The following is a 57,293-nucleotide window of genomic DNA, read 5'->3' on the forward strand; positions in this document are numbered from 1 at the left end:
GGGGAGGTGTCATGGGGGGGTGCTTGCCTACGCCGGAGGGAGCGACGTGCGAGTCGTCGGGTCGATGCCCCCTGGGGTCTGCCAACAAGAACACCCCCGAGCCTGTCGGTGCAGGTCGGGGGCGTTCTGGATCTTGCGCTACGGAGTGGTGGTCAGCTTCGCGACGCGGGTCGGGTGCATGACAGCCCAGCCGAGACGCCAGGTCACGCGGACTGCGATCACGTCGTTGGCGAAGAACGCATCCTCGCTGCGGGCCAGGCGGATCTGAGACTGCGCGGACAGCACCGAACGGTTGTCGATCACGAGCAGGCCGGCATCTGGCATTGCGGGGGTGACGAGCACCGGGACACCGAGGATGGAGCGCTCACCGGCCGCGGTACCGGCACCGAGCAGGTTCTGTGCGCTTCCGGTCGCGGTCTTGAGCTTCTGCAATGCGGCCCAGGCGTCGGGTGCGGCGATGATGTGCGACGCGGTGCCGCCTTCTGCCTCGATGCCCGCGACAGCGTCGACGAGGGTGTCGAGGTTGCCACCGACTGCACCACCATCGGTGATCCCGGCGGTGTTGAGCAGGCCGGCGGGGTTGCTCGCGTTGCCGAGGTAGGCGGCGTTCGCCTTCTTCACCACCGAACGGGACAGGCTGTCGACGATGAGGCGGGCAGCCTCGGGCTGCTGCAATGCCTCGTACGTGTACTTGCCGAGGGCGGCAACCTTGTCGGTCATGATGACGGTCTGGCTGAATGCCTGCGCTGCGTCGGCGATCGGGTCGCCTTCTGCGGTGAACCCGGCAGTGCCGTCGTCGACGACGAACGGGACGCGGACGGCGGGTGCGTCACCTTCGATGCTGCCGACCAGCGTGGAGGTTTGCAGGATCAGGGCGTCGGGGACGACGTCGCCGGGAACGTAGGCGGTGACGTCGGGACGCCATGCGACGGGGCTGGTGGGGGTGGTCTGAGTAGCCACGAGGATTCCTCTCGGAGGGGGCGGTGTGGTGTCGCGTTGTCCGCGCTGCGGATCGCGTGGTGCCCTCCGGGGGCTGGCAGGTGCCGGGCTACTCCCACGGGGAGATTGACCGGCACCTGCCCATCCTAGCGGCTTGCTACGACGTCTTGCCCATGACGACGTTGACCATGTTGTCGAATCCGGACGTCGCAGGCGGGCGCGGGTTGCTCCCTTCGCGTGCAACGTAGTTCCGGGTCGGCGGCGCGATACCGAGCGTCGTGCGGGCGGTGGCGATCGCGGCGGCGACCAGCTCGGCGTCCACGGTGCCGGTGTCAGTGAGCAGTGCGGGCAGCTCGGCGCCGCTGGCCCACAACGCTTCCGGCTTGAGCTTCGCGGCGGTGGCGATGCGGTCGACCTCGGCGCGCTGGAGGGCTTCGACCCGCTGCGTGAGTGTGTCGCGCTCGGCCTCGGTCTCGCGGAGTCGTCGCCGGTACTTCGCTGCCTCCCGGTTGCCGTTGGGCTCGTCGGCCTGCTCCTGCTCGTCGGCCTGCGTGAGCTCCTGCTCGGCATCCGCCTGGATGTTGACCTCGTCGCGCTCGTCGACGGCGGGGTTTGTGATGTTGTTCTCGGACATGGTCACTCCTTGGTGTGGGTTGGTGCGATGAAGATGCCGGGGTTAGTCGCCCTCGGCGATTCCGAGACGGTCTGCGTCGACTCGGGAGATGAACACGCCGCCGGACAGTGACGTGATCGTTCGGGATGGTTCGACTCCGATGGGGATTCCGTCGGCGTCGAGGATGACGTCACCGAGAATGGTTCCGGTGACCGGCTTGTCGTAGTTCGCGGACCACCTGCGGATGTCGTCGAGGGTGATCGGCTGCGCGGGCACTACGTCTCGCGGTGTGCGGTCATCGCTCCCGAAGATGCTGCGGACGAACTCGCGCATGTCGTGGTCGTCGTGGTCGGTCATGTCTGGCGCTCCTCTATGGCGTCGACGATCCGGTTCGCTAGGTCGAGGGCCACGGATGAGGACAGCGTCAGTCCCTGCCCGATGTTCACCCACCCCTCGGCGGTGATCGAGACGGGAATCTTCCGGCGGTGTTCTTCGCAGCGACCGGTCGAGGATCGGGTTCGGCGGGCGCAGCCGTCACGGCGGCACTGGGCGGCCACGGTCATCGGCGGACCTCCCGATGCAGCGGGCACAGCCCGGACGGATCAGGCGTCAGATAGCGGCACTCGGTGGCGCGGCAAACGGTGAGGGTCACGCGGACTCCTGGTGTGGACGCGCTGCCAACGAATCCGGGCAGCGGGTGGAATGAGTGCAGAGGCAGCACAGTCGCTCAGCGGCGATCTGAGCCGGGATCGGATCGGTTCCCGGCTCTGGGAACCGTGCGGCGTCGAACAGGTCGTGACGGTCGATGCAGCGCGCACCGGACAGGGTCGGCCGGCCTTCGAGGATCGCGGCGAGCAACGGGATTGCACCGGACTCACGATTGCGTCGGGTCATCGCGTACCCACCTCGCCGCTGTGGCTGGCAGTAGCCGCAACCCATGCAACCAGCGCAACTTCCCAGGTCAGGCGGTTGCACCAGATTTCGCGGTTGCACATCATCCGCAACCACCTAAACATCCGCAACCACCCTGAGCTGCGCGGTTGCGCTGGTTTCGCCAGTTGCGGCTACCGATGGATCAGCGGGCAGATACCGGGTCCACGCGTCGTGGAAACCACCCTCACCGGTCGAGGCGTACCCGCGAACCTTCGACCCGTCCGGCATCGCCTGCATCTTGGACTTGATTGCGTACGGCTTGAGAAGCTTTGCCAGAGAGCGGGCGTCGAGCATCCGGCCGTGAAGGTCACGCCACGGAGATTCCTCGAGTTCGCGGAGTCCGAGAACCACCTCTTCGGTCTTGAGGCGGCCGCGTCCGTTGAACACCTTTCGGCAGTCGTCGAGTAGCTGTACCCCGAGAGACGGCTCGGCGCGCTCCGAGTCGAGCACGAAGTGTTTGCATGCCGCTCGGGCGGTCTCGGGCCAGTGCCCGCCTGCTGCGTCGGCGATCGCCAGCAACGCTTCCCATACCTCGGCGGGTCGGTCCTCCACGCCGTTGGGCATCACTGGACGTGCCTCGGCCAGTTCGGCAGAGATACTGCCGATCCACTCTGCAAGTTCCTCCCGGATCGGCGCGGCCTGCTCCACCGCGTCGCGCTCCCGGAAGGGATGCACCGTCTCCCCTGGCGCCCGCTTGCGCTTGTGGATCGTCACCGAGCGGGTCGTGATGGTGGCGGGCATGTTCCCGGCGAGGCCGGCGAGTGCAACCGGCGCGAACACGGGGAACTCGCGCACCTTCATGTTCTTGCTGTCGCCCTCGCAGCGGTCGACTGTCGCGCCGCGCTTGTAGCCTGCGTTCAGCAACGCTCGGAGGTCTTCGACCTGCGGAGCGGCAACGCGGCCGAAGATTGCGTCCACCTCGTCGAAGAAGATCGTCGGCGGCAGCTGGCCCTCGTCCACGGAGGCGGAGATACGCCGGTACAGCGCGGCCGTCGTCGCAGAGATGGTCATCTTCGAGTTGTGCGCGAGCAGCGCACCGAGTTCGAGGTCTCGCGTCTTGCCCGATCCCGGCTCAGGTGAGGAGAAGATGATCCGCGGGGTGACGTAGAACGAGTCTGACGCGTGGGTGTGGGCGATCCAGAGCGCATAGGTGGGCGCACAGTGCTTGTCCGGGTACACGGAGTACCAATTCAGGAACTCGGTCACGTCGTCGAGAAGTCCAGCGCCCAGCGGCGATTCCGTCACGGTGACACTCATGCCGCCACCTCCTCGCCACGGAGTGCACCGAGCCGAATCGAGTGCTCCCGAGCAGCCAGGCCGGCCCGGACAGCGAGCGGCATGAGGTCACACTCAGCGAGTTCACCAGCACCAGCGGTGAGCGCCGCACCCCAGGACTTGAACCGACGCCGGAACGCCAGCGCCACGACTAGTTCAGCGTGCATCCGCAACTCAGGTTCAAGTCCACTGCACCCAGCGGTCACCGCGTCGAGCATCGCCTTCTTGGCGAGTCCGTCTACCTTGCCCTGTCGCAGCAACTCGGCCTGAACAGCTGCGGCGTGGAACTCACGCCCGGACGCTACGAGCGGAGTCATCACTCCCCACGCCTCGGCAGCACCGAGGTCGTCGAAGTCGTCGGCCTGAACATGCGGGAGTACGGCGCGGACATGCGCCGGGGACGCGGCGAGCGCGGAGCCGAGAAGCAGCACCTCTGCCGAGACCGGCGTCGTCGAGGCGGCAATCACGCTGCCACTTGGACGGACAAACGCAACAGGCTCAGTCATGCCTGCACCACCTTCGCGGAGCGGGCGCGGCACCGCGGGCCACGATTGGCGGCGCGGGATTCAGCGGTGACGATGTAGTGCCCGCAGTCGCGGCACCGAACGGCGATCTTCACCCCGAGGGCGACAGCCTGCGCTTCGAGCTCAGCGAACGGCAGGTTCGACCGAGTATCCTGGTCACAATCCCTGGTCGTGGATTCAGAGAGAGCCCCGTTGCCCGCGGGGCTTTTTCGTGTCTGGGACATGTCAGCGACCACCTGCCGTAGCAAGCGGGCGCATCATCGCGTCGATCTCATCGAGGTCTACGCGGATCATGCGGGGACCGAACCGGTAGCCGGTGATCCGGCCGGCGGAGATGTACCGGCGGATGGTCTTGGTGCAGACGCCGTACTCGTCCGCGGCCTGGGGGATGGATGCCAGTCTGCGCTGAGACTTGTTCTTGGGCATGGCTGTGAGATTCCCTCTCGGGTCTCACTGGCAGCCTCGATCACGTCCAGGTTCGCGGTAGCACCGCGGGCATCTTGGGTAGTTCAGTGGGCAGTGTAGGGCCTAAGTGGACATACGCGCATCTACGCCGGTTCGATCACGACCGTTCGCCCCTTCTTTCCGGGCCGGATTGAATCTCTAATCTCATTGGTGTTCAACATCTTTCGAGAATGATCGCACCTAGCTTCAAAGGGTAGGTCTGCGACAAAGTACGCGGCGTGTCGCCTCCACCGCCGGTTGCCGTCCTCGGTGTTGTTCGCCCGGCCGGACTCGTTCGAATCGTCGAGGTTCGCCGCCGGTGCGGCCTTGTATCGAGGGAATCCGAGGATCACGCCATTCGGCGCCTCGATCACGTGCAGCACAGCGCATCGACACCGCCTGAACCGGTAGGTCACGGCTGCCCGTTCAGCGACGGCCCCCGTTGCCACCAGCGCGTCGTAGATCACGTTGGCCTCGCCGACCTGGCCGAACAGTGCAGCCAGAAACTCGGTCGTCTCGTTCACTTCTTCCCCTCGATCATCGCGGATAGCCGGTCGGCGATTTGTCGATCCCTGCCCGCGGCTACGTGCTGGTACTTGAGCGCCATTGCCGGTGTGGTGTGTCCTAGTCGGTTCATCAACTCGGCTGTCGTCGCGCCGGCCTGCGCTGCGAGGACGGCGGCGGAGTGGCGCAGCATGTGCGGCGTCAGTTCCGGCCGGCCGATCCGTTCGGCGGCCGGCTTGAACACCTTCCGGTAGGCATAGTCCCCGAGGTGTCCGCCGCCCTCTGCGGGGAACAGCAGCGATTCCCTACCGGCCTTCACGTGCGTGTCCAGGTGCTCACGGATCATTGGGACCATGTGCGGGGGGATCGCCACGTCACGGACGCCTGCGGACGTCTTGGGGCTGTCGACAGTGAATACACCGGACCGGTACGTGACGGCACGGCGAACATGAATCAGGCCAGCGTCGAGGTCCATATCTTTCCGGCGTAGTTCGGTGAACTCACCCCACCGCAGCGAGCACCACCCGGCGATCAGGACCGACGCCCGGAGATGTGCCGGCATCTCGTCGGCGAGCTTGCCAATGTCCACCGCGGACAACACGGTGATCTGCTTCTTCCGCTTGGTCGTCATCGCGGACTTCACGCGACATGGATTCGCGGGGATCAGTTCATCGTCCAGCGCGGTCGCGAAAATCGCATGCAGAAGGCTGTAGCAGTGCGCATTGCGCGTTGGGGTGTCTGTCCCGAGGCCCGCGTGCCAGCTTCGCACTACGGCCGGCGTGATCGCTGTCAGCTCAGCAGGCCCAAGGTCAGGCAGGATATGCAACCGAAGGTGACCCTCGTACAGTGCCCGCGTCCGGGGCTTGATTCGCCGCTCAGTGAGCCAGCGCTCGGCGTACTCGGCCAGGGTGGGCACGGCGATGTCGTCTGCATCCGCGACCGCGCTCGGCTCGATCCAGACTCCAAGGTCGATCTTCCTGCGTTGCTCGGACAGCCACCCCTCGGCGTCGAGCTTCGCGGCGAACGTATTCGGAGCGACGTAGCGCGCCCCGTCCGGCCCGACGTAGGACGCCTGCCACCGCCCGGAGGGCAGCTTTCGGTTCTTCCCCCACCCTCTGCGACCCGCCAACTTCGCCTCCCGTGCCCTTTGCGTGCACTCAGAGTGTAATCGCGTGTCCACTTGTGTGCCCTCAAGACACGAGGTAGCGTGCACTACCACCAGCGAATTTGAGCTAGACGCACTGGTAGACGACAAATCCAGAACGGAACCGAGACAGGTTCGATTCCTGCCGGGGGCGCCGCGTTGTTGCAGGTAGTTCGCCACTTTCGGCTGGCTGCACCGGCCGCGTTCCTTCTTGGAAGTCGTTTGGAACACGGAGGGCGCCGATTTCAGGGCGTCGGTCCTTCGCGCCCCATGGCAAGAATGCGATGCACCAGAGCATGTCTCCCACGTCGATCACCGCCGGAGTCTTCAGGGGCACCAGCCACCCAGCCAGCATGGAGCGTTGTCCACAATCCATGCGCGGGTCCACTCCGAGAACGTGGCGCAGGAAGTAGCCAGTAGATCAGTGGGAAGTCCATCTTGATCACCTCTTTCCTGTGCGATCAGGGGCAGTGCCCGCCGAGGTCGCATCCGATGATCGACCACAACGCGATCCGCCATTCCATGGGGAACGGCAGTCGGTACATCCAGGTGCCGTGAAACTGCGGGTTCATCTCTGGCGTCACGGCAACCTCCGGGTGAGTGAGTCCCGACCGTTCGACCAGCTGATCCCGATATGCGGCTGGCCCGTCGGCGGTTGATCGCAACGGCCGTTCGAAAGACGCCGTTCGAAATCGTCGGATCGTCGTCTGACAGCTGCGGATACCCGACTCGGAGCAACTCAACCACGCCGGCCAGATCACCCAAAGAATCCGGCCTTTTGGCGCTCAGCTGTGCCTTTGATCAGTGGGCGAGCCCCGCTCCAATCAGCCAGGCCACCGCTACGCGGACCGCGGCTCCAAGTTGTGGCCCCACAAACAACTCCAGATCCAGCATCACAGTCACCTTTCGATGGTCACCAACAACTAGCTCGGTGGCGGTGGACCACAGAAGCCTCCCCATCCGCAAGGCAGCAATCTGATCAACGGCACCCGCCATTCGTCAGGCATGGGGAAGAAGAAGACCCAGGGATCCATCTCGATCACCTCACCGGATAGTTGCCCGACTAGGGGCAGTGACCGCCCAGGTCACATCCGAATGTGTTTTGCAGGATCCGCTGCCACAACTCGGGTATCTGCAAGGTCCACATCCAGCCCTGGCCAAGCCAGTCACGTGGACACACAAGGCGTCGCATCCCGCGTCTGTGTCCCGGCCGTTCGATCAGCGTAGTCCCCGTGACCCAGCCTCCCAATGACTCCGCTTCTCCCTCATCTCATTGCACTTCTGAGGGAAATCCACAGATAGGAGTCAAAAAATGCAAGTTCACGAGACTTCTCGACATCGATGAAGGGAAGGCGAGGGTCGGGTCATTCGTCGTGATGCTCGGCGTCACGGGATCAATCGCACCTCACCTCAAACTACGGCCGTCACCTGAACGGCAGAAAGGTGCCGCCGAGCCGATGACCCCGGTTCCCACCCCTGACCTTCGGGTCGAACCTCATGGACACCTCGTGTGAGGGCCCGGCTGGTCGCGATGTCGGTTGGAATCCTCGACGCTCGACGTGCGGACCTGCGGTTCCCGAACACCCCGAAACCCCCATCCACCTCAAGTGTGGTGTGAAACACTATCGGTGCGGGCACCGATACACGGGGTTGAGGTGAGTCCAATGCCCGAACTCCACATCGACCGCTGCGGTCGGCACATTCTCGAGAACTCCCCGACCGCGCCCTGCCGGTCGCCTCCCCCATGACGATCGTCCCCGACCAGGTGGCGAGGACCGGACGCACTGCGCACGCAGTCCGGTGCGTCCAGTCCGTCGCCCCACGCTCCACTTGCCCCGACAGTGAAGGTGCACGGCCATGGAATTCTTGAGCGAACTCGTAACGGTGCTCGGCGATCTCCTCGAAGTCATGGAGGAGATGCAGGGCGGCCAAGGCGGCGGAATGGGCGGCCTCGGCAGCCTCGGCAGCCTCGGCGGCTCCTGAGCCCCAACCAACGAAGCGGGTCCCGGTCACGACGTGACCGGGACCCGCTTCGTCTCAGGGCGCCTTCGCGATCCCCGATGCCCGGGCGCGATTCGCCTGCACCGCACCACTGTGCGGAGTAAAGTCAGTCCCTGTCTTCGCCCGACCCTCACGAGGGTCACCTACCGTCCCAGCGCGTTTCGCGGTTCGTGGACAATCGCGCAGCGCGGATCACCGTCGTGTCAGCGAGAGCCCTCTCGAGAACCGTCCGACCGTGGGAGTCGCCATGAAGATGGCCAAGACCCTTGTTCTGCCCGTGCTCGTCACCGCCGCGCTCGCCGCAGGTGCGGGTCCCGCCGTAGCCCAGTTGCCGGCACCGCCACCGCTCCCCGCACTGCCGACGGTCCCCCCGCCGCCACCGGTCGCGGCGATGTTCGCCGAGCAGACGTGGCCCGGCAACGAAACCAAGCAGGACGCGTTCAAGAACATGACCGACGAGATCAACACCGGCTGGGTCAACGGAGGCCAGCAGCGGATGATGATCGGGTCGTTCGTGGGACTGGCCATCGGATGCGTGTCGATCTTCCCGAACTTCATGGCCGGCTGCATGCTCGGCAACGTCATCGGCGCAGGCGTCGGCGCGGTCGTCGGAATCGACGAGGGCAATCCGAATGCACGGCCCGCGGTGGAGAAGTTCTTCGCGACGCCGTGACACGCCCGCTGGGCCGTCACCGCGGCCCGGCCCCGCCCATTCGCCTGTGCAACAACGTCTGATCACATGGGGATCTCCATGAATATGGCCAAGACCCTTGTCATGCCCGCGCTCGTCGTCGCGACGATCGTCTCCGGCACCGGAACGGCTGCAGCACAATTGCCGGCGCCACCGCCGCTGCCCGAGCTACCCGCACTCCCGCCGCTGCCGTCGATCCCACTCCCGGAACTGCCACCGCTGTCGCTGCCGGACCCGGCCGCGGTCCAACTGCCGAACACGGAGCTGCCGAACCTGGAGCTCCCCGCCGTGACCGTGCCCGAACCGGTTTCGGTCCCGCTGCCGACGGTGACTCTGCCCGCCCCGGTTCAGGTGGATCTCCCGGCACTGCCCCCGCCGCCACAGGTACCCACCCTCGATGAAGTGGCACGCATGCTGGGACTGCCGCCACCACCGTCGGAACCACCCGCCGTGCTGTTCGCCAACCAGGTATGGCCGAGCAATCAGGTCAAACGGGACGCCTTCATCGACCTGTCGAACGAGGTGGTCGTCGGATGGAACAACGGCGGCCAGCAGAGAATGGTGCTGGGTTCGTTCGTCGGCCTCGCGATCGGTTGCGTGTCGATCTTCCCGAACTTCATGGCCGGCTGCATTCTCGGCAACCTCATAGGTGCGGGCGTCGGCGCCGTGGCAGGCATCGACGAGGGCAACCCGAAGGCCCGCCCGTCGCTGGAGAAGTTCCTGGCGACACCCTGGTGACGCTTCGGCGCACGGCTCGTGCGCCGTCGCCCGATCGTTCAGTTGGTGGCGCTGCCCGATCGTTCAGCGGCACCGCCGCCGCGACCGGTCAGGCGGCACCGCCGCCGCGCCGCACCACCGTCAGCTTCGACACGCGTGAGGAGATTCGCCTGTCCTCGCCGTCGCGGAGCAGCGCGATTCCGGATCGGATCTCCTCGACCACCCAGGTCCCCGCCGTGTCCGAAATATGGACGAGGTCGCCCGCGTGTACCGCCTCACTCATCGTCGTCTCCACTTCCGCGTCGTCACGAGCCGCCTGGACGCCGGTCGCATGCACACAATTATCACGCGCCGACACCCGCACGCCCGGGGTCGGGTCCAGTTCACGCGGGCAATGTCAGGTGCGCACGATCGGTCACGCTGACGGTGACGGCTGCGACGAGGATTCCGATGACGACACCGACGACGGTGTCGAGTACGCGGCTGACACCGATCTCGGGGCCGACGGTGGATCCGAGGCCGACGACGAGCAACGCCATGGGGGTCACGAAAAGGGTGCACAGGCCGTAGTTGCGGGCAGCCATCACCTCCGCGCCGATCTGCAGGACTGCGATGACGATCGCCGTCTGCCAGAAGCCGAGTGACAGTGCGATCAGCGCCGCCGCGACGATTGCTCCCGCGACGTTGCCGAGCAGTCGTTGGATTCCGCGTTCGACGGTGTGCGTGTAGCTGATTCCCTGCATGGCAGCCATCGCGCCCATCGACGCCCACAGCGGGTGGTCGAGTCCGACACCGGCGGCGAGCCATCCTGCGACCGCGGCGGCGAGCACGACGCGTCCGGCATAGGTCGCGACGTCCCGCGCCCCCAGTGCCGCGACACCCGAGGCCAGGAACGACGCGGGCCGCGGCAGCGCGGCCGCTTCGCCGTCGGAGCCGAGAATTGGACTGTGCCGCTTCGTCTTACGGAGCTCACTTTCATGACCGACCACCGCATCGATTCGACTGGTGTCGCCGTCGTGGAGCCAACGGTCGAGTGCCACCTCCGCCTCGGCGAGCAGGGCGGCGAGATCGTGGTCACGGGCAGCCGACCCGGCCGTCAGCGCGAGCTTCTCGCGCGCCGTGACGATCGCGGCTCTCGCCTCGGCTGCGTCGCCGCCGCGCGGGACACGGCACAGCGCGCTCAACGCGCGGGCAGTGGCCAGACGCGCAGGCCCCCACGGCAGCACGGCGAACGGCATGAGCGCCACACCCAACCCGACGGCGGCGCCGAGAGAAGCAGCACCCACCGCGACGCCGAGTTGGGTCCCGGTTCCCGTGAACCCGACGGCCGCGGTCGCGGCGAAGACGAGGATCACGGGTCCCGGTCCGCCGACACGGAAGGCCTGCAGGAGGGCCGCGGCGACTCCTGACACGAGAGCCATGACGCCGATCTGCGCCCACATCGGGATTCCGCTCAGCGCGATGAGTCCACCGGCGAGAACCGACGCGACCACGGCCGCTCCGACGAAGCCGACCTTGTGCGCGGTCCGGCGCAGCGGCTCGTGGCGGGAGAAGGCCGACGACAGCGCACCGAGAAGTGCGAATCCGGCGATCGAGGCGTGCCCGGCGAGCCCGAACGCGACCAGGACGACCGTTGCGGCGAGGCCGACTCGCAGCGACACCGCGAGGGTGGCATCGGCCGATCTGACCCGAAACGAGCGCCGCCACACGGCAGCGGACACCGAGTACGCGAGGGCGCCTCGGGTGTGGCGAAGCCGGCTCGGGGCGGCGGCGAGGGTGGGCATGGTCTCGACTCTAGCAATATTTCACTAGTAAAATACATACGAAACTAATGTGAACCATGCCGCTACCATGTGCAGATGCCGCCGACAGCCAGCAGCGAGCCGGGCGAGAACGCCACGGGCGACTTCATCGACCACGTCCGCCGGCAGTGGCACGACACCCGCCCCGACCTCGACACCGACCCGATCGACGTGCTCGGGCGAATCACCCGGATCAGCTCACTCGCCCTGCACCAACTGGACCGCGCCCTCGCGGGAAGCGGCGTTTCCCGGGTCGAGTTCGAGTTCCTGTGCGCACTCGCGCGCAGCGACCGGCCACTGCGGGCGTCGGAGGTCACCACCGCGACGATGACCAGCGGGGCGTCGACGACCAAGCATGCCGACCGGCTCACCCGCGCGGGGTTCCTCGAACGCCTGCCGTTCGAGCGCGACGGACGCGTCGTGTTACTGCAACTGACCGATGCGGGACGCGCGCTCGTCGATGCGGAGTTCCCCGCGCGGGTCGAGCGCGATCGGCGGATGCTCGACGGGCTCGACGACGACGAGCGCGCCACGCTGACGGCACTGCTCCGCCGCGTCGCAGGCAACGTCGAAGCCTCCACGTGGTGACCGATCGGACGCGGCGTCGCATCCGCGCGACCGATCCGCCTCGGTCGTGCTGCACTAGGGTGTCCGCACTTTCACCGAAGGAGACGTCGTTGAGTGACCATGAAGTGAAGATGATCATCCTGTCGACCGACAATCTGGACGAGTCGATCGCGTTCTACACCGAAACCCTCGGCCTGCCGCTCAAGTTCCGCGACGGTGCACACTTCGCCGCCGTCGACGGAGGCGCGGTGACCATCGCCCTCGCGACCGCGGTCGACCACCCCATCCACGGGCAGGTCGTCGTCGGCATCAAGACCCCCGACGTCGATGCTGCGGCGAAGGCCGTCGAGGAAGCCGGTGGCGGCATCGTGACGGGCCCCTACGACGACGCCCACGAGCGCCGCGCCGTCGTGTACGACAACAAGGGCAACGGGCTCGTGTTCTACAGCCCACTCAAGCGGTGATCCCGATACCCGCCTCGTGAACGGATAACGCGGGGAGGGAACGGCGGATGGCGTCGCGGTGGTCCCGTCGGGGCGCCCCTAGGCCTCGAAGGGCACCGCGTTGCCGGCCGCGTCACGAACGCCGATTCCGGCCTCGATCGCGGCCGCGAGGTCAGTGGCCGTCTCCCACGTCGCCGGCGGCGCGTCCTCGAGGTTGCCGATGGTCAGCCACGTCTCGGTGCCGTGGTAGCGGACGAGTCCACGCCCCGCGGACGTCACCGTGACATCGAGGGATCCGGACAGGGTTCCCTCTTCGACAGTCATCACCGCTGCCGCGGAAGAGATCTCGACCACCTCGTCCATGCCAGCCCTCCTCTGCCGGGGCCCCGTCCTGTCATGTGCGCCCACCCCAGTGTGCGCCTACCCCAGCCCACTCGGATCGACGCAAGCGGCGACCGCGGTTCGCAGCGCAGTCTGCTCCGCGGGATCGACGGTCAGCCCGTACGCCACCTTCACCCGGAGGTAGCGATCGAGGTACGTGCAACGAAACTTCCCCGGCGGCAGATAGTTCGCCGCATCCTGGTCGCCTTTGGACCTGTTGGCCGACGGATCCGACGCCACCAGGTTGACGGCGTCGTTGGCGATGCGTCGGCGCGTGTCCTCGTCCGCATCCGCAGCGCCCGAGCGCCATGCCTCGGCCAGCGCGACAATGTGCTCGGCGTCGACGGCCGACGAGTCCGTCATCCACTTGTACGGCTTCAACTCGCCGGTCTCACGATCGAGGAAGCCGTACTCGTCCTGCCAACCGCCGTTCGATCCCACCGACAGATCGCAGGTCCTCGGATCGAGCCGTACCGAGCCGACCGCGTCCCGCAACAACATCACCTCACGAGTGGTGCACCGACCGTACTGCGCGAACTCGGCACCGAAGCCGTACTCGGGCCGGTTCGGTTCCCAGTGCGGGAACTCCTCCCTGCTGTAGCCGGTCATCGGCAATTCGGGCGCGACCTGCACCTGCGCGAGCAGTTCGGTCAGTTCGCCGGCGACGGCGCCGCCCGGCGCCGAATCGGGCTTGGTCCACTCCTCGAGCACGACATAGCCGACGGCGATGATCGCGGTGAGGAGGATTGCCGCGCACACCCCGAGAAGCCGGCGCGCGGACCGAGCCACGCGCGATGTCCGCCGCGTCACCGCGATGTTCCGCCGAACTCGTCACGAGCACAGGCGATCACCAATGGGACACTCAACGGACAACTCCTCAGTCGCGGGCAAGGCGGCCGTATTATGGCCCGCCCGACCGCCCGCGACCGCACACCACGCCGACCACACCCACCGTCGTGACGCAGATAACGTCAACTCGGCAGTGCGCCGCCGTGCTGTGGAGACCTACTTGTCCGGCGCGTCGTCGGATGCGTCCGGGACGGACTCCGGCGGCGGCGACTTCCGCTCCTCGTCCTCGCGCGCCTTGCGGGAGGCCTCCCGCATCTCGAATCCGTCGCTGATCCAGTCGCCGATCTCTCGGGTGACGTCGCGGACGGCTCCGGCGATGATCATCGCGATCCGGCCGACGTGCGTGGCACCGGACTCCGTCAGTTCCTGCACGGTGTCCTTGCGCCGCTCGAACTTGCCCACCATCGTGCCTCGCTCTCAGGCCGGAACTCGGGAACGGTCGACGATAACACTTGCGGGCGGTGTCGACCGGGCCAGGAACGGCGGCAACGCCAGGGAGAAGATCTTCCCCCACACCGATCCGACCTGGCGGAAGAAGCCGCCTGAGTTGTAGGGCAGTCCGTGCTTGGCGCACAGGGCACGGACCTCCGGGGCGATCTCCGGGTACCGGTTCGCGGGAAGATCCGGGAACAGGTGGTGCTCGATCTGATGGGACAGGTTGCCCGACATGATGTGGAACAGCCTGCCGCCCTCGATGTTCGCGCTGCCGAGCATCTGTCGCACGTACCACTCCCCCCGTGTCTCGTCGGCCGTCTCCTCCTGCGTGAAACTCTGCACACCCGACGGGAAGTGACCACAGAAGATGATCGAGTACGCCCAGACGTTGCGGACCAGGTTCGCGGTCGCATTGCCGAGCAGCGTCGAGACGAACAGCGGTCCGGTCAGCGCGGGGAAGATCACGTAGTCCTTGAGCACCTGGCGGCCCGCCTTCCGCCACATGCCCGCCAGGAGCGGCTTGACGTCGTACCAGGACCGTTTGCGCGCCACGATGTTCTCGACCTCGAGGTCGTGCAGCATCACGCCCCACTGGAACAGCAGCATCAGCGCGGTCGCGTACACCGGGTTCCCCAGGTAGTACGGCCGCCACGGCTGCGCCTCGTCCATGCGGAGGATGCCGTACCCGATGTCGCGATCGAGGTCGACGATGTTGGTGTACGTGTGGTGCATGTAGTTGTGCGAGTGCCGCCACTGGTCCGCCGGGCACACGGTGTCCCATTCGAACTCCCGCGAGTTCAGGCCCGGTTCACGCATCCAGTCGTACTGGCCGTGCATCACGTTGTGGCCGATCTCCATGTTGTCGAGGATCTTCGAGATCGACAGCGCCCCGACCGCCGCCACCCAGAACGGGGGCAGGAACCCGAGGTACATCAGGCCGCGGCCGGTCACCTCGAACCCCCTCTGCGCCTTGATGATCGAGTAGATGTACTCGCGGTCCCGGGCGCCGAGGTCGGCGACGACGCGGTCGCGCAGCGCGTCGAGTTCGCGGCCGATGTCCTCGACCTGCTCGTGGCCGAGGACGACCGGCTCCGGGACATCGGTGTCGGAACGGCCGCCGAGCAGGGCGGGGAGGGCGAAGGACAGTCCGAACATGGTGTGCTCCTTCTGGTGACGAATGTCAGAGATCGAGGGTGACGTCGCCGACCGCCGCGTTGACGCAGAGCTGGATCGGCTTGTCGGGATCGTTGTCGTGCTCGCCGGTACGCAGGTTGCGGGTGCAGCCCGACGTCTTGACCGTGGTGCAGGTGAAGCAGATCCCCATCCGGCATCCGTAGTCCGGTGTCAGTCCGGACGATTCGGCCTCCTCGAGCAGGCTCCTACCCGAGTGGGACGCGGTTGTGCCGGATGCGGTGAACGCGACGGTGCCGTCGGCGTCCTCGGCGGGGGGCGCGAGCGTCGGGGTGAACTCCTCGGTGTGCAGGCGATCGCCGAGTCCGCGGCGTTCGTACAGGTCACGCACCGACGCCATCAACGTTGCCGGGCCGCACAGGTAGGTCTGCGCCTGCGCATGCCAGGGCGCGGCCAGGTCGAGATGCTCGGCACCGAACCGCCCGGCCAGATCACCGTCGTCCGAATGTGTGTATGCGAGAACAACCTTCACGTCGGCGTTGCCTTCCGCCAGCGCGCGGAGTTCGGCGAGGTAGGGCACCGCCTCGGCACCGTCCGCGTAGTGCAGCAACGTCACCTCACCGGCGTATCGTTCGGCAACCAGCGTGCGAAGCATGGACATCACCGGAGTGATGCCGCTGCCGCCACTGATCAGCAGCACGATCGGCGGACGCGGCGTCTGCAGGGTGAACTCGCCGTCCGCCTGGGACAGAGACACCACCAGGCCCACCTCGGCGTTCCGGTGGAGGTACCCGGACACCAGTCCGCCCTCGTGCGCCTTGACTGTCAGCTCGATCGTCGAGCCCCCCTCGACACCGGCAGGCGAGAAGCACCGGGTGTGTCGCACGCCGTCGATCACGACGCCGATCTGCACGAACTGGCCCGCGCGGTGGCCCGTCCACTGCCGGGTGGGTCGCAACGTCAGCGTGACGCTGCCCGACGCCGAGTGTCGTACCGCAACGACCTCGGCGCGCAGGTCGCGCACGGTCGCCATCGGGTCGACGAGTTCGAGATAGCGGTCGATCGAGTGCGGGGTGGCCATCGCCTCGAACAGCGACAGCATGCGGGATCGGTTCCTGGTCGGCACGGGCTAGCTCCCTCAGCGCGGTTTCAGTGAACACTTGTACACCAATTAGTGTGACAGAAAGTCCCAGGCAGTTGTCAAGAGCAGGAGCGCTGTGACGGCCACAACATCGATCAGCGGTGACTTCCGGTGCACAGGCATACACTCGTTCGGTGACCGCAACCGAGAGCCGAGCCGAGCGCAAGGAAAGAACCCGAGCAGCGCTGCTCGACGGCGCCCTCGACCTGCTCGCCGATCGCAGCCTCTCGGCGCTGAGCCTGCGTGAGGTGGCCCGAAGCGCGGGCATCGTCCCGACGGCCTTCTACCGGCACTTCGCATCGATGGACGAACTCGGTGTCGCGCTCGTCGAGGACGGCATGCGGATGCTTCGACGCATGCTGCGCGAGGCACGCCGCGACCCGGCGCCGCGTGACGCCCGCGCCTCGCTGGACATCCTGGTCCGGCAGGTCCGCGCGAACGAGGGGCAGTTCCGGTTCCTCAGCCGGGAGCGATACGGCGGGGTCACCGAAGTCCGGCAGGCGATCGCATCCGAATTGCGGCTGTTCTCCAGCGAACTCAGCACTGACCTCGGACGCAACCCGGCACTGGCGGGATGGCCGCGGAGCGACCTGGACATGGCCGCGGACCTCATCGTCAGCGTGATGATGACGACGGTCATCGATCTGCTCGAAGTCACCGGAACCGGCGAGGACGCCGTCGTCGACCGCGCTGAACGCCAGCTGCGTCTGATCATCATCGGCATGGGCGGCTGGCGTCCGGCGGCGTCGTGAATCGGTGGATCAGCAGGTGGCGAGCTGCGCGGCGATGGCGTCCTTCTCGGCCTGGGTGACCCACAGACCGTAGGCCGATTTCACCTCGACCTGCTTGGTCACGTAGGTGCTCCGGTAGGACCTGTTGGGCGGCAACCACGTTGCCGCGTCACCATCGGACTTGCTGCCGTTGGTGGGGCCGTCCACGGCGAGCAGGTTACGGGGATCGTTGGCGAGGTCGCGGCGGGTGGCGTCGTCGAGTTGCTGGGCGCCCTTCTGCCAGGCGTCGGACAGGGCGACGACGTGATCGATCTGCACCGCCGTCGACGTGGTCTGCCCGCGAACGAAGTCGATCCGCTTGGCGGTGTACGGGTCGTCGAGAGTCCCGCTCGCGACGACGCAGTCCCGTGTGCCGGGTTTGAAGGTCTCGCCGACGAGGTCGCGGGCCAGGATGTCGTTGCGGGTGTCGCAGCCGTTGTGGCCGCCCGCGACCCGGACGTCGTCCGTCCAAGGCGGGCCGAAACGGTCACGGTCGTAACCGGTCTTCGGCGCACGACCCTTGACCGGGATCGTGTCGAGAGTCGCCAGGGTGGCCGCCGCGGCGGGCTGCGTACCGCCGGAACTGCCGAAGTCGGCGCTACCGAAGGAATCGACATCGGCCGTCACGGACGAACAGCCGGTCAAGGTCAGCGCCGCGAGGGTGGCGGCGATCGCCGCGGCCTTCCGGCGCGCGACAGGGTGAAAACTCAAGGGATGACTCCTCACTCGTGAACGTACGAAGAGGAGTATCAATCGCATGTTTGCGTCAGCAGCGTGAGCCACGCGGCTACCACGTCGACCGTGATCGAGATAACGGACGCGGGCCGCGCTCAGCCGGCCGCGGTGTACCCGGGGACAGCGATCCGGGCGACGATGCCGCGATGGTCGGCCCCCGGTAGATCGACGGCGTCGACGGCGGTCGCGGTTGCGCCGGAGACGAGGATCCGGTCGATCGACAGCAGCGGGGGCGTCGACCGGTCCGTGGGATAGGTACGCAGAACGCCGGCTCCTGCCTGTTCAGCAGCATCCCGCACCCCGTCGCCGAGCAGTGCCCGGAACTGGGCGTGGTCCCACGTCGCGTTGAAGTCCGCCGCCATGAGAACCGTGTCGGATTCGGACCGCAGCGAGTCGAGAACGCCGTGCAGGCGGGACAGTTCGTCCGCCCAGATCGGGGTCTGATGGCGCGGCCACGGAGGCAAGGGGTGAGCGGCGAACAACGTCAGCGATCGGTCCCCCGGCAGCATCACTCGCGCGGACAGCGCCACCATCACGAAGTCCGGGTACTCGACCTGCTCGGCAAGCGGGAACCGGCTCCATATTCCGGTGCCGTCGGCACCGGAGGCAGCGGGCCGCACGTAGCGGTGCGGCAGCAGGTCGTCGAGACCGGCGGCGGCGAGCGCCTCAACCGCGTCCACCGTCAACTCGTCGACCGCGAGAAGGTCGACCTCACGCGAACGAACCTGCGCGACAACGGCATCCGGATCACCCTTGCCGAACTCGATGTTCGCCTGCATGACGACGATCTCGTCGCCCTCCGCTGCGCCGTCGCCGACGTACAGCGGCACCTGGGTTGACGCCGATGCCACCGCCACCACCGTCGCGACGGCCAACCCGGCCCAGTGCCGGACCGCGAGAAACGCCAGCAGCGCCACCACCGCACCCACCATGAGGTACGGCGCCGCCGACGCGGCCACGACCACCAGTGGGGAGGTCACGGCGATCCAGTGTGCAGCCACCCCCACCGCCGCACCCGCGAGTGCAACCCACCCGACCGCGACTGCTCCACGGCGGCCCCAGCGCCGCGCGGTGTCCGAACCCGTGCGGCGAGCCTCGTCGATCGCCACGGTCACCCGACCGAGCGCAGTGCCACCAGCGCCGCGCCGATGTACGGCAGGTCCGCGGGATCGGTGGGGTTCAGACCCGTCAGCTCCAGCACCCGACGCATCCGGTAGTCGACGGTGTTCGCATGCACGGCCAACGACGCGGCCGTGGCCCGCCGATTGAGCCCGGACGCGATGTACGCCTCCAACGTCTGCATGAGTTCCGGCTTGCCCCCGAGCGGACCGAGGAGCGCGGCCAGTTCACGCTGCGCGGCACTCGGGCGACTGAGCTGGTAGTCGAGCAGGACATCCACGAGGCGGTACAGGCCTGGCGCCCGGCTCGATCTCGTGACCAGTGCGAGGACGTCGGTGGTCTGCTCCACCGCGGCCGGAACGCCTGCGGGCGGGGCGACCGCACCGGCCGCGTGGAGCTGCGCACCGAGTACCCGCTCGAGGCGGTCCACCACGGCACGCAACTGCTCCCAATCGGGTGCACTCGACGGGCACGGCACCAACGCCAACCCCCCGCTGCTGTCGATGACGGTCAGTGCCGACTCCCCGGTGATCCGGTCCAGTTCGCCCTGCAGACGCCGAAGCTTGCGACGCGCGGCGACCGTACCGTTCACACCGAGCCTGCGTTCGTCGTCGTTCTCGCCGATTGCCAGGCTCAGGACCAGGTACTTCGGAGCGAGGCGCAGACCGGTGCGGGTCACGACCGCATCGAGATCCTCGCCCGCGACGAGTGCCGACATCAGGGAGCGCCGACCCGAGTTCTTCTGGCTCTCCATGATCTGTCGTTCGTCGAAGTACGCCGAGCTGACGGCGATCGACAGGCGACGGAGGAAATCGAGCACCATCGCGTTCACGACGAGCACGTCGTCGATGTCCTCAGGCCGCGCGCCGCCGGACAGCGAGGCCGTCGCCATCTCCACCCCGATGTGGTAGGCGTGCAGGACCGCCTCCAGTGGGACACCCTCTTCCGCGCGGCGGGCGGCGGTGTTGCGCGGTTCGGCGAGCTCGGAGTCCCGGGCCGGTCGGCGCTCGGCGAGCAACGTGGTGAACAGTTCGATGCAGCGAAACGCGATCGCCTCGATCTCCCGCGGGGGCAGCGCTCGATAGATCGGCATCTCGTCGGCAAGCCGGGCAGCCACCGCCGAGGCCAGGTCATCGATGGAGGCGGTCAGCGACCGCGCGACATCGCGACCCGCGATCCTCAGGGGCGGGTGAGCGCCGTTGTCCACCGTCACGATCGTCCTCCCGCCAACTCGGCAACACCTGAAGCCACTGTCCTCGCCCGACGCCGCGCCGTCGAGCACAGCGCACCACTTCTCACGGACACCACGTCGTCGGCACGTCCGAATCCCAAACTGCCTCTACGGCGGTAGTGTTCCGTCCACCAGGTGCCGCACACCGCGATGCGGCCACGGACAGCGGGAGACGCATGGAACCGGCAGTCACGTCAGCCATCACGTTGGGCGAGCACACCTTCGACGTCATGACCGCGGGACCATCCGGCGGAGTCCCCGTGATCCTGCTCCACGGGTTCCCGGAAACCGCAGCATGCTGGGGTCCGCTGCTTCCGCGGCTCGCAGAGTACCGGGTGATCGCGCCGACGCAGCGAGGGTACTCCCCCGGAGCCCGCCCGGTCGGCGTGGAGCACTACACCGTCGACCGCCTCGGGTCGGATGTCGTCGCACTTCTCGACCATTTCGACCTGCCGTCCGCCCACCTGGTCGGCCACGACTGGGGCGCCGCGGTCGCGTGGTGGACCGCGGCCAACCATTCCGACCGCGTGGAGTCGCTGACGGCGGTGTCGGTTCCGCATTCGACTGCGTTCTCGTGGGCGCTCCGCGAGGACGCGGATCAGCAGGCCCGGTCGCGCTACATCAGCATCTTCCGGCACGGCGACTCAGCCGAACTCGCCCTGCTCTCCGACGACGGTGAGCGCCTGCGCGCGATCTACGGCGACGTCGATCCGGCGCTGGTCGACGAGCACATGCGGGTCCTGACCGAACCGGGGGCGCTCACCGCAGCACTGTCCTGGTACCGGGCGATGGGCCGCGAGTTCACCGACGTACCGCCGGTTCCAGTACCCACGACCTTCGTCTGGTCCACCGCCGACGACGCCATCGGCCGCGCTGCCGCCGAGAAGTGCGCCGAGTTCGTCACCGGCCCGTACCGGTTCGTCGAACTCGACGGAGTGAGCCACTGGGTGCCCGAAAAGGCGCCCGACGCATTGGCCGACGAGATCATCGCCCGCGTGGAAGGAGCCCGAGTGTGAGCGGAATTGCGATCCTGCTGATCGGTGCACTGCTGTGTTTCTACGGCATCCGGTCGATGCACCTGGCGGTGCTCGCCGCCGGATTCGGAGTCGGCTGGCTCGTCTCCGACCTCTTCAACGCGTCCCTCGCGACACTGTTCCTGTTCGGGCTGATCGGTGCCGTCACCGCGTGGGTCGTCACCACGCTGGTCTTCAAGTTCTCGGCGTATTTCATCGGCGGCCTGACCGGTGCGATGGTGGGCGCCAAGGTCGCCGACGTGCTCCAACCCGGCGACAACAACTGGGCACTGAGCGCGATCGTGATCGTCGCGGTCGCGGTCGCGGCGGCGTTCCTCGCCGACAAGTTCCGCGCGCGGGCACTGTTGTGGCTGACGTCGATCGGTGGCGCGAGCATGATGCTCACCGGTCTCGCCGGACTGAACGGTGCGCTGGAGTTCCTTCGACATCCGGAGGCCGGCTGGCAGCAGGTCACCTCGACCCTCGCGTGGATCGCACTCTCCGTCGCGGGCTGGATCGTCCAGCGTCGGCTGTTCCCGGAGAAGCTGGGCATTCAGCGCGCCGCCGCGCGGTAGGACGTCTCGGTGGGCGGGCGCACCGCGAGGAGCGCCGCCAACCCGGCAGCGAGAACGACGAGCAGGCCGATGATGCCGGCGCGGTCGCTGGAGAGCATCCACGCGAAAAGGCCGAAGAGCGTCGGCGACAAGAACGAGACGGCGCGTCCGGTCGTCGCGTAGAGGCCGAACATCTGTCCCTCCCGTCCCGCTGGGCTCAGGCGTGCCATGAAGGTCCGCGAGGCCGACTGCGCGGGTCCGACGAACAGGCACAGCAGCAGTCCGAGGATCCAGAACCCGACCGGGCCGGACACCGCCATCAGCAGTGCCCCCGTCACCAGCATCGACGAGAGCGACCACACGATCACCGTCTTCGGCCCGAGCCGGTCGTCGAGGCGTCCCGCTGCGAGCGCACCGAGCGCGGCCACGACGTTCGCTGCGACACCGAACAGGAGCACGTCCCCTGACGCGATGCCGTAGACGTTGACCGCGAGCACCGCCCCGAACGTGAACACACCCGCGAGCCCGTCGCGGAACAGTGCGCTGGCGACCAGGTACCCGACGGTGTTGCGGTCCGCGGTCCACAGCGCACGCAGGTCGTTCCACAGCACGCGGTACGACCCGAAGAATCCGGGGCCGTCGGCGGCCCGCGGGACGGGCGGCAGTTCGGGGACCGCGAACAGCACCGGCACCGCGAACACGGCGAACCAGACCGCGGCCAGGACGACCACAGCGCGGATGTTCACTCCACCGTCCGTGCTCACCCCGAACAGTCCGCGGGTGTCGCCGTCGCCGACGATGAACCCGAAATAGCAGATCAGGAGCAGGACGATTCCGCCGAAATAGCCCATCGCCCAACCGAACCCGGACACCCGCCCGATGTTGTCCGGGCGGGAGACCTGCCGCAGCATCGCGAAGTAGGGGACCTGCGCGAGTTCGAACACCACCGAGCCGACGCCGAGGAGCAGCAGGCCGAGCCACAGGAAGTGGTGGTCGTCCTCGACGAAGTACATCGCGAGCATGCAACCGACCACGATCGTCGTGAGCAGTGCCAGTGACCGCTTGCGGTGACCGGTCGCGTCGGCCCGCTGTCCGGTGACCGGCGCGAGGAGCGCGATCGCCAGGCCGGCCGCGCCGAGAGACCAGCCCAGCCAACTGCTCGCCGAGACCGACCCCGGCAGGTCGTCGCCCACCGCGTCCGTGAGGTAGACGGAGAAGACGAACGTCACGATCACGGCATTGAACGCCGCGGATCCCCAGTCCCACAGTCCCCACGCGAACACCTGACTCCGCGTGGCGACCCCACCGCCGCCGTCGACCGCTGTGCTCATGGCGCGAGCCTAGGCCAGGACAGGTGGTGCGCGAACGGTTCGCGGGTCCGGTGTCGGCCGTACCACTATGCACACAGGAGAATATGCACCGAATTGCATATTGGTCCGGACTCGTCGAGACTGACCTCGTGGCCCTCGAACACGCACTGCTCGTCTCGCTCTCGGAACAGTCCGGCTCCGGGTACGAGCTGGCCCGACGCTTCGACCGCTCGATCGGGTTCTTCTGGAGCGCCAGCCACCAGCAGATCTACCGCGTCCTCAAGCGGATGGACGAGTCCGGCTGGATCTCCGGCGAGACCATCGGCCAGCAGGGCAGGCCCGACAAGCGGGTTTACCGGGTCTCCGACGCCGGGCGAGCCGAGCTCGCCCGATGGATCGCCGAACCCACCGACGCCGGACATCTGCGCAACGAGCTCGCCGTGAAGATCCGCGCCGCCGCCTACGGCGACCTGGATGCCCTCCGCGCCGAAGTGGCCCGCCATCGCGACGCCCACGCCGGACGCCTCGAGGTCTATCGCCTGATCGAGAAGCGGGACTTTCCCGCGCCCGACCGACTGTCCGGACCCGACCTGCACCAGTACCTCGTCCTCCGCGGCGGCATCCGCGTCGAGGAGGGGTTCAGCGAGTGGTGCCAAGAGGTCCTCGACGCCCTGTAGCCCTGCAACCCACACTGCCGCACGGACAGCCCCCGTCGGCAGCGCCCAACCGGAAAGGCATGCGCGAGTGAACAATCCGTATCCGCATCTGATGTCCCCCCTCGACCTCGGGTTCACCTCCCTGCGTAACCGCGTGGTGATGGGCTCGATGCACACCGGTCTCGAGGACCGCACCAAGGACGTGCCCAAACTCGCCGCGTACTTCGCCGAGCGCGCCCGCGGCGGTGTCGGGTTGATCGTCACCGGCGGCTACGCGCCGAACCGCACCGGGTGGCTGCTGCCGCTCGGGGCGGACCTGATCACCCGCAAGCAGGCGTCCCGGCACCGCGAGATCACCGACGCCGTGCACGCGGAGGGCGGCAAGATCGCGCTGCAGATCCTGCACGCGGGCCGCTACTCGTACCAGCCGCTCAGCGTGTCGGCGTCGTCGATCAAGGCACCGATCAACCCGTTCCGGCCGCGCGCACTGACGCGCCGCGGGATCGAATCCACCATCGACGACTACGTCCGCTGTGCCCGACTCGCGCAGGAAGCCGGCTACGACGGCGTCGAGATCATGGGTGGCGAGGGCTACTTCCTCAACCAGTTCCTCGCCGAGCGCACCAACAAGCGCACCGACGAGTGGGGCGGCTCTGCCGAGAACCGTCGGCGGATCGCGGTGGAGATCGTGCGCCGCACCCGCGCCGCTGTCGGCGAGAACTTCATCATCCTGTTCCGGCTGTCGATGGCCGATCTCGTCGAGAAGGGCCAGACCTGGTCCGAGATCGTCGACCTGGCACGCGAACTCGAAGCCGCGGGCACCACCATCCTGAACACGGACATCGGCTGGCACGAGGCGCGCGTCCCCACCATCGTCACCTCGGTGCCCCGCGCCGCATTCGCCTCGTTCACCGAACGCCTCGCCCGCGAGGTGAGCATCCCGGTGTGCGCGTCGAACCGGATCAACATGCCCGAGACGGCCGAGGAGATCCTCTCCCGCGGTGACGCGCAACTGATTTCGGCGGCCCGGCCGCTGCTGGCCGACCCCGAGTGGGTCGCCAAGGCCGCCGCCGATCGCAGCGACGAGATCAACACCTGCATCGCCTGCAACCAGGCCTGCCTGGACCACGCGTTCGCCAACAAGCACGTCTCCTGCCTGCTCAACCCGCGGGCGGGACGCGAAACCGAACTGGTGCTCTCCCCCACCCGCCGGCGCAAGTCGATCGCCGTCGTCGGCGCCGGACCGGCCGGATTGTCCGCCGCGCTGAACCTCGCCCAGCGTGGACACGAGGTGAACCTCTTCGAGGGAGGCAGCGAGATCGGCGGCCAGTTCGCCATCGCCCGCCGGATCCCCGGCAAGGAGGAGTTCGCCGAGACCATCCGATACTTCACCCGCAGCCTCGAAACCGCGGGCGTGAAGGTGCACCTGAACACCCGGGTGGATGCGCAGACCCTCGTCGACGGCGGCTACGACGAGGTCGTCCTCGCGACGGGCGTCACGCCGCGGGTCCCCGCGATCCCCGGCGTCGACCATCCGAGCGTTCTGTCCTACGCCGAACTCGTCCGCGACGGCCGACCCGCAGGCGAGCGGGTCGCGGTGATCGGCGCGGGAGGCATCGGCGTCGACGTCTCCGAGTTCCTCACCCACGACCACTCGCCCGCCCTCGACCTGGCCGAATGGAACCGGGAGTGGGGCGTCACCGAGGACGAGTCCGCGCCCGGCGCGTTGACCGAACCGGTGATCACCCCGTCGCCGCGGCAGGTGTACCTGCTGCAGCGCAAGACGACGCCCATCGGAGCCGGGCTCGGCAAGACCTCAGGGTGGGTGCACCGGGCAGCGCTGAAGAAGAAGGGCGTCGAGCAGATCTCGGGAGTCAACTACGAGCGCATCGACGACGACGGCCTGCACATCACCTTCGGCGAGAAGCGCGAGCGCCCGCGGACCATCGCCGTCGACACCGTCGTGATCTGTGCCGGCCAGGAGTCGGTGCGCGACCTCGAAGCCGGGCTGACGGACGCGGGTGTCGCGGTGCACGTGATCGGCGGCGCCGACGTCGCAGGCGAGTTGGACGCGAAGCGCGCCATCGAGCAGGGCACCCGCCTCGCGGCCGTCCTCTAGGCAGCTCCGCCGCTCGTGCGCGGTTCCACGGGTGCAGGGACCCCCACACCGCGCACGAGCGCGCAGCGCTTAGCCTGAACGCCGTGAGCCTGCCTACCCCCACCCCCGATGCCCGCGCCGTCGTCACCGGCGCCTCCTCCGGAATCGGAGAGGCGCTCGCCACCGAACTCGCCGCTCGCGGTCACTCGCTGATTCTCGTCGCCCGCCGCGAGGACCTGCTCGACGCGCTGGCCGAGAAGCTGTCCGCGGCGCACGGCGTCACCGTCGAGGTGCGCGCCGTCGACCTGTCCGACCGGGACAAGCGGGCACCGCTCGTCGAGGAACTGGCTGCACGCGAGATCTCGATCCTCTGCAACAACGCCGGGATCGCGACGTTCGGTCCCGTCTCCGAACTCGACCCCTCGTACGAGCGCGCGCAGGTGGAGCTGAACTCCGTTGCGGTGCACGATCTCACGCTCGCGGTCCTGCCCGGCATGATCGCGCGCGACTCCGGTGGCATCCTCATGGTGGGGTCCGCGGCAGGCAACATGCCGATCCCCAACAACGCCACCTACGCGGCAACGAAGGCGTTCGTGAACACCTTCTCCGAATCGCTGCGCGGCGAGTTGAAGGGGTCGGGAGTACACGTCACGCTGCTCGCCCCGGGCCCCGTGCGCACCGAGGTCCCCGACCCCGCCGAGGCGTCGATCGTCGACAAGCTCGTCCCGGACTTCCTGTGGATCTCCAGCGAGTACACCGCGAAGCTGTCGTTGGACGGGTTGGCGAACAACAAGATGCGCATCGTCCCCGGCATCCTGAGCAAGGGCATGTCCGTCGCCGGTGGCTACAGCCCCCGCGCCGTCATCGCCCCGATCGTCGGGACGTTCTACAAGAAGCTGGGCGGCTAGGAACAGCGCGCACGTCTGGCACGCGTCAATCCTGAACCGGGCCGCGTCAAGACCCCGTCAGGGACGCGGACACGGCGTCGGGCGACGAGTACTCCGGAAGGTGTAATCCACCTTCAGGAGACCACCGTGACCCTGCTCGACATCTTGCCCTCGCTGCGCGCGGCGATGATTCCGCGGCTGGACCCGGCCCTGTGGCCGACGACCACCCACGTCGACGAACTCGGCCGGATCACCGTCGGCGGCGTGGCACTGGCGGACGTCGCCGACCAGTTCGGCACGCCGACCTACGTGCTCGACGAACGCGACGTCCGGCACCGCTGCCGCACCTACCGCGAGCTCTTCCCGGAAGCCGAGATCGCGTACGCGGGCAAGGCGCTGCTGACCCGGGCGGTCGCGACCTGGGTCGCAGACGAAGGGCTGTCGCTCGACGTCTGCTCGGCGGGCGAGCTCGCCGTCGCGCTGTCCGCAGGGGTCGACCCACGCCGAATCATCCTGCACGGCAACGTCAAGACGTACGCCGACCTGACGGCTGCCCGCGCGGCAGGCGTGGGGCGGATCGTGATCGACTCCCCCACCGAGATCCCGATGCTGGCGGCGTCCTGCGCCCACCGTCAGAACGTTCTCCTGCGGGTGACACCCGAGGTCGACGCTCGCACCCACCGCGCGGTCACGACCGGGGTGGCCGATCAGAAGTTCGGTGTCCCCCTCGCCCACGGACATGCCGCGGACGCGGCTGCGCGCATCCTCTCGCAGCCGCGCCTGAACCTGATCGGCCTGCATTGCCACCTCGGCTCGCAGATCACCGACCCGACCCACTTCGCAACGGCGATCGACCGGATCATCGCTGCGATGGCAGACATCCGGCACGACCGCGGCACGATCCTCACCGAACTGAACATCGGTGGCGGCCACGGCATCCCGTATCTGACAGGCGATGCCTGCCTCGACCCGACCGCACTGGCAACGGCGATCGAGGACGGCCTGGACGACGCCTGCGCCCGACACCGGTTCCCCCGTCCCCGGATCACCCTCGAGCCGGGGCGGGCGATCGTCGGGCGCGCCGGGGTCACGCTCTACCGCGTCGCAAGCGTCAAGCGGATCTCCGGTGAGCGGGTGTTCGTGGGAGTCGACGGCGGCATGAGCGACAACCCCCGGATCGCCCTGTACGGCGCGCGGTACAGCGTCGCCCTCGCCAGCCGTCACTCGATCGCCCCGCTCGAGAGGGTGACCGTCGCGGGTCGGCACTGCGAGGCCGGCGACGAACTCGCGGTCGACGTTCCGCTACCGAGGGACGTGCGCCCCGGCGACGTGCTCGCGGTGCCGGTGACCGGCGCCTACCACCACAGCATGGCGTCGCCGTACAACGCGGTCGGCCGCCCACCTGTCGTCGCGGTCGCCGACGGTGCGGCTCGCGAACTGATTCGTCGCGAGACCGTCGCCGACCTGATGGGCCGCGAGGTCGGCGTCTGAGTCGTCCCCCTGGCGTGCGTCCTTACCGGCAAGTAAGTTGTCCGTGTCGCCGCTCACAGCCAGGAGGACCACCCGCATGCCGCGTATTTCCGTAGCAACCGACCTGATCAAGGGCCTCGTTCCGATCACCAGGGCCGGGATCGTCGGACCGCTCGGACCGCGCGCACTCACCGGCGTCGCCACCGCCTGGTTCCAATGGGACTTCACCGCAGGCGGTCTGCTCGCCGTCGCCGCCCGCCGCGACGGCGACCGCATCGCCGTGATCGACGAATGGGGCCCGGTCACCTACCGCGACCTCGACGCCGACGCCGAAGCGCTCGCGATCGCCCTGTACGACCGCGGGCTACGCGAACGCGGACGCATCGGCGTCCTGGCCCGCAACCACCGCGGGTTCCTCACCGCGATGGGGGCCTCCAGCAGGCTCGGCACCGACCTCGTCCTCCTCAACACCGGCGCTCCCGCGCCGCAACTCGCGGAGATCCTCGCCGAGCAGAAGATCGACTGGCTCCTCGTCGATCCCGAGTTCACGCCGCTGCTCCCCGACTCCGACCTGCGGGTCGCGGTGTTCGACGATCCGAACGATCCCACCGGCGGCGGCGCCGACGCGGCAGGCTGGGCCCGCGTCGACGGCCTCGTCGAGGACGGGCGCGGGGGCCGCAGTCTCGTGCTCGCGCGTCGGCCCCGGCGCGGGCGCCTGATCGTCCTCACCTCCGGAACGACGGGCACCCCGAAGGGCGCGTCCCGGCCGGAGCCGCGCAGCTGGATGCCCGCGGCCGCCGTCCTGTCGCGGCTGCCGCTGCGCAGCCGCGGAACCACCGTCGTCGCGTCGCCGATCTTCCACACGTGGGCCCTGGCAGGCATCCAGATCGCACTCGCGTTGCGCTCCACGCTGATCCTCAACCGCCGCTTCGACCCCGCCGCCACCGTCGAATCCGTTGCGCGCCACGGTGCCGACACACTGTGGCTGGTGCCGACGATGCTGCAGCGCATCACCGATCTCCCCAAGGACGAACGCGATGTCGACCTGTCGTCGCTGCGCGTCATCGCGGCAAGCGGATCCGCGATCCCCACCGGAGTCGTCCACAAGACGTTCGACGCGTTCGGCGACGTCCTCTACAACTTCTACGGGTCGACCGAGGTCAGCTGGGCGTCGATCGCGCAGCCCGCCGAGCTGCGCGTTCACCCGACCACGGCGGGCAGGCCCCCGCTCGGCACGGTCGTCAAGATCCTCGACGACGACGGAAACCCTGTTCCGGCGGGCACCGTCGGACGCGTCTTCGTCGGCAACGGGATGCTCTTCGAGGGCTACACGCGCAGCGGCAGCGAGAAGGAGGTCGTCGACGGGATGATGTCGACCGGCGACGTCGGCCACTTCGACGACACGGGCCTGCTGTTCCTCGACGGTCGCAGCGACGACATGATCGTCTCGGGCGGCGAGAACGTCTATCCCCGCGAGGTCGAGAACCTGCTGTCCGAGCTTTCCGGCGTCCTCGAAGTCGCGGTCATCGGGGTCGACGACGCGGAGTTCGCGTCCCGACTCGCCGCGTGGGTGGTCCGCACCGACGACGAGGACGGCGCCGCACTGACGGTCGACAGCGTCCGCGACCACGTCCGAAGTCACCTGGCCCGGTTCTGCGTCCCGCGCGACGTTACGTTCCTGGACGAACTGCCCCGCAACGCCACCGGCAAGGTCGTCCCCCGCCTGCTGCGCTGACGCGCTGTGCGCCTTTCCGGTGGTGCGCGTTCACCGGAAAGGCGCACGAGCCCGTCAGCGTCTCTTGCGCCCCGTACCGAAGATCGAACGGGAGATCTCCCGGCCCGCCACCGTTGCCGCCGACCGCAGGAAGCTCTTGACCGCGGAGTTCTGCATGATCTTCTCTACCGCGGTCGGCTCGTCCGGTGCGGGCGGCGGGAGGTCGGGCAGGTCCGGCAGTGCGGGCGGCAGATCCGGAAGGTCCGGGGCCGAGGGAGGCGCGAGTCGTGCCGTGAGCATCTCGTACGCCGAGTCCCGGTCCACGGTCGCGCCGTACTTCCCGTGCAGCGCACTCGCCGTCGCTGCCGCCCTGATCGCGTCCTCACCGATCGTGTCCATCAGCGACCGCGGCGGCGGAATCTTCGCCCACGCGACCGGTGTCGGAGCGCCCTTCTCCGACAGCACCGTCACGATCGCCTCACCGGTCCCGAGCGAGGTGAGCGCCTTCTCCAGGTCGTAGTGCTCGGTCTTCGGGTACGTGCGAACCGTCTTGTTCAGCGCCTTCTGGTCGTCCGGAGTGAAGGCGCGCAGTGCGTGCTGGATCCGCGCGCCCAGTTGCGAAAGGACCGCATTCGGCACGTCCGTGGGCAACTGCGTGCAGAAGAAGACGCCGACGCCCTTGGACCGGATCAGTTTCACGGTCTGTTCGACCTGCTGGAGGAACGCCTTCGACGCGTCCGCGAAGAGCAGGTGGGCCTCGTCGAACACGAAGACCAGCTTCGGCTTGTCGACGTCGCCGACCTCGGGCAGCGTCTGGAACAGGTCCGCGAGCACCCACATCAGGAATGTCGAGAACATCACCGGCCGCGACGCCTGTGCTCCCAGCTCGAACAGCGTCACCACACCGCGTCCGTCCGCCGCGACGCGCAGCAGGTCCGCGGTGTCGAATTCCGGTTCACCGAAGAAGGTGTCGCCGCCGTCCGCTTCGAGGTTGACGAGCGCCCGCAAGATGACGCCCGCGGTCGCGGACGACACGCCCCCGATGCCCTTGAGGTCGGCCTTGCCCTCGTCCGACGTCAGGTGCGTGATGACCGACCGCAGATCCTTGAGGTCGAGCAGCGCGAGTCCCTGCGTGTCGGCCCAGTGGAAGATCAGCCCCAGCGTCGATTCCTGGGTGGCGTTGAGCCCCAACACCTTACTGAGCAGGATCGGACCGAAGCTGGTGATCGTTGCCCGAATCGGCACCCCGATGCCCTCGGTGCCGAGTGAGACGAACTCGGCGGGAAACGCGGCCGGCGCCCAGTCCGTGATTCCCGTCTCCCGTGCGCGCGCTGCCATCTTCTCGCTCGCCTCGCCCGGCGCCGACAAGCCGGACACGTCGCCCTTGACGTCGGCCATCACGACCGGCACGCCCGCCGCGGACAACTGCTCGCAGATTCCCTGCAGCGTCTTCGTCTTTCCTGTTCCCGTGGCGCCCGCGACGAGCCCGTGCCTGTTCAACGTCGCCAGCGGAATCCGGACACGAGCCGACGAGTCCACGATGCCGTCGACGATCACCGTGCCCAACTCCAGCGCGCCGCCCGTGAAGGCGTAGCCGGCGGCGATCTCCTGCGCGGCAGGCGATGCCGACCCCGCAGGCGGCGTGGTCGCCTCAGCGGCAGCGGCAGCGGCAGCGGCTTCCTCGGCCGCCCGAGCGGCCTCCTCGGCGATGCGAGCCGCCTCCTGCGCCGCAGCCCTCGCCGCGGCAGCCTTGTCTGCCAGCTCCGCCGCATCCGATCCAGGATCAACCGACATTCGTGCCTCCCTCGATGCGAAACGCCCGACGCCAGGGCCGCGGCAGCGGTTCCCGACCACCATTTCGACTCCACCGCGAACCCTAACCGAGTGAGCGCTGGCTACTGTGGAACCTCGTGCAGGACAAACTTGTGTGGATCGATTGCGAAATGACCGGGCTGCGGCTCGGCTCCGACAAGCTGATCGAGGTGGCCGCGCTGGTCACCGACAGCGAACTGAACATCCTCGGCGAGGGCGTGGACATCGTCATCCACGCCGACGACGCGGCTCTGGCCGACATGCCCGACGTCGTGCAGGAGATGCACGCGAAGTCGGGACTGACGGAGGAGGTGCGCGCCTCGACCGTCACGATGGAGGAAGCGCAGCGCCTGGTCCTCGACTACATCCGCGAGCACATCCCGACGCCGGGCACCGCTCCGCTGTGCGGCAACTCGATCGCCACCGACCGCGGCTTCCTCGCCCGCGACATGCCGGAGCTCGACGAGTACCTGCACTACCGGATGATCGACGTCTCCTCGATCAAGGAACTGTGCAGGCGCTGGTACCCGCGGATCTACTTCGGTCAGCCCGAGAAGGGTCTCGCGCACCGAGCGCTCGCCGACATCAAGGAGTCGATCCGAGAACTGCAGTACTACCGGCGTACCGCATTCGTCGCCGAGCCCGGACCCTCTACCAGCGATATTGCCGCGGTCGTCAAGGATCTGGTCGCCGAGTAGACACCGATTGGCGTTATCTCCTCCAGTCACGCTAGTATCGTCCACGCTGCTGACGCACGGCCCGAAGGGGCGGCGCGTGGGAAGCGATGGTGACCGTAGTTCAGTTGGTAGAGCACCAGGTTGTGATCCTGGCTGTCGCGGGTTCGAGTCCCGTCGGTCACCCGAAGAAAGGCCCCGACTCCGGTCGGGGCCTTTCTCGTTTTCCGGGTTGTGTGGTCGATCGACCACCAACTAGAACTCGTTCCCACACCATGCGCCCCCTCCCTCGGCGGCGGGTGTCCCGAATCACTCGACCGGACCGTATTCGCAACCATGCAGCTCAGAACCCCGCGTCGGGGACATCGACGCGTCGGGCGGCAACCGCGACACGACCAATCGGTCCGAATTGGCTCTCCTAGAAACTGGAACATGTTCTAGTCTGGGACCAGCGCGTCGAAACGTGTGACCGGAGTCGGATCACAACCAGAGATGAGGGAAGCCATGGGGCAGGTACTGGATCGGATCGAGCAGTACGCGGACGAGATCCGCGCCGACGGCGTCGAGGGCGACAAGCTGATGCGCCTGACCGACGCCAATGCCAAGCGGCTCAAGGAGGCCGGCGCGATCCGGATGCTCCAGCCGAAGGAGCACGGCGGACTCGAGGTTCACCCGCGTGAATTCGCCGAGACGGCGATGGCGATCGGCGCGATGGACGGCGCGACCGGCTGGGTCAGCGGCATTGTCGGTGTGCACCCGTGGGAGCTGGCGTTCTTCGACCCGAAGGCACAGGACGAGGTCTGGGGCCAGGACCAGGACACCTGGATGGCGTCGCCGTACGCACCGATGGGTGTCGCGGTCCCCACCGACGGCGGCTACATCCTCAACGGCCGCTGGTCGTTCTCCTCCGGTACCGACCACTGCCAGTGGGTGATGATCGGTGCGCTGGTCGGCGATCAGAGCGGCAAGCCGCAGATGCCGCCGAAGATCCTGCACGTGCTGCTCCCGCGCAGCGACTACGAGATCGACCAGGACAGCTGGGACGTCGTCGGCCTGCGTGGTACCGGCAGCAAGGACCTCATCGTCAAGAACGCGTTCCTGCCGGAGCACCGGACGATCGACTCGGCCACCGTGTACGACGGGACCGCCCCGAAGATCGCCGGCCGCTCCGAGACGCTCTACAACTTCCCGTTCTCGTGCATCTTCCCGCTCGGCATCACCTCGTCGCTGATCGGTATCGCCGAAGGCGCCCTCGCGTGCCACATCGCGGCGCAGAAGAACCGCGTCGCGGTGACCGGTGTGCCGATCAAGGAAGACCCGTACGTGCTGTTCGCGATCGGTGACGCCGCCGCGGAGATCGCAGCCTCGCGTGCGGCAATGCTCGAGACCGTCGACCGCTTCTGGGACATCACCGACGCCGGCAAGGAGGTCACCTTCGAGCAGCGTGCCATCGGTCGTCGCACGCAGACCGCGGCGGCGTGGCGGGCGGTGCGGGCCGTCGACGAGATCTTCGCCCGTTCCGGCGGTGGTGCGCTGCAGATGAAGACGCCGCTGCAGCGGTTCTGGCGTGACGCGCACGCCGGCCTCTCGCACGCGATCCATGTGCCCGGCTCGATCTTCCACGCTTCCGCTCTCACGCAGCTCGGTGGCGAGCCTCAGGGCATCCACCGCTCCATGATCTGACCCTGGCAAGCACGAAAGGGGCCTCGCAGCCGGACATCCCGCTGCGAGGCCCCTTTGTCGTACCGCCGATCAGACGGCCGCGTTGCCTGCCTTCCACGTCTCCCACGGAATGTTCCAGTCGCCGAGCCCGTCGACACCGGACAGCGTCCCGCCGACCGTGTTCTTCACGACGACGATGTCGCCGCGCTTGGTGTTGTCGTACACCCACTTCGCGTTGGCGGGGCTCAGGTTGAGGCAGCCGTGGCTGGTGTTCGAGTACCCCTGTTGCCCCACCGACCACGGCGCCGAGTGGAAGAAGATGCCGCTGTAGGACATTCGGGTCGCCCAGTCGACCTCGGTTCGATAGCCCTGTGGCGAGTTGACGGGCACCCCGTACGTCGAGGAGTCCATCACCAGGTGATCGAAGCGGTCGCCGATGATGTAGACGCCGTTGTCGGTCGGAGTGCTGTCCTTACCCATGGACGTCGGCATGGTCATGACGACCTGACCGTTGCGCTCGAAGGTGACCTGCTTGGTGCTGTCGTCGGCCGTCGCCACGAGAGCGTCGCCGATCCGGAACTCGGACCGCTCGTTCACCTGACCGAACAGCCCGTTGCCGAGGTCGCGGCCGAAGACGTTGACAGCGACGGTGACCGTGGTCCCGGGCGCCCAGTAGTGCTCGGGCCGCCACCGGACCTCACGGTTGTTGACCCAGTAGAAGGCTCCGTCGACGGGCGGGTTGGTGGTGATGGTGATGGCATCCTGCGCGGCGGCACGGTCCGGGATGTTCTCGTCGAACTGCACGGCGACGGGCTGCCCGATCCCGACGATGTCGCCCTCGGACGGAAGGATGTACGGCTGGGTCAGGTTGCCGGGCGAACTGGTCGCGAAATTCGACACGAGAGTGCCCGAGCCGCCCAGACCGAACGCCTCGGCCTGCAGGCGATAGTTGCCGTCGTAGGCGAGCGGGGCAGTGTTCACCCAGGAGCGCCCGTCGGGGCTGATCGCGCCGGGCACCGCGACGCCCGATACGTCGACGAGAGTGACGTTCGCGAGTTTGCCGTCCTGGACCCGCACCTCCACCGGGTCGCTCGGCGAGTGCCCGATGGCACCGTCGGGCACGGCGGACGTCAACTTCGGCTTGATCAGTTCGGCAACAGGGTTGACGTCGATGGCAGGCGCGGCCGACGCCTCACCGCTCGACGGGACCGTACAGCCGGACGCCCCCAGCGCCACAACGGACGCGACAGCGACCGCGACAAACATCCGAAACTTCGTCACCGCTACCCCACTTCAACCATCTACTCGACGGATCCCCGACCCGCATCCACTCGACGGACCCCGCCCGGGGACGCCGTTCCCGCACAGAACCCGCGGACAGCGATTTTGCCAGGTCTTTGCACAGGCACGCCCACGAGACCTGCCCCGGACCCATAACGTTCACATTGCAATCGACTTCGGCGCCGCAACCGTTACAGAAACGTCAGCCGTAAACCCGATCTGACCAGCCGATTTCACATAGACAGGGCAGGGCTGTTAGTGTTCTCCTCGCACCGAGCGAGCACACCAGCCCGCCGGACGCACCAGGCGCCATTAGCTCAATTGGCAGAGCAGCTGACTCTTAATCAGCGGGTTCGGGGTTCAAGTCCCTGATGGCGCACAATCACGACAGGCCCTGATCACAGATCGGGGCCTCTAGTGTGTTGGGAGCCGCAAACTCCTGGCGCGCGCCATTAGCTCAATTGGCAGAGCAGCTGACTCTTAATCAGCGGGTTCGGGGTTCAAGTCCCTGATGGCGCACCACACAGTAGGCCCCGATCCTTCCGGATCGGGGCCTACTGTCGTCTCAGCGGAAGATCTTGCGCAGCACCAGAACGGCCACGAGCGCACCAGCGCCGATCAGCGCGAACGTCACGGGCGGCTCGCTCACCTTCGAGATCAGCGCGGCCTTGGTGGTCTCGAGCACTCGCTTCGGGTTGGTGCGAACGCTCAACTCGTCAAGGGTGGCGGCGAGCTGATTGCGCGCCTGCTCGATGTCGCGCTCAATGCTCTCGGTGTCCCTGGGCACGTGGACTTCCTCTCATGGTCGGTCTTTCCTGCCATGACCGTACCCGGCGACGGCCGACAAGTAGCCTGACCATCGTGACCGACAACATCAGGCTCGCTCCCGGAGACACCGCGCCCGACTTCACGCTGCCCGACGCCGACGGCAACGACGTCGCGCTCGCCGACTACCGAGGCCGCAAAGTCGTCGTCTACTTCTACCCCGCGGCCAGCACGCCGGGCTGCACCAAGCAGGCCTGTGACTTCCGCGACAATCTCGCCGAGCTGAACGAGGCCGGGATCGATGTGATCGGCATCTCGCCCGACAAGCCGGCCAAGCTCGCCAAGTTCCGCGACAACGAGGAGCTCACGTTCCCGCTGCTGTCGGACCCCGAGCGGGCCACGCTCACCGCGTGGGGCGCCTTCGGTGAGAAGACCATGTACGGCAAGAAGGTGCAGGGCGTCATCCGCTCCACGTTCCTCATCGACGAGAACGGCAAGATCGAGGTGGCGCAGTACAACGTGCGCGCCACCGGTCACGTCGCGAAGCTGCGCCGCGACCTGTCCGTCTGACCGCTGGGTGAGGGGAACCCGGGCCCGGTCTGACCGGGTCCGGGTTCCCCTCACGCTCAGCGGGCCGCGAAGCGTCGGAGGAAGAGCGCCTCGGCGACGGCGAGGTTCTCGATCTCGGACGGATCGACGCTCTCGTTCGGGGCGTGGATGAGGCAGCGCGGCTCCTCGACGCCGAGCATCACGATCTCGGCACCCGGGACCTTGTCGGCGAGGACGTTGCACAGCGGGATCGAACCGCCCTGACCGACGGTGCCGAGCGGTTTGCCGAACGCGTCCTGCATCGCCTCGCCGAGCGCCGCGAACCCGGGACCGTCGGTCCGGGCCCGGAACGGCGCTCCGACGGGCTCCGGTTCGATCGTGACGCGCGCGCCCCACGGGGCCCGTGACGTCAGGTGCGCGGTCAGCGCGGCTTGAGCGACCGACGGATCCATTCCCGGCGGCACGCGCAGGTTCAGGCGGGCGGATGCGCGCGGCTGAACGGCCGCAGCCGATCCGACGACAGGCGGGCAGTCGATGCCGAGGATCGTCAGGGCGGGCCGCGCCCACACCCGGTCCGCGACCGAGCCGGTTCCTGCGAGATCCACCCCGTCGAGGACGCCCGCGTCGATCCGGAACTGGGCCTCTTCGTAGCCGACCCCACCCCACGTCTGCCCGGAGTCCAAGCCGTCGACGACCGTGTCGCCGTTCTCGTCCCGCAACGTCGACAGGATCTGTACCAGGGCGGCGAGGGCGTCGGGCGCGGGACCGCCGAACATGCCCGAGTGCACCTCCCCCTCGAGGGTTTCCACGGTGACGACGACATTCGCGATGCCGCGCAGCGTGACGGTCGCGGTCGGCTCGCCGACCGCCGCGTTGCCGGTGTCCACGACGAGGATCATGTCGGCCTCGAACAGTTCGGGCCGCTCCTCGACCAGCGCCTCGAGGCCGCCGGTACCCATCTCCTCGGACCCCTCCGAGACGATGCGGATGCCAACCGGGAACGGCGTGTCCGATGACGCAGAGCCCCGTAGCGCTCGCAGCGCCAGCAGGTGCATCACGATGTTGCCCTTGCAGTCCGCGGCACCGCGGCCGTACCACCGGCCGTCACGTTCCGTGAGCTCGAACGGGTCCGTGTGCCACTTGGATTCGTCGCCGGGAGGCTGGACGTCGTAGTGGCAGTACAGCAGCACTGTTGGTGCGCCGGGCGGTCCCGGCTGGTGCCCGACGACGGCGTTGGAGCCGTCGGCGGTCTCGATCAGGTCCACCGATCCGATGCCCGCCGCGACGAATGCGTCCTTCACCCAGTTCGCCGCCGCCACACACTGCTCCGGCGGGAACTGCCGTGGGTCCGCCACCGACGTGAACCGCACCAAGGTGGCGAGTTCGTCCCGTGCGGTGGGCATCAGCGCCCGCACGGCTGCCCGGATGTCCGACACTGCCTGGTCCGTCACTTCTGTTCCTCTCCCGAGAATTCCGGTCGCTCCACGTACTGGCGCACGATCTACCCGTCACCGAGCTTGAGGTCCGCCACCGCCGCGTCGAACTCGGCAAGATTCTCGGGGCAGTACACCTCCAGCATCAGGCGCGAACCGACAAGCCGATTCCGGGCCGCGATGACCGGCCGCATACCCGGCCCGGTGGCCCCGCTGACGATCTGTTGATCGAGCGCAGCCTCGTTCAGAGCCGCGACAGGGTCCGCGCAGGCGGCCCCGCCGTCGGTGCCGAGCACCCTGGCCGCGGAGTCGATGTCGATCGGTTCGATACCGGCCGCCGTGAATTTCAGCGCCAGTTCGGTGGCGAGTGCGTTCGCCTCGTCGCTCTGCTTGTCGTGATTGAAGGCGACCAACCCCCATACCGAGAGACCGACGAACGCCGCGAACAGGACGAGGTAGAGGACCAGGTGAGTGCTCTCGGGTCGCTTGTGCAGGTCATCGCCGGGAGCGAGACTGACACTGTCGTCCGGGACGGATCCCGTTGTGGGTGAGTTCATGTCACGCCCCTTCCTCGACGACCGCCTGCAGCGGATCGACGGTCAACTCCTGCTTCCAGGACGGCTTGCGCAGCGCCAGGATCACCAGCGGAACACCGAGCCCGACGATGCCGAACCCACCGCCGACGATGAGGACGTAGATGAACACGCTGCCGCCGCCGAACTGCGACGGCGGGACGAAGCCGATCAGGAACGCCGCCGCGCTGGACAGCAGGCCGACCCAGCAGAGCACGAACAGCGCGGGGGCCCGGTAGCCGCGGGGATGGTCCGGCTTGCTGCGGCGCAGGCGCATCGCCGCGACGAACATGAGCGCGTACACGACCAGATACACCTGGGTGGTGATCACCGACAGGATCCAGTAGGCGCTCGACACCTCGGGGATGAACGCGTAGAGCAACGCGATGAGGGTGGTCACCGCACCCTGGGCGACGAGGATGTTCTGCTGGATGCCGTGCTTGTTCAGCCGCTGCAGCACCGGCGGAAGGAAACCGTCCTGCCTGCCGATCATCAGCAGGCCCTTCGACGGACCCGCGAGCCACGTCAGCATGCCGCCGAGTGAAGCAGCGATCAGCATCAACGCGAGAATCGGTGTCGCCCAGCCGAATCCGAAGTAGGCGAAGAAGGTGTCGAAGGCCTGCATGACGCCTGCGGTCAGGGACAGGTTCTCCGCGGGCACCACCCAGCTGATCGCGATGGCCGGGAGGATGAAGATCGCGAGTACGAGACCCATCGCGACGAACATCGCGCGCGGGAACTCACTGGCCGGTTTGCGCAGGCTGGACACGTGGACCGCGTTCATCTCCATGCCCGAGTAGGACAGGAAGTTGTTGACGATCAGCACCAGCGACGCGATACCGGTCCATGCGGGCAGCAGCGCGGAGAACTCCATCGGAGCGGCCGACGCGTTGCCCTGGCCGAGGAACACGATTCCCATGACGATCAGCAGGGCACCGGGGATCAGTGTGCCGAGAATCAGTCCGGCACTGGACAGTCCGGCGACCGCTTTCATGCCACGGGACGAGACGAACACCCCGGTCCAGAACAGCGTGACGATGATGATCGCGGTATACAGCCCGTTCGAGGCCAGGGCCGGGTTGATCACGTACGCGAACGTGCTCGCCACGTAGGCGAGCAGCGTCGGATAGTAGAAGATCGTCATCGCGAACTGACACCAGACCGCGAGGAACCCGGCCTTGTCCGAGATCCCTTCCCCGACCCAGCGGTAGACGCCGCCGGACCAGCCCGACGCCAGCTCCGCCGACACCAGCGACGTCGGCAGCAGGAACACGATCGCGGGCACCACGTACAGGAACACACACGCCAGCCCGTACACCGCCATCGACGGCGCCGACCGCAGACTGGCGACGGAACTCGTCGTCATCATCGCCAGCGCGATCCACGTTATGTACTGCTGCCGCGACCCGGTCGGGAGTACACGACCAGGCTTGGGGGTTCCGGCTGTATCGAGACTCATCGGCTCACCATTCCGTCGGGCGGGCCGCGACATGCCCTGGCATGCAACGGCGCAGGCTTCCTCCCCGCACTATCCGCGCCCGGGCCGGGCAGCGCAGCACCCGTGACCAGAGTTCACCCGAATCGGATGAGCAGTCAGGACAGCCCGTCGACGAGTTTCGTCACGCCGTCGAGGAACAGGTCGAGGGCGAACAGGAAGTCGGCATCGCTCCACTCGACCCCTGGTTCCGTGGTGAACGCGCCATCTGCCAGCGTCGCCGCAAGGTGCGGGAAGGCGCCCCCCGCCACGAGTTTCCCGATCACGGCGCCGTAGTCGTACTCGGCCGCACTGCGCGCCACGGCGGTGTCGGAGTCCGCGGCGCCGAGGTAGTCCGCCGCGAACCGCGCCCTGCCGATCACGTAGAGCGAGGTGTTGAGCACCACCTGGAAGCGGAGTGCCGGTGGCAGCGGCGTGTCGGCGAGTGTGCCGAGGCCTGCGTCGAGCCACGCGATGTTGTTCGGGCCGGTAGGCGGCGACGCGCCCACTGCGAGTTGCAGCCACCACCGATGGCGCATCAGTTGGTCGTATTCGGCGCGGGCCCAGTGTCGGAGCCCGTCGCGCCACGACAGTCCGTCGGGGAAGACCGGAGGAGGGCCGATGACCCGGTCGCTGATCAGGTCGATCAGTTCGTCCTTGCTCGCCACGTAGCGGTAGAGCGACATCGTCGTGAAGCCGAGCCGTTTGGCGACTCGGGCCATCGAGAGCGCACCGACACCGTCCTCCTCGGCGAGTTCGACCGCGGCGTCGACGATCCGCTCGAGGCTCAGTCCGCGCTTCGGGCCGCGGGCACCCGCCTTCTCCAGTCCCCATGCGAGTTTCACCGCGCGCGGCAGATCCGGGTCCGATACGACCTCGCTGTCGTCCACGTGACCTCACTCCTGCCGCTCGACGGTTGCGCTCATCCTAAAACTGCGTATGGTCTAAACAAAAGTTTATGGCATACACAATTACTCTCGGGAGCAACCATGACCCCACAATCCGCCGCGATCGAGGTGACGGACCTCCACAAGTCCTTCGGGGACCACCGCGTCCTCGCCGGCCTCGACCTGCACGTCCCCGCGGGCACCGTTTTCGCCCTGCTCGGCGCCAACGGCGCGGGCAAGACGACGGCCGTCCGCATCCTGTCCACCCTGCTGCCCTTCGACTCCGGTTCCGTGACCGTCGCCGGACACCCGCTGCCCGGGTCGGCGCGAGCAGTCCGGCGTGCCATCAGCGTCACCGGCCAGTTCGCCGCCGTCGACAAGCTGCTCACCGGGCGAGAGAACCTCACCCTGATCGGCGACCTGAACCACCTCGGGCGACGAGCGTCGCGGCGGCGGGCGGCCGACCTGCTGGAACGCTTCGATCTCGTCGGCGCCGCCGACCATCGGGCCGGAACGTATTCCGGCGGCATGGCCAGACGGCTCGACATCGCGATGAGCCTGGTCGCCGATCCCGCAGTGCTGTTCCTCGACGAACCGACCACCGGCCTCGACCCGCGCAGTCGCCGGGAGATGTGGACGGTGGTCCGCGAACTGGTACGCGACGGCGTCACGGTCTTCCTCACCACGCAGTACCTCGACGAGGCGGACGAACTCGCCGACCGGATCGCCGTACTGGACCAGGGCCGGGTCGTGGCCGAAGGTACCGCCCGCGAACTGGAATCCCTCGTTCCCGGAGGGCACCTCGAACTGCACTTCGCCGCCGCCGACGACCTCCGACGCGCCGCGGACGCCCTGCCCGATTCGGCGGTCGACGCGGACGCGCTCGCGTTGACAGTGCCGACGGACGGCAGCATCGCGTCCCTTCGCGCCCTGCTCGGCCGGGTCGACGACGAGCTCACCGTCGACCGGGTGGCACTGCACACGCCGAACCTCGACGACGTCTTCTTCGCCCTCACCGGCTCACGGCGCACCGATGAGCCCACCACCACGAAAGCGGCTGCCCGATGAGCACCCCCACCCTTCCCGGCGCCGTCACCGACGGCGCGATCATGCTGCGCCGCAACCTGACCCACCTGCTCCGCAGTCCCGACTCGGTGATCATGGCGCTCGCACTACCGATCGTGCTCATGCTGCTCTTCGTCTACGTGTTCGGCGGCGCGATCGACACGGGCACCGAGTATCTCGACTACGTCGTCCCGGGGATCGTCCTGCTCTGCGCCGCATACGGCTCGTCCACGACCGCGATCAGCGTGTCCACCGACATGACCGAGGGCATCGTCGACCGCTTCCGCACCCTTCCCGTCGCCCAGTCCGCCTTCCTCACCGGCCACGTCCTGGCCAGCGTCGCGCGCAACCTGCTCACCACGGCGCTCGTCGTCGGTGTCGCCGTCGTGATGGGCTTTCGCCCCACCACCGACCCGCTGCGGTGGCTCGGCGTCCTCGGGGTGCTCTCGCTGTTCCTGTTCGCGGTCTCCGCCCTGTCGGCAGCGCTCGGACTCGTGGCCAGGACGCCCGAGGCCGCCGGCGGGTTCACGTTCGTCATCATGTTCGTGCCCTACGTCTCCAGTGCGTTCGTTCCCGCCGAGTCGATGCCGACCTGGCTGCAGGGCTTCGCCGAGAACCAACCCGTCACGCCGATCATCGAGACGGTTCGCGGACTACTGACCGGCACGGGGATCGGTTCCGACGCCGGCCTCGCCGTCGCGTGGTGCGTCGCGATCGCCGTGGCGGGAACCGCCTGGTCGGCCGTGTTGTATCGGCGGCGAGTGCAGCGCTAGCGGAGTTGGCGGTACCGGGAGAAACACCAGACCTCGGGGTTCATCGAATCCTGACAGCAGCCGGTTAACCTGGGTAGGTGGAGTCCATCACCAGCAGCCGAGCCTCGCGTCGAGCGGACCCGGCCCTGGCAGCGGCCGACAATGCGAGCGACGACCCGACCACCGATGTCCCGCAGGAACTGCTGCCCCGCAAACGCCCGACGCAGGAACGCAGCCGACGCAAGTTCGACGGCTTGCTGGCTGCGTCGCGCGACCTGCTGACGGAGGTCGGGTTCGAGTCGTTCACCTGCGAGGAGGTCGCCTCCCGCGCCGACGTCCCGATCGGCACCCTCTACCAGTTCTTCGCCAACAAGTACGTCATCGTCTGCGAGCTCAACCGGCAGGACTTCGCGTCCGTACGGGACGAGCTGGAACAGTTCGACGGTGTCATCCCGTCACTCGACTGGCTCCGATTCCTCGACAGCTTCGTCGACCATCTCGCGAAGCTGTGGACGTCCGACCCGTCGCGTCGCGAGGTGTGGCTGGCGATGCAGTCGACGCCGTCGACCCGCGCCACCGGCAAGATCAGTGAGAAGCAGCTCGCCGAGAAGATCGCAACGATGCTCGCCCCGCTGACGCCGCGTACCCCCCGGGACCGCCGGATCATGATGGCCGAGGTGCTCGTCCACGTCGTCTACTCCATGCTCAACTTCTCCGTGCAGGACGGCCAACAACACTCGGAGGCGGTCGCCGAGCTGAAGCGCCTGATGGCCGCGTACCTCCTCGTCGCGGAGAAGGAGTCCCGAACCAGTCAGGAACACTGACGTCGGGTTGGGACCCCGCGGATTCGGGTACCGCGACTGTCATGAACTACATCGACACCGCACTCCGAGTGCCCTTCGCCCTCGCGTCGACGCTGCGCCGTGCTCGGGTATTCCACGCCCACGGCGTGATGGCTCGCGGGCATGCGGAACTCGGTTCCCACTGGTGGCCCGTCCAAGGACGGGTACCGGTCACCGTCCGGCTCTCGCGGGGCATCGGGCTCCCGGGCGCGATACCGGACGTTCTCGGACTCTCCGTCCGACTCCACCTGGCAGCGGGACCGTGGGACCTGCTGCTCGCGTCAACGGATCCGGTCACCCGGTTCCTGCCCTGTCCGGCCCTCGGCTGGTCCACCGCGCAGTACAGCAGCCTCAACGCGTTTCGCACCCCCGACAACGACTCCCCGACCTGGGTCCTCGCCACCCCGGAAGCGGGTCAGCCGCGCACGGCATCGCTGAGTGCGCTGTCCACCGCCGACCCGCTGCACTTCACCCTGTCGCTGGCGCACTCCCGGACCGACACCACACCGGCGGGGCGACTGTCGCTCGAGACTCCGCTGTCCGTGGACGACGAGGACCACCCGGACTTCGACCCCGTGCTCCATCGCCCGGAGGGACTGGAAATGTGGCCACAGTGGGTCGCCGACGCCCGCCGCGCGGCCTACTCGGGCAGCCGCGCCGGTCGGCACTCCGTCGAGGCCTGACCGCGCTGCGGGCCCGCCGGTGGACGATTCCACCGACGGGCCCGCAGCGTTGTTGTCGGGTCAGCGTGCGACCGGCGCCACCAGGTCGGGTTCCTCGATCACGACCATCGCACCCGCCATGTCCCCGTCGTGCGTGAGGGACAGGTGGATGATCGCGCCGGGCAGGAACTGCGCGGCCTCGTCGTGCAGCTTGATCGACGGCCGACCCCAGGCGTCGTTGACGACCTCGACCTGCACGTAGGCGTTGTCACCCACGGCGGGCGGCCGCGCGAACCGCGAGGACGCCCACGCCTTGATGACCGCCTCCTTCGCCGCCCACCGGACCGCGTAGTGCCGGGCGGGGTCGGCCTTGGCCTCGCAGTAGCGGCGCTCCCCCGGCCGGAAGCTCGACTTCATCGCCGTTCCCGGCCGGGACAACTGCTCCGCGAACTCCGACACCGTCACCAGGTCGAAGCCGATTCCGAGGATGGCCATCTACTTGCACCCCGGCAGACCGGACCGGTAGACGTCGCCGTCACCGAGGCGGGCCGCCTCCGAGAGCAGCACGTCCGCCTCGAGTTCACGGGCCGCCTTCGCCGGCACCGCATCTCCACCGAATCGGCGGTCCGCGGGCCGCTCGTACAGGTCGGCTCCGCCGCACATCGCCGCCGCCAGGCGACGCTGCCCGTCGACCGTGCGCTTCTGTGCCTGCTCGAGGTACGCATCCCGGCGATCAGCGGGTACCGACTCGGTGAACGCCTGCGGGTGCACGACCGCGATCAGCCCGGAGACGTGACCGAAGCCGAGGCTGGTGAGCAGACCGGCCTTGAGCGGGAACTGTCCGCCGAAGCGCAGCGGCTCCCGCGGCCAGACCAGGTGCGAGAACTCGGCCATCTTGTCGTCGACGCAGTCGAGGCTGCGGTTCGGCGGCACGACGCCCTGCGCGAGCACCTGGCAGAGCCCGATCAGCTGGAACGCCGCCGCGCCGCCCTTCGCGTGACCGGTGAGGGTCTTCTGCGAGACGACGAACAGCGGGGCGCCGTCGCTGCGGCCCAGCGCCGCGGCGAGCCGTTCGTGCAGTTCGGCCTCGTTCGGGTCGTTCGCGGCCGTCGACGTGTCGTGCTTCGAGATCACCGAGATGTCGTCCGCGGTGACACCGAGCGCGTTCAGCGACAACGCCAGCTGCGAGTCCTGCCCGCCGCGGCCCGCGCCGAGTGCACCGATGCCGGGCGCCGGGATCGAGGTGTGAACGCCGTCGGCGAACGAACCCGCCCACGCGACCACACCGAGGACCGGCAGGCCCATCTCCAGGGCCACGTCACCGCGGGCCAGGAGGATGGTGCCACCACCAGCGGACTCGACGAACCCGCCGCGACGGCGGTCGTTGGCCCGCGAGAACCGGCGATCGCTGATGCCCTTGGCGGTCATCTCCTCCGACTTCGCGGTCGCCGACATGTCACCGAATCCGACGATGCCCTCGATTCCGAGGTCGTCGAAGCCGCCGGCCACCGCGAAGGTCGCCTTGCCGAGGCGGATCTTGTCGACGCCTTCCTCGACGGACACCGCGGCCGTGGCGCACGCAGCAACCGGGTGCACCATCGCGCCGTAGCCGCCGACGTACGACTGCATGACGTGCGCGGCGATGACGTTCGGCAGCGCCTCCTGCAGGATGTCGTTCTGCCGCGACTCCCCGAGCAGGGTGTCGATGTAGAGCGAGCGCATCGACGTCATGCCGCCCATGCCGGTGCCCTGCGTGTTCGCGACCGTGGACGGGTGCACCCAGCGCAGCAGCTCCGACGGGGTGAAGCCACTGGTCAGGAACGCGTCGACCGTGGTCACCAGGTTCCACAGACCGACCCGGTCGACGGACCCGGCCATGTCGGCGGGGATGCCCCACGTCGTGACGTCGAACCCGGTCGGGATCTGGCCGCCGACGGTACGGGTCAACTTCGCCTTGCGCGGCACCCGGATCTCGGTGCCCGCCTTGCGGGTGACCTGCCAGTCGCCGCTGTCGGGCTGCTGGGACAGGGTCGTGTGCTCCGGATCGGAGTCCACGAACGCCTGCGCCTCGGCCTCGGACCCGACGACGAAGGTCAGGTCGTTGTCGAGGAACACCGACGTCATCAGCGGCATGGTGTTCTCCACCATCGCGCCCTCGTCGACGTACCGTCGGATGCCGCAGCGCTCGACGACGATGTCGTGGTAGCGGTCCGCGATCTCCTCTTCGGGAACCAGCTCGCCGCTCTCGGCGTCGTACCAGCCGGGCTGCGGGTCCTGTTCCCAACCGATGAGACCGGTGTTCCAGGCCAGTTCGAGAACGCCTGCCGCCGAGAGCTGCTCGTCGACCTCCATCTCGAACCGGGTGCGCGCGGAGCCGTACGGGCCGAGCTCACCTGCGCCGACGATGACGACCAGATCCGCGGGAGTCACGTCGAGCTCCGGCCACGCAGGCGCGGGCAGCTCGTCGACGATCCGCGGCGGCGCGGGCAGCGCGGAGATGGTTTCCTCCGCGGATTCGTCCGCCTCCGAGTCCTTCTCGGCCTCGGCTTCCGCCGCCGCACGGGACAGCGCGACCAGGTCGAGCTTGGCGTCGCCGAGCCCACCGGTGAGGTCGAGCGACACCGGCGCCACCGCCGCCTGCTTCACCGTCTCCGCGGTGCAGGCGCCGAGCAGCTGTTCGGCCATCTCGTCCGTCGACCAGGTACGCACACCCTTGGCCTCGACGGCGTCGACCATCGGGTCGTTGCCGCCCATCAGGCCGGTGCCGCGCACCCACCCGATCAGCGCATGGACGAGCGTGACGCGCTCGGCCCAGCTGCGCTCGGCGTTCCAACGACCGACGAGGGCGTCGAGCGCCGCCTTCGACTCGCCGTACGCGCCGTCGCCGCCGAACAGGCCGCGGTTCGGCGAACCGGGCAGCACCACGTGCAGGTGGGTGTCGACGTCGCGGTCGTAGCCGATCGCGGACAGGCCGGCGACCAGGCGCTCGACCGACCACAACAGGACCCGCATCTCCATCTCGGCACGCGCGCCCGCGTCGGAGAGCTCGCCCATCACCCGAGGTGCGGCGAACGGGAACAGCAGGGTCGGGGTCGCGGCCTCCTTGACGAGCTTCTTGGCGCCACCCGCGGTCTCCGTCTGCTCCTCACCGATCCACTCGATCAGGGCATCGACGTCGGTGTAGGACGCCATGTTGGCCGGAACGACCCACAGCGACGCACCGGCACGGGCGTTGTCGCGGTACAGCTTCCGGTAGAAGCCGACCCGCTGGTCGTCCAGACGGGAGGTGGTGACGAACACGGTCGCACCGCCGCGCAGCAGCTGGCCGGTGACCGACGCGGCGATCGAGCCCTTGCTGGCGCCGGTGACGACGGCGACCTGATCCGACCACTGTCCGCTGAACGCGTCCTTGACCTGAGCTGCCTCCGCGATCGTCGCGTAGACACCGACGAGTTCCTCGCGGCCCTCGGCCTCGGCGCGACGACGCCACCAGTCGGCGTGCGCGGCGACGGCCGGTCCGGCGCCGGTGAAGTCGGCGTCCGTGACCGAGACGACGGTCGCGTGGTCACCGATCCACAGCCGGGCCAGATCCTCGCGGGCGGTCGCCCACCGGTCGTCGAGGAGAAGCGCCTTGCGTGCGTCGAACGCCGGAGCGACCAGACGCGGCCAGTCGGAGCCGAGCTCCGCGGAGACCAGGTCGACCAGCTCGGTGTCGGCGTCGCCGGACGTCGCGGCAGGCTGCTCGGACAGACCGAGCTGCTCGAGAACCAGCCGGGCCGCCGAGGCGAGAACGCCGTTGCGTCCGGTGATGTGCTCGGTGAACTCACCGAGTGCAGCCGCGTCGACGGTGCCACCGGCACCGCCGCCTGCCGACGGCATCGACACCGCGACACCGCGGCGCGCCGCCACCGACTGCACGGCTGCGTCGACGACCGCGTCCACCGCGTTGCCGTCGGCCAACGCACCCTCGTGCAGGCCACCCATCGAGCCACCACGGACGCTGGAGCCGTCCCTGGTGCCGAGTGCGACCTCGGCGGTGACGTGGCTCGCCCAGCCCGCACCGAGCTCCCACACCTTGGTGACGCGGTCCGCGATCGCGGCCGGACGCTTGCCGGACGGGCCGAACACCTTGCGCAGGTGATCGTTCAGCGAGTCCGACAGCACCGGGCCGAACGGCTTGTAGGTACGGGCCAGCTTGTTGACGGTGACGGCGAGCGAACCCATGTCGGCGTCCGCGGCACCGTCGATCGCGCCGAGCGACAGCTCGGAACCGAGGTCGACGAGCAGCTGGTTGCGGCGCGAGGAGACGCCGTCGCACAGCGCCTCGATCGTGTCGGCGGGACCGATCTGGTCCGGACGCAGCTTCGTCCACAGCGCGATCAGCACGTTGGTGGCATCGGACGCCGCGAACGCGATGTCGTCGGGACGCGGGCCTCCGGACGGTGCGGCCGGGGCCGCGACGGGGGCCGCGGCCGGAGCGGACGCCTCGGCGGCCGGAGCCGACGGAGCCGCGACCGGCTCGTCGTCCTCGACCGGCGCCGGGTCGGTGTCCGTGGAGTACACGACGCCGGCCTCACGCTCGATGTTGAGCACCTCGACCGGAGCTCCGACGCGACCCGGCAGCTTCAGCGTCTGCGACGCCAGGTTCGCGACCGTCGGGGTCGCGGCCAGGCCGATCTCGACGAACCGCTCGATGCCGAGTCCGCCGTCGACCTCCTCCGAGAACAGCAGGTCCTGCGTCTCGATCCAGCGAACCGGGCTCGCGAACTGCCACGCCAGCAGCTCGGCGAGCACGACGCGGGTCAGCGCGACGGGCTGCGCGGACCAGGAGTCGAAGTCCGCGAGAACGTCGTTCAGCTGCTGCGAGGGCACCAGGTCCGCGATCTCCTGGATGAAGTCTCGTCCCAGGTTGAACGGCTTCGGTACCAGGTTCGGGATGTAGCGGCCGATGAGGATGGCCGGATCGATCTCTTCCGGCAGCAGCTTGAGCAGCCGCTCACGGAAGTCGTCGACGCCGCCGCGCAGCACGTTCGAGTGGAACGGCACGTCGATGCCGGGGATGACGATGAACGCCCGCTTGCCGCCGATCTCGGCGCGCTTGCGGTCGATCTCCTTCTCGAGGGCGTCGAGGCCCGCGACGGTGCCTGCGATCGCGTACTGCGAGCCGCGCAGGTTCAGGTTCACGATCTGCAGGAACTCGCCGGACTCCTCGGCGACGCCGCCGACGAAGGCCTCCAGGTCGGCATCGTCGACACCGAACTGGGACGGGCGGATCGCGGCCAGCCGGTAGTTCGAGCGGCCCTGAGCGTCCCGCGGAACGAGCGCGTGCATCGCCGAACCGCGCTGGAACACGACCTCGAGCACCGCCTCGAGCGGCAGCACACCGGCGACCGCGGCGAGCGCGTTGTACTCACCGACGGAGTGACCGGCCAGGTAGGAGCCCTCGACGAAGGCGCCCGACTCACGCAGCTCCGCGACCTGCGCGACACCGAGAACGGCCATCGCGACCTGGGTGAACTGCGTCAGGTGCAGCACGCCGTCCGGGTGCTTGTGGGTGACGCCGCGAGCCTTCACGACGGTCGGGTTGTCCCGGACGATGGCGAGGATCGAGAAGCCGAGCGTCTCGCGGGTGTGCTTGTCGGCACGGTCCCAGATCTCGCGGGCGGCCTTCGACCGTGCCCGGGCGTCGAGGCCCATACCGGGACGCTGAATGCCCTGGCCGGGGAACGCGTACACCGTCTTCGGGGCGGCGGTGCGGCCGGTCGCGACCATCACCAGCTCACCGTCGACGCGGCAGCCGACCTCGACGATCTCGGCGCCGGAGTCGTGCGCGATCCGGTCGACGCGGACGTCGATCAGAGCGCCGGGCCGGACCATGCCGAGGAATCGGGCGGTCCACGCGGTCAGGCGGCGCGCAGGCACGGTGGCCTCCGGGTCGACTGCGACGACGACCTGCTGCGCGGCGGCCGAGAGCCACATGCCGTGCACGATCGGGCTGCCGAGTCCCGCCAGCAGCGCGGCGTTGTCGGACGTGTGGATCGGGTTGTGGTCGCCGGAGACCTGCGCGAACGCGGCCATGTGCCGCGGAGCGACGACGGTGGTCTGGCGACGGCGACGGCGCGGAGTGTCGACGGCGTCGCCGGAGAGCGAACCGCCCGCGCGCTGCGGATCGGCCAGCTCGGCCTTGCCGCTGCGGCCGCGGATCGCGAACCGCTCGACCATCGTCGCGAACACGGGAGCGGCCGCGCCCTGTTCGCCGCGCATGGCGCCGACCTCGACGCGGACCTCGACGACACGCCCCAGGTCGGTGTCGACGACGGATGCGCCCTCGGCCTTCACCGTCAGCACGGCGGCGTCGGTGGGAATGGCGTCGACGAGGTTCACCGCGTGGTCGAGGTGGACGAGGTCGAGCATGCCCTCGATGGCGTGCACACCGGTGTCGGTCTGTGCCGCACCGAGAACCGCGAACACGGCGGGCCAGCAGGCACCCACGAGCACGTCGGGCACGGCGGACGTGCCGGGCACCAGCGACGTCGGCAGACCTGCTGCGGTGACACCGGAATGGTCGGCCACGAGGTCGGGGATCCACGCGACGTTCAGTCGCGCGACGTCACCCTTGACCGTCGGCAGGTCCTGCCCGGCAGCGACGGCGAGGAGCGCCGACATGGCGGCCTCGGCATCCTCCGCGGTGACGACGGGCGCGCCGCCGTCATGGGTGGATCCGGGAACCGTTATCGCGATGGTGACCGCGCGGTCGCCGACGAGCGGCACCCGCAGTTCGACCCGGTCGTCACCCAGCAGACGCAGGGTCGCACCGGTGGTGGCGTGCGCGGCATCGGCGCCGGTGACGGTCCACGCCTCGGGATCGCCGAGGCGGTGCACGGGGTTCCGGGTCAGGCGCGAGGCCCAGAGCACGTCGGGGGCGCCGAGCACGAGCCCGAACACACCTGCCGCGTCGGAGCGGCGACGACCGGCCACGGCCACCGGAGTGGTGCCCGCGGCGAGGAGCTCGTCGGTGGTGGCCTTCTCGAACCGGTCCAGCAGCTCGCCGACCGGCTCGTCGGCCCGCGTGATGCCCGCGACGGCGACGGTGCCGGGGATGATGCACACCTGGTCCGCGGAGTAGCGCGGGTCGTGGGCCTGCCACAGCGAGTCGGACCGCCACCAGCGGCGGACGTCCTTGTCGACGACCGGCACGAAGTTCACCGGCTTGCCCGGCGTCTTGCAGAGTGCGACGAAGAACGCGACGTCGGCGGGGTGCAGCACGGTGGTTCCGGCGTCCGGGAAGCAGGCGCGCAGCGTGCACAGCGCGGCCTCGGGGCGCTCGAGGATCTGCTCGTCCGCGAACTGCGTGACGATCGGGCCGCGGTCGTTGCGGTGCAGTCGGGCCTCGGCGCGCTGCAGCATCTGCGCGAACCGGTCGCGCCACGTGATGTCGATCCACACCGACTCGGTGGCGTCGGCATACGCCAGCGCCCAGTCGGTGCCGCAGTCGAATTCCTTCGCCGAGTCGATGCCGACGGCGAGCTCCAGGTAGCGACGCAGCCACCGCTCGTACGTCATCGTCTCGACGTCACCGAAGTACGGCTTCGCGGTCCCGTCGAGGGCGGCGACGATCTCGTCGCGACGCTTCGCGACGGCCTTCTCGTCACCCGCGACCTCGTCGAGGAGGCGGCCGGTACGGGACGCGGCGTTGTCGATCTCGTGGATGTCGGCGCCGAGCTGGCTGCGGCCGGAGGCCATGCCGCCGTTCGCGGTACCCGCGGCGACCCAGTCGGGGGTACCGGGGGTGTCAACCAGCATCTGCTTGACGTCGGGCGAGGTGGTCGCCTCGAGGGTCGCCATCGCGGCCGTGCCGACCAGGATGCCGTCCACCGGCATCGCCGGGTATCCGAGCTGCTCGGACCAGCGGCCGGTGAGGTAGTCGGCGGCCCGCTCGGGGGTGCCGATACCGCCGCCGACGCACACGACGAGGTTCGGACGCGTCCGCAGCTCGGCGTAGGTGGCGAGCAGCAGGTCGTCGAGGTCCTCCCACGAGTGGTGGCCACCGGCGCGCCCGCCCTCGATGTGCGCGATCACAGGGAAGTCGGGAACCTCGGCGGCGATCCGGATGACGGACTTGATCTGCGCGACGGTGCCGGGCTTGAACGCGACATGCGTGATGCCGGAGTCCTGCAGGTCACCGATGATCGTGACGGCTTCCTCGAGCTCCGGAATGCCTGCCGTGACGACGACGCCGTCGAACGGCGCACCCGCCGCGCGGGCCTTGGGAACCAGGCGCTTGCCACCGACGTGCAGCTTCCACAGGTACGGGTCGAGGAACATCGAGTTGAACTGCACCGCGCGACCGGGCTCGAGCAGGGTCGACAGCTCGGCGACGTGGTCGGCGAAGATCTTCTCGGTGACCTGGCCGCCACCGGCGAGCTCGGCCCAGTGACCGGCATTCGCGGCCGCGGCGACGATCTTCGGGTCGACGGTGGTCGGGGTCATGCCCGCGAGCAGGATCGGCGAGCGTCCGGTGAGCTTGGTGAACGAGGTCTCGACCGCGACCTTGCCGTCGGGAAGCGTGACCAGGGTCGGGCGGAACGCGGCCCACGGCGCGGGCCGCTCGGGCGCGGCACCAGGGGTGAGCAGGCTGCGCTGGCCGGCGCGCGTCGATGCGGCGACGATGCCGACACCGCTGCCGCGCAGCGGTCCCGTCGTCATGCGGGTCAACAGTTCGCCGGGACCGAGGTCCAGGATCCAGGCGGCGCCGGCGGCAACAGCGGAATCGACCTCGGCAACCCAGTCGACGGGGTCGGTCAGGCAGGCGCGGGCCAGACGCGCGGCACGATCGACGTCGAGACCACAGCGGGCAGCCCATGACCCGACGATGTCGACGGCGTCGGCGAACGCGGGATGGTGGAAGCCGACCTCGACGGAGACCGGCTCGAAGATCGGGGAGAACACGTTGCCGCCGCGCTTCTTGGCCTCGCGCTCGGCGGACTCCTCCGCGGCGATCTGCTCGGCCCGCTGCTGTACGCGGGTGAGCTGTGCGGGCGGACCCGAGATGACGACGCGGCGGCGGCCGTTGCGGATCGCCAACACGGGAGCGCTCTCGGCGCTCACGGCGGCAGCGATCTCGTCCACGACAGCCTGCATGCGTGCCGGGTCGACGTCGGAGACGGCGAGCATCGGCGAGCGCTCGCCACTGCCGACGATCCCTCGACGTCGGCCGACGAGCACCGCGGCTGCGCCGATGAGCTGGGAGATGGCGAGCAGTTCGCCGTCGGACTCGCCACCGTCGGCGACGGAGTCGGATGCGACGACGCCCTGCGAATGGCCGATCACCGCGACCGGTGCGACCTGCGCCGGGTCGAGGCCCTGCAGGCGGAGCGCGCGCAGTGCGGCGAGCTGGGTGAGAAGAACGCCGGGCATCGACACGGATGCGGAGGTCAGCGCCTCGGCGGAGGGGCCTGCGTCGGTGGCGTCCTCGTCGGCGACGTCACGCTCGAGGATCCAGCCGATGGGGTCGAATCCGATGGACCTGACCACGAGCAGGTCCTGGGCGACGGGGGCGACCAGCGCAGCAGCCTGGTTGACCAGGTCGGTGAGGTCGGGTTCGAGTCCGTTGTCGCGGATCAGTTCTTCGAGGGAGTCGAGCCATGCCGCGCCCTGGCCGCCGAAGGCGAGCGCGTACGGTTCGCCGGCGGCGATGCGGTCACGCAGAGGCGACTTCGCGGCGTCCGGCCGAGTCGGCGCGAAGCGGGATCCACCGGCTCCGTCGCCACTGCCCAGAGGTGTGCTCTCGTCGATCGTCACGCTGGATGGTCCTCTCCTGGTCGGAACCCACCGACGTCACAAACTCACCGCCGAGCGCGCCGCTGCGCTCGCGGATGGTTCCTTCGGGGGTGGGACCAGAGTCGCACACGATCATGAGGAATTCCTCACGTTTACTGTCCGGGTTCGGCGTCCTACCAGGTAGTAGGCGTGACGCGGATCACAGGACGAGCGTCCAAGTGACTTTTGAGTAAGAAACAAAGGCGCTGGCAGCGCCGAGTACCCGCGAGTAGCAAACCTGAGGAATCCCTCACGTTGATCGTTATCAGACCGTTATATTCACGATTCGGGTCGGCACCGGCCTTTACCTTCGGCGCCCCGCCTCGTGCGACGATTCCGGCGCCCGATCGTCCGATTCGGGCGGCCGCGGCGTCGTGGCATAGTCTGTTGCGGCACGCGCGAGTGGCGTAATTGGCAGCCGCGTCAGGTTTAGGTCCTGGTGTCTTCGGACGTGGGGGTTCGAGTCCCCCCTCGCGCACAAGAGCATTTGGTTCCGACCTCTGGTCGGGACGCGCACACTCGCAGGGGAGCCCCAGCGCGCCGATGAGTTTCCGACCGCCTCGTGGTCTACCTTCCGCATCCGTCGTGACGACCGCGGGAGAACCAAGTGGAACAGTTGCTGAGAGTCCAGAACTTCAACATCTCGAGCGATGGGATCGGTGCCGGTGAGCACCAGAGCCTGGAAAGCCCGTTCGGCCTCGACCCCGGTGCCATGTTCGCCTGGGCAGGCGCAACCGCCAGCTGGCCCATGCGCACCGACCCCGGCGGCAGTCGTGGACTCGACGACTACCTGACGCGGGACTACGCCCGCAACATCGGAGCCGAGATCATGGGGCGCAACAAGTTCGGTCCCCACCGAGGACCTTGGGGCGACCACGAATGGCGCGGCTGGTGGGGAGACGAGCCGCCATTCCGCACCCCGGTGTTCGTCATGACCCACCACGAGCGGCCGTCCTTCACGCTCTCCGACACCACCTTCCACTTCGTCGACGGTGACCCCGCCACCGTCCTCGAGCAGGCTCGGAAGGCGGCCGGGGGTAAGGACGTCAGGCTCGGCGGCGGCGTCACGACCATCCGACAGTTCCTCGACGCAGACCTCGTCGACACCATGCACGTGGCGGTGTCACCAGTGCAGCTCGGATCCGGGCTGCGACTCTGGGACTCACCCGACGAGCTCCTCGACAGGTTCCACCTCGACGTCGTGCCCAGTCCGAGCGGCGTGACGCACCATCTGTTCTGGCGTAAGTGACCTCGCGGGCCTGCTCGGTGGCATCGCGGAGGCCCACGTCGCGGGTCGGGTGGAGAGCGGCCGTCAGGATCGACCGACCCGTCACGAAGTGGCGGCCCGAATGTGACGGCCGACTCCCCCACCACCAGCGGAACCCCTGTCCACCTCGGGTACCGTCGTGGTGTGGCCCGTACATCCCCCAGCCGTCGACCAGCACTGATCGTGTTCGTCATCGTCGCGGCGACCGCGTGCCTCGCGTTGGGATACTGGCAGTGGACGCGCTTCGAAGCCGTCGGAGGCACCGGCCAGAACCTCGGCTACGCATTCCAGTGGCCGCTGTTCGCGGCCTTCGTGGTCTACGCGTACCGGCGTTTCGTGCAGCTGGAAGACACCGATCCCGAGGACCAGCAGCGAATCGTCCACGGGGACGAGCAGCGCGAGATTCCGGCGGACCTCCTGCCTCAGCGCACCACCCACGCTGCCGAGTCCCTCGACGCCGACAATCCCGGCGACGAGGCCCACCAGGCGTACAACAACTACCTCGCGCAGCTCCGAGCGAGCGAGGCCGATAGGAGCAGCACGTGAGCACGGCCCCCGACGAGACCGCCACGACCACCGCACCCGCCCGCGACACCAAGAAGATCGCGGGCGCACTGCTGCGGTACCGGGTGCTCGCCTACGCGACCGGCGTCTGGCTGCTCGTACTGACCGCCGAGATGGTCGCCAAGTACATCTTCAAGGTCGAGGACCTGCCGGGGTGGATCGCGATCGTCCACGGCTGGGTCTATTTCGTGTACCTGATCCTCACGATGGATCTCGCGGTGAAGGTCCGCTGGCCCGTCGGCCGCACCGTCGGCACCCTGCTCGCGGGCACCGTGCCGTTCCTGTCGTTCTTCGTCGAGCACCAGCGGACGCAGCAGGTCAAGCGCGACTTCGGCGTGTAGCACCACCCCACGGACACGAGAACGGATCGGCCCGCGCAGTGCGGGGGCCGATCCGTTCTCGATTCGTCAGGACTCGGTGAGATTCATGATCACCGGCTGTCCGGTGATCATCGCGACCAGGTAGGTCAGCCACTGGCACGGAGTCTGCGGAACCATCATCGGCGACATCTCGCTCACCTTTCTCGTGGGCCCGCCGTCGATGGCGGTCGCGGCGATCGTGCCACAACCAGCCGATTCACGGAGCGGATCAGGACACCAGCTCGGCGAGGTCGGGCACCAGTTGCGCGAGTGCGCGCCCCCGGTGCGAAGCCGCGTCCTTCTCCTCCGGCGTGAGCTCTGCCGCCGACCGCTCGTCGCCCTCGGGCACGAAGACGGGGTCGTAGCCGAAGCCGCCATCCCCACGCGGTACGCGGGCGATGGAACCGGGCCAGGTGCCGCGGACGACCCGCTCGACACCGCCCGGCACGACCAGCGCGCACGCGGACACGAAGGCCGCACCGCGTCGCTCGTCGGGCGTGTCCGACAACTGGGCCAGGACGAGGGCCGTGTTGGCGGCGTCGTCACCGTGCGTTCCCGACCACCGCGCCGACAGGACACCGGGCATGGCGTTCAACGCATCGACCTCGAGACCGGAGTCGTCGGCGACGCACGGCAGTCCCGTGGCCGCGGCGCCGTCGCGGGCCTTGACGAGCGCGTTCTCCTCGAAGGTCGCGCCGGTCTCCGGGGTCTCGGGAAACTCCGGGACCTCGTTCAACCCCACCAGTTGGATGCCCACGACGCC

At 68.4% G+C, this 57,293-nt stretch carries 54 protein-coding genes, 4 tRNA genes and 1 pseudogene (1 of these 59 running past the window's edge); 27 read left to right on the top strand and 32 right to left on the bottom strand.

Annotated elements, in window-relative coordinates:
• Positions 1–138: 138 nt before the first annotated feature.
• The 11 genes from FFS72_RS18215 to FFS72_RS26995 form a co-directional block, all read right to left on the bottom strand.
• On the bottom strand, positions 139–960 hold the full coding sequence (locus tag FFS72_RS18215; RefSeq protein ID WP_137875247.1) for a phage major capsid protein: 822 nt from the start codon (positions 958–960) through the stop codon (positions 139–141).
• Positions 961–1,096: 136 nt separating this feature from the next.
• A complete protein-coding gene (locus tag FFS72_RS18220) occupies positions 1,097–1,573 on the bottom strand; it encodes a hypothetical protein (RefSeq protein WP_137875248.1) in 477 nt (158 codons plus the stop codon).
• Positions 1,574–1,615: 42 nt separating this feature from the next.
• Positions 1,616–1,909, bottom strand: a complete 294-nt coding sequence (locus FFS72_RS18225; RefSeq protein WP_137875249.1) for a hypothetical protein — start codon at positions 1,907–1,909, stop codon at positions 1,616–1,618.
• Positions 1,906–2,115 (bottom strand): hypothetical protein, encoded by a 210-nt coding sequence (locus tag FFS72_RS18230; RefSeq protein WP_137875250.1) that lies wholly within the window; start codon positions 2,113–2,115, stop codon positions 1,906–1,908. Before FFS72_RS18230 ends, FFS72_RS18225 begins: the two co-directional genes overlap by 4 nt.
• Before the next feature lie 85 nt (positions 2,116–2,200).
• On the bottom strand, positions 2,201–2,446 hold the full coding sequence (locus tag FFS72_RS18235; RefSeq protein ID WP_137875251.1) for a transcriptional regulator: 246 nt from the start codon (positions 2,444–2,446) through the stop codon (positions 2,201–2,203).
• A 114-nt stretch (positions 2,447–2,560) separates the two neighbouring features.
• Complete coding sequence (locus FFS72_RS18240) at positions 2,561–3,742, bottom strand: DUF3631 domain-containing protein (RefSeq protein WP_137875252.1); 1,182 nt, start codon at positions 3,740–3,742, stop codon at positions 2,561–2,563.
• Positions 3,739–4,266, bottom strand: a complete 528-nt coding sequence (locus FFS72_RS18245; RefSeq protein ID WP_137875253.1) for a DnaB-like helicase N-terminal domain-containing protein — start codon at positions 4,264–4,266, stop codon at positions 3,739–3,741. The genes FFS72_RS18240 and FFS72_RS18245 overlap by 4 nt, the downstream gene beginning before the upstream one ends.
• A 243-nt stretch (positions 4,267–4,509) precedes the next feature.
• Positions 4,510–4,710: a helix-turn-helix domain-containing protein gene (locus FFS72_RS18250; RefSeq protein ID WP_137875254.1), complete on the bottom strand. Its 201-nt coding sequence runs from the start codon at positions 4,708–4,710 to the stop codon at positions 4,510–4,512.
• Positions 4,711–4,832: 122 nt separating this feature from the next.
• A complete protein-coding gene (locus tag FFS72_RS18255) occupies positions 4,833–5,252 on the bottom strand; it encodes a hypothetical protein (RefSeq protein ID WP_137875255.1) in 420 nt (139 codons plus the stop codon).
• Entirely contained in the window at positions 5,249–6,361 is a 1,113-nt protein-coding gene (locus tag FFS72_RS18260) for a site-specific integrase (RefSeq protein ID WP_137875305.1), read from the bottom strand. The genes FFS72_RS18255 and FFS72_RS18260 overlap by 4 nt, the downstream gene beginning before the upstream one ends.
• A 476-nt stretch (positions 6,362–6,837) precedes the next feature.
• A complete protein-coding gene (locus tag FFS72_RS26995; protein ID WP_283235427.1) occupies positions 6,838–6,960 on the bottom strand; it encodes a hypothetical protein in 123 nt (40 codons plus the stop codon).
• A gap of 1,273 nt (positions 6,961–8,233) precedes the next feature.
• Between FFS72_RS26995 and FFS72_RS27000 the strand changes: the two genes are divergently transcribed.
• The 3 genes from FFS72_RS27000 (at position 8,234) to FFS72_RS18270 (ending at position 9,806) form a co-directional block, all read left to right on the top strand.
• Entirely contained in the window at positions 8,234–8,359 is a 126-nt protein-coding gene (locus tag FFS72_RS27000) for a hypothetical protein (protein WP_283235428.1), read from the top strand.
• A 265-nt stretch (positions 8,360–8,624) separates the two neighbouring features.
• Positions 8,625–9,050, top strand: a complete 426-nt coding sequence (locus tag FFS72_RS18265) for a hypothetical protein (protein ID WP_137875306.1) — start codon at positions 8,625–8,627, stop codon at positions 9,048–9,050.
• Between the two features lie 84 nt (positions 9,051–9,134).
• Positions 9,135–9,806, top strand: a complete 672-nt coding sequence (locus FFS72_RS18270) for a hypothetical protein (RefSeq protein ID WP_137875256.1) — start codon at positions 9,135–9,137, stop codon at positions 9,804–9,806.
• Positions 9,807–9,894: 88 nt separating this feature from the next.
• Here the strand turns inward: FFS72_RS18270 and FFS72_RS26520 are convergent, their stop codons facing one another.
• Positions 9,895–10,068, bottom strand: a complete 174-nt coding sequence (locus FFS72_RS26520) for a hypothetical protein (protein WP_157050754.1) — start codon at positions 10,066–10,068, stop codon at positions 9,895–9,897.
• A gap of 100 nt (positions 10,069–10,168) precedes the next feature.
• Positions 10,169–11,569, bottom strand: coding sequence for an FUSC family protein (locus tag FFS72_RS18275; protein ID WP_137875257.1), 1,401 nt, complete (start codon positions 11,567–11,569; stop codon positions 10,169–10,171).
• A gap of 75 nt (positions 11,570–11,644) precedes the next feature.
• On the opposite strand from FFS72_RS18275, the gene FFS72_RS18280 reads away from it, so the two are divergent.
• On the top strand, positions 11,645–12,175 hold the full coding sequence (locus FFS72_RS18280) for a MarR family winged helix-turn-helix transcriptional regulator (RefSeq protein ID WP_137875258.1): 531 nt from the start codon (positions 11,645–11,647) through the stop codon (positions 12,173–12,175).
• Positions 12,176–12,264: 89 nt separating this feature from the next.
• A complete protein-coding gene (locus FFS72_RS18285; RefSeq protein ID WP_050063368.1) occupies positions 12,265–12,618 on the top strand; it encodes a VOC family protein in 354 nt (117 codons plus the stop codon).
• A 78-nt stretch (positions 12,619–12,696) separates the two neighbouring features.
• Here FFS72_RS18285 and FFS72_RS18290 read toward each other — a convergent pair whose 3' ends face one another.
• From FFS72_RS18290 to FFS72_RS18310, 5 genes are all read right to left on the bottom strand, one after another.
• Positions 12,697–12,960: a hypothetical protein gene (locus FFS72_RS18290; RefSeq protein ID WP_137875259.1), complete on the bottom strand. Its 264-nt coding sequence runs from the start codon at positions 12,958–12,960 to the stop codon at positions 12,697–12,699.
• 57 nt (positions 12,961–13,017) lie between these two features.
• The gene (locus FFS72_RS18295) at positions 13,018–13,767 is read right to left on the bottom strand and encodes an HNH endonuclease family protein (protein WP_249353397.1); all 750 of its coding nucleotides are present in this window, start codon (positions 13,765–13,767) and stop codon (positions 13,018–13,020) included.
• Between the two features lie 216 nt (positions 13,768–13,983).
• Complete coding sequence (locus tag FFS72_RS18300; protein WP_137875261.1) at positions 13,984–14,232, bottom strand: hypothetical protein; 249 nt, start codon at positions 14,230–14,232, stop codon at positions 13,984–13,986.
• A gap of 12 nt (positions 14,233–14,244) precedes the next feature.
• The gene (locus tag FFS72_RS18305) at positions 14,245–15,417 is read right to left on the bottom strand and encodes a fatty acid desaturase family protein (RefSeq protein ID WP_137875262.1); all 1,173 of its coding nucleotides are present in this window, start codon (positions 15,415–15,417) and stop codon (positions 14,245–14,247) included.
• 25 nt (positions 15,418–15,442) lie between these two features.
• Complete coding sequence (locus FFS72_RS18310) at positions 15,443–16,495, bottom strand: ferredoxin reductase (RefSeq protein WP_137875307.1); 1,053 nt, start codon at positions 16,493–16,495, stop codon at positions 15,443–15,445.
• A gap of 173 nt (positions 16,496–16,668) precedes the next feature.
• On the opposite strand from FFS72_RS18310, the gene FFS72_RS18315 reads away from it, so the two are divergent.
• Complete coding sequence (locus FFS72_RS18315; protein WP_137875263.1) at positions 16,669–17,286, top strand: TetR family transcriptional regulator; 618 nt, start codon at positions 16,669–16,671, stop codon at positions 17,284–17,286.
• Positions 17,287–17,298: 12 nt separating this feature from the next.
• Here FFS72_RS18315 and FFS72_RS18320 read toward each other — a convergent pair.
• The 3 genes and pseudogenes from FFS72_RS18320 to FFS72_RS18330 form a co-directional block, all read right to left on the bottom strand.
• Positions 17,299–18,063 (bottom strand): annotated as a pseudogene (locus FFS72_RS18320) (HNH endonuclease family protein); the annotation flags it as partial.
• Between the two features lie 71 nt (positions 18,064–18,134).
• Positions 18,135–19,154 (bottom strand): endonuclease/exonuclease/phosphatase family protein, encoded by a 1,020-nt coding sequence (locus tag FFS72_RS18325; RefSeq protein ID WP_249353398.1) that lies wholly within the window; start codon positions 19,152–19,154, stop codon positions 18,135–18,137.
• Positions 19,151–20,371, bottom strand: a complete 1,221-nt coding sequence (locus tag FFS72_RS18330; protein ID WP_212744372.1) for a PucR family transcriptional regulator — start codon at positions 20,369–20,371, stop codon at positions 19,151–19,153. The genes FFS72_RS18325 and FFS72_RS18330 overlap by 4 nt, the downstream gene beginning before the upstream one ends.
• Before the next feature lie 194 nt (positions 20,372–20,565).
• Between FFS72_RS18330 and FFS72_RS18335 the strand changes: the two genes are divergently transcribed.
• Positions 20,566–21,405, top strand: coding sequence for an alpha/beta fold hydrolase (locus FFS72_RS18335; RefSeq protein WP_137875265.1), 840 nt, complete (start codon positions 20,566–20,568; stop codon positions 21,403–21,405).
• Positions 21,402–21,977 carry a DUF4203 domain-containing protein gene (locus FFS72_RS18340; protein ID WP_137875266.1) on the top strand — a complete coding sequence of 192 codons (576 nt, stop codon included), beginning with the start codon at positions 21,402–21,404 and terminating at the stop codon, positions 21,975–21,977. The genes FFS72_RS18335 and FFS72_RS18340 overlap by 4 nt, the downstream gene beginning before the upstream one ends.
• Here FFS72_RS18340 and FFS72_RS18345 read toward each other — a convergent pair.
• A complete protein-coding gene (locus tag FFS72_RS18345) occupies positions 21,956–23,287 on the bottom strand; it encodes an MFS transporter (RefSeq protein WP_137875267.1) in 1,332 nt (443 codons plus the stop codon). The genes FFS72_RS18340 and FFS72_RS18345 overlap by 22 nt on opposite strands.
• A 128-nt stretch (positions 23,288–23,415) precedes the next feature.
• Between FFS72_RS18345 and FFS72_RS18350 the strand changes: the two genes are divergently transcribed.
• The 5 genes from FFS72_RS18350 (at position 23,416) to FFS72_RS18370 (ending at position 30,112) form a co-directional block, all read left to right on the top strand.
• Entirely contained in the window at positions 23,416–23,943 is a 528-nt protein-coding gene (locus tag FFS72_RS18350) for a PadR family transcriptional regulator (RefSeq protein WP_137875268.1), read from the top strand.
• 91 nt (positions 23,944–24,034) lie between these two features.
• Entirely contained in the window at positions 24,035–26,041 is a 2,007-nt protein-coding gene (locus tag FFS72_RS18355) for an NADPH-dependent 2,4-dienoyl-CoA reductase (protein ID WP_171018735.1), read from the top strand.
• A gap of 83 nt (positions 26,042–26,124) precedes the next feature.
• Positions 26,125–26,928, top strand: coding sequence for a mycolate reductase (gene cmrA / locus FFS72_RS18360; RefSeq protein ID WP_137875270.1), 804 nt, complete (start codon positions 26,125–26,127; stop codon positions 26,926–26,928).
• Between the two features lie 126 nt (positions 26,929–27,054).
• Positions 27,055–28,398 (top strand): diaminopimelate decarboxylase, encoded by a 1,344-nt coding sequence (gene lysA / locus FFS72_RS18365; RefSeq protein ID WP_137875271.1) that lies wholly within the window; start codon positions 27,055–27,057, stop codon positions 28,396–28,398.
• Between the two features lie 76 nt (positions 28,399–28,474).
• Entirely contained in the window at positions 28,475–30,112 is a 1,638-nt protein-coding gene (locus FFS72_RS18370) for an AMP-binding protein (protein ID WP_137875272.1), read from the top strand.
• A gap of 54 nt (positions 30,113–30,166) precedes the next feature.
• On the opposite strand, the gene FFS72_RS18375 is transcribed toward FFS72_RS18370, so the two are convergent.
• Positions 30,167–31,885, bottom strand: a complete 1,719-nt coding sequence (locus FFS72_RS18375) for a helicase HerA-like domain-containing protein (RefSeq protein ID WP_137875273.1) — start codon at positions 31,883–31,885, stop codon at positions 30,167–30,169.
• A gap of 116 nt (positions 31,886–32,001) precedes the next feature.
• Here FFS72_RS18375 and orn point away from each other — a divergent pair, with 116 nt between their 5' ends.
• The 3 genes from orn to FFS72_RS18390 all read left to right on the top strand — a co-directional run bounded on the left by orn (position 32,002) and on the right by FFS72_RS18390 (position 34,260).
• Positions 32,002–32,601, top strand: coding sequence for an oligoribonuclease (gene orn, locus FFS72_RS18380; protein ID WP_137875274.1), 600 nt, complete (start codon positions 32,002–32,004; stop codon positions 32,599–32,601).
• Between the two features lie 89 nt (positions 32,602–32,690).
• Positions 32,691–32,763: transfer RNA gene (locus tag FFS72_RS18385), tRNA-His, on the top strand.
• A gap of 318 nt (positions 32,764–33,081) precedes the next feature.
• The gene (locus FFS72_RS18390; protein WP_137875275.1) at positions 33,082–34,260 is read left to right on the top strand and encodes an acyl-CoA dehydrogenase family protein; all 1,179 of its coding nucleotides are present in this window, start codon (positions 33,082–33,084) and stop codon (positions 34,258–34,260) included.
• A gap of 69 nt (positions 34,261–34,329) precedes the next feature.
• Here the strand turns inward: FFS72_RS18390 and FFS72_RS18395 are convergent, their stop codons facing one another.
• Positions 34,330–35,505, bottom strand: a complete 1,176-nt coding sequence (locus FFS72_RS18395; protein WP_137875310.1) for a L,D-transpeptidase — start codon at positions 35,503–35,505, stop codon at positions 34,330–34,332.
• A gap of 321 nt (positions 35,506–35,826) precedes the next feature.
• Between FFS72_RS18395 and FFS72_RS18400 the strand changes: the two genes are divergently transcribed.
• Both FFS72_RS18400 and FFS72_RS18405 read left to right on the top strand, forming a co-directional pair.
• Positions 35,827–35,899: transfer RNA gene (locus FFS72_RS18400), tRNA-Lys, on the top strand.
• A 67-nt stretch (positions 35,900–35,966) separates the two neighbouring features.
• A tRNA-Lys gene (locus tag FFS72_RS18405) sits at positions 35,967–36,042 on the top strand.
• A gap of 43 nt (positions 36,043–36,085) precedes the next feature.
• Here the strand turns inward: FFS72_RS18405 and FFS72_RS18410 are convergent.
• Complete coding sequence (locus FFS72_RS18410; protein ID WP_050062684.1) at positions 36,086–36,307, bottom strand: DUF3618 domain-containing protein; 222 nt, start codon at positions 36,305–36,307, stop codon at positions 36,086–36,088.
• Positions 36,308–36,381: 74 nt separating this feature from the next.
• On the opposite strand from FFS72_RS18410, the gene bcp reads away from it, so the two are divergent.
• The gene (gene bcp / locus FFS72_RS18415) at positions 36,382–36,855 is read left to right on the top strand and encodes a thioredoxin-dependent thiol peroxidase (protein ID WP_137875276.1); all 474 of its coding nucleotides are present in this window, start codon (positions 36,382–36,384) and stop codon (positions 36,853–36,855) included.
• A gap of 56 nt (positions 36,856–36,911) precedes the next feature.
• On the opposite strand, the gene FFS72_RS18420 is transcribed toward bcp, so the two are convergent.
• From FFS72_RS18420 to FFS72_RS18435, 4 genes are all read right to left on the bottom strand, one after another.
• Complete coding sequence (locus tag FFS72_RS18420) at positions 36,912–38,270, bottom strand: dipeptidase (protein ID WP_137875311.1); 1,359 nt, start codon at positions 38,268–38,270, stop codon at positions 36,912–36,914.
• 65 nt (positions 38,271–38,335) lie between these two features.
• Positions 38,336–38,824: a hypothetical protein gene (locus tag FFS72_RS18425; RefSeq protein ID WP_137875277.1), complete on the bottom strand. Its 489-nt coding sequence runs from the start codon at positions 38,822–38,824 to the stop codon at positions 38,336–38,338.
• A 1-nt stretch (position 38,825) separates the two neighbouring features.
• The gene (gene gadC / locus FFS72_RS18430; RefSeq protein WP_137875278.1) at positions 38,826–40,298 is read right to left on the bottom strand and encodes a glutamate/gamma-aminobutyrate antiporter GadC; all 1,473 of its coding nucleotides are present in this window, start codon (positions 40,296–40,298) and stop codon (positions 38,826–38,828) included.
• 134 nt (positions 40,299–40,432) lie between these two features.
• A complete protein-coding gene (locus FFS72_RS18435) occupies positions 40,433–41,203 on the bottom strand; it encodes a TetR/AcrR family transcriptional regulator (RefSeq protein ID WP_137875279.1) in 771 nt (256 codons plus the stop codon).
• Positions 41,204–41,302: 99 nt separating this feature from the next.
• On the opposite strand from FFS72_RS18435, the gene FFS72_RS18440 reads away from it, so the two are divergent.
• From FFS72_RS18440 to FFS72_RS18455, 4 genes are all read left to right on the top strand, one after another.
• Complete coding sequence (locus FFS72_RS18440; protein ID WP_137875280.1) at positions 41,303–42,268, top strand: ATP-binding cassette domain-containing protein; 966 nt, start codon at positions 41,303–41,305, stop codon at positions 42,266–42,268.
• Positions 42,265–43,038, top strand: coding sequence for an ABC transporter permease (locus FFS72_RS18445; RefSeq protein ID WP_137875281.1), 774 nt, complete (start codon positions 42,265–42,267; stop codon positions 43,036–43,038). Before FFS72_RS18440 ends, FFS72_RS18445 begins: the two co-directional genes overlap by 4 nt.
• 77 nt (positions 43,039–43,115) lie before the next feature.
• Entirely contained in the window at positions 43,116–43,841 is a 726-nt protein-coding gene (locus FFS72_RS18450) for a TetR/AcrR family transcriptional regulator (RefSeq protein WP_050062677.1), read from the top strand.
• Positions 43,842–43,882: 41 nt separating this feature from the next.
• On the top strand, positions 43,883–44,542 hold the full coding sequence (locus FFS72_RS18455; RefSeq protein WP_137875282.1) for a catalase family protein: 660 nt from the start codon (positions 43,883–43,885) through the stop codon (positions 44,540–44,542).
• 60 nt (positions 44,543–44,602) lie between these two features.
• On the opposite strand, the gene acpS is transcribed toward FFS72_RS18455, so the two are convergent.
• On the bottom strand, positions 44,603–45,016 hold the full coding sequence (gene acpS, locus FFS72_RS18460; RefSeq protein ID WP_137875283.1) for a holo-ACP synthase AcpS: 414 nt from the start codon (positions 45,014–45,016) through the stop codon (positions 44,603–44,605).
• Positions 45,017–54,322 carry a type I polyketide synthase gene (locus FFS72_RS18465; RefSeq protein ID WP_137875284.1) on the bottom strand — a complete coding sequence of 3,102 codons (9,306 nt, stop codon included), beginning with the start codon at positions 54,320–54,322 and terminating at the stop codon, positions 45,017–45,019.
• A 414-nt stretch (positions 54,323–54,736) separates the two neighbouring features.
• Here FFS72_RS18465 and FFS72_RS18470 point away from each other — a divergent pair.
• The 4 genes from FFS72_RS18470 (at position 54,737) to FFS72_RS18485 (ending at position 56,512) form a co-directional block, all read left to right on the top strand.
• Positions 54,737–54,818, top strand: a tRNA-Leu gene (locus FFS72_RS18470).
• Positions 54,819–54,947: 129 nt separating this feature from the next.
• Positions 54,948–55,589: a dihydrofolate reductase family protein gene (locus tag FFS72_RS18475; protein ID WP_137875285.1), complete on the top strand. Its 642-nt coding sequence runs from the start codon at positions 54,948–54,950 to the stop codon at positions 55,587–55,589.
• Positions 55,590–55,751: 162 nt separating this feature from the next.
• A complete protein-coding gene (locus FFS72_RS18480; protein WP_137875286.1) occupies positions 55,752–56,153 on the top strand; it encodes a transcriptional regulator in 402 nt (133 codons plus the stop codon).
• Complete coding sequence (locus tag FFS72_RS18485; RefSeq protein ID WP_137875287.1) at positions 56,150–56,512, top strand: DUF3817 domain-containing protein; 363 nt, start codon at positions 56,150–56,152, stop codon at positions 56,510–56,512. The genes FFS72_RS18480 and FFS72_RS18485 overlap by 4 nt, the downstream gene beginning before the upstream one ends.
• 247 nt (positions 56,513–56,759) lie before the next feature.
• Here the strand turns inward: FFS72_RS18485 and rdgB are convergent, their stop codons facing one another.
• Positions 56,760–57,293, bottom strand: partial view of an RdgB/HAM1 family non-canonical purine NTP pyrophosphatase gene (gene rdgB / locus FFS72_RS18490; protein WP_137875288.1) — the 3' portion only. The gene runs 78 nt beyond the window's last position; the window shows 534 of its 612 coding nt (coding positions 79–612); its start codon lies beyond the right edge, outside the window; the stop codon is at positions 56,760–56,762.

The organism is Rhodococcus sp. Q, from assembly GCF_005503035.1.
Lineage (GTDB): Bacteria > Actinomycetota > Actinomycetes > Mycobacteriales > Mycobacteriaceae > Rhodococcus_G.

What these genes read in the sequence shown, in the direction of transcription:
- FFS72_RS18220 (WP_137875248.1), bottom strand. Translation starts at nt 1,573, where the DNA reads ATGTCCGAGAACAACATCACAAACCCCGCCGTCGACGAGCGCGACGAG.
- FFS72_RS18225 (WP_137875249.1), bottom strand. Translation starts at nt 1,909, where the DNA reads ATGACCGACCACGACGACCACGACATGCGCGAGTTCGTCCGCAGCATC.
- FFS72_RS18230 (WP_137875250.1), bottom strand. Translation starts at nt 2,115, where the DNA reads ATGACCGTGGCCGCCCAGTGCCGCCGTGACGGCTGCGCCCGCCGAACC.
- FFS72_RS18235 (WP_137875251.1), bottom strand. Translation starts at nt 2,446, where the DNA reads ATGACCCGACGCAATCGTGAGTCCGGTGCAATCCCGTTGCTCGCCGCG.
- FFS72_RS18240 (WP_137875252.1), bottom strand. Translation starts at nt 3,742, where the DNA reads ATGAGTGTCACCGTGACGGAATCGCCGCTGGGCGCTGGACTTCTCGAC.
- FFS72_RS18245 (WP_137875253.1), bottom strand. Translation starts at nt 4,266, where the DNA reads ATGACTGAGCCTGTTGCGTTTGTCCGTCCAAGTGGCAGCGTGATTGCC.
- FFS72_RS18250 (WP_137875254.1), bottom strand. Translation starts at nt 4,710, where the DNA reads ATGCCCAAGAACAAGTCTCAGCGCAGACTGGCATCCATCCCCCAGGCC.
- FFS72_RS27000 (WP_283235428.1), top strand. Translation starts at nt 8,234, where the DNA reads ATGGAATTCTTGAGCGAACTCGTAACGGTGCTCGGCGATCTCCTCGAA.
- FFS72_RS18265 (WP_137875306.1), top strand. Translation starts at nt 8,625, where the DNA reads ATGAAGATGGCCAAGACCCTTGTTCTGCCCGTGCTCGTCACCGCCGCG.
- FFS72_RS18270 (WP_137875256.1), top strand. Translation starts at nt 9,135, where the DNA reads ATGGCCAAGACCCTTGTCATGCCCGCGCTCGTCGTCGCGACGATCGTC.
- FFS72_RS26520 (WP_157050754.1), bottom strand. Translation starts at nt 10,068, where the DNA reads ATGAGTGAGGCGGTACACGCGGGCGACCTCGTCCATATTTCGGACACG.
- FFS72_RS18275 (WP_137875257.1), bottom strand. Translation starts at nt 11,569, where the DNA reads ATGCCCACCCTCGCCGCCGCCCCGAGCCGGCTTCGCCACACCCGAGGC.
- FFS72_RS18280 (WP_137875258.1), top strand. Translation starts at nt 11,645, where the DNA reads ATGCCGCCGACAGCCAGCAGCGAGCCGGGCGAGAACGCCACGGGCGAC.
- FFS72_RS18290 (WP_137875259.1), bottom strand. Translation starts at nt 12,960, where the DNA reads ATGGACGAGGTGGTCGAGATCTCTTCCGCGGCAGCGGTGATGACTGTC.
- FFS72_RS18300 (WP_137875261.1), bottom strand. Translation starts at nt 14,232, where the DNA reads ATGGTGGGCAAGTTCGAGCGGCGCAAGGACACCGTGCAGGAACTGACG.
- FFS72_RS18305 (WP_137875262.1), bottom strand. Translation starts at nt 15,417, where the DNA reads ATGTTCGGACTGTCCTTCGCCCTCCCCGCCCTGCTCGGCGGCCGTTCC.
- FFS72_RS18310 (WP_137875307.1), bottom strand. Translation starts at nt 16,495, where the DNA reads ATGCTGTCGCTGTTCGAGGCGATGGCCACCCCGCACTCGATCGACCGC.
- FFS72_RS18335 (WP_137875265.1), top strand. Translation starts at nt 20,566, where the DNA reads ATGGAACCGGCAGTCACGTCAGCCATCACGTTGGGCGAGCACACCTTC.
- FFS72_RS18345 (WP_137875267.1), bottom strand. Translation starts at nt 23,287, where the DNA reads ATGAGCACAGCGGTCGACGGCGGCGGTGGGGTCGCCACGCGGAGTCAG.
- FFS72_RS18355 (WP_171018735.1), top strand. Translation starts at nt 24,035, where the DNA reads ATGTCCCCCCTCGACCTCGGGTTCACCTCCCTGCGTAACCGCGTGGTG.
- FFS72_RS18370 (WP_137875272.1), top strand. Translation starts at nt 28,475, where the DNA reads ATGCCGCGTATTTCCGTAGCAACCGACCTGATCAAGGGCCTCGTTCCG.
- FFS72_RS18375 (WP_137875273.1), bottom strand. Translation starts at nt 31,885, where the DNA reads ATGTCGGTTGATCCTGGATCGGATGCGGCGGAGCTGGCAGACAAGGCT.
- FFS72_RS18390 (WP_137875275.1), top strand. Translation starts at nt 33,082, where the DNA reads ATGGGGCAGGTACTGGATCGGATCGAGCAGTACGCGGACGAGATCCGC.
- FFS72_RS18395 (WP_137875310.1), bottom strand. Translation starts at nt 35,505, where the DNA reads ATGTTTGTCGCGGTCGCTGTCGCGTCCGTTGTGGCGCTGGGGGCGTCC.
- FFS72_RS18425 (WP_137875277.1), bottom strand. Translation starts at nt 38,824, where the DNA reads ATGAACTCACCCACAACGGGATCCGTCCCGGACGACAGTGTCAGTCTC.
- gadC (WP_137875278.1), bottom strand. Translation starts at nt 40,298, where the DNA reads ATGAGTCTCGATACAGCCGGAACCCCCAAGCCTGGTCGTGTACTCCCG.
- FFS72_RS18440 (WP_137875280.1), top strand. Translation starts at nt 41,303, where the DNA reads ATGACCCCACAATCCGCCGCGATCGAGGTGACGGACCTCCACAAGTCC.
- FFS72_RS18445 (WP_137875281.1), top strand. Translation starts at nt 42,265, where the DNA reads ATGAGCACCCCCACCCTTCCCGGCGCCGTCACCGACGGCGCGATCATG.
- FFS72_RS18455 (WP_137875282.1), top strand. Translation starts at nt 43,883, where the DNA reads ATGAACTACATCGACACCGCACTCCGAGTGCCCTTCGCCCTCGCGTCG.
- acpS (WP_137875283.1), bottom strand. Translation starts at nt 45,016, where the DNA reads ATGGCCATCCTCGGAATCGGCTTCGACCTGGTGACGGTGTCGGAGTTC.